The organism is Pseudomonas canadensis, assembly GCF_030980095.1.
Taxonomy (GTDB): Bacteria; Pseudomonadota; Gammaproteobacteria; order Pseudomonadales; family Pseudomonadaceae; genus Aquipseudomonas; species Aquipseudomonas canadensis.
On the sequence record NZ_CP133298.1, the window covers coordinates 796,194 to 851,668 of the forward strand.

General features: G+C 60.1%; 61 protein-coding genes and 1 tRNA gene (2 of these 62 cut by a window edge). 24 read left to right on the forward strand and 38 right to left on the reverse strand.

Translation table 11 applies throughout. The features are described from left to right. The 17 genes from sctC to RB216_RS03590 all read right to left on the reverse strand — a co-directional run. Window positions 1-614 carry the beginning of a type III secretion system outer membrane ring subunit SctC gene (gene sctC / locus RB216_RS03510; protein WP_372514794.1) on the reverse strand. Its footprint begins 1,492 nt before the window's first position, so 614 of the gene's 2,106 nt are visible here — the first part of the coding sequence; the start codon lies at window positions 612-614; the stop codon falls past the left edge of the window. A 42-nt stretch (window positions 615-656) separates the two neighbouring features. Next, window positions 657-1,049: a type III secretion protein gene (locus RB216_RS03515; RefSeq protein ID WP_068932677.1), complete on the reverse strand. Its 393-nt coding sequence runs from the start codon at window positions 1,047-1,049 to the stop codon at window positions 657-659. Between the two features lies 1 nt (window position 1,050). Next, window positions 1,051-1,269 (reverse strand): hypothetical protein, encoded by a 219-nt coding sequence (locus tag RB216_RS03520; RefSeq protein WP_028618740.1) that lies wholly within the window; start codon window positions 1,267-1,269, stop codon window positions 1,051-1,053. A gap of 45 nt (window positions 1,270-1,314) precedes the next feature. Beyond that, entirely contained in the window at window positions 1,315-1,995 is a 681-nt protein-coding gene (gene sctL / locus RB216_RS03525) for a type III secretion system stator protein SctL (protein WP_308908326.1), read from the reverse strand. Next, window positions 1,932-2,489, reverse strand: a complete 558-nt coding sequence (locus RB216_RS03530; RefSeq protein ID WP_028618742.1) for a hypothetical protein — start codon at window positions 2,487-2,489, stop codon at window positions 1,932-1,934. Before RB216_RS03530 ends, sctL begins: the two co-directional genes overlap by 64 nt. Then, a complete protein-coding gene (gene sctJ / locus RB216_RS03535; RefSeq protein ID WP_028618743.1) occupies window positions 2,486-3,283 on the reverse strand; it encodes a type III secretion system inner membrane ring lipoprotein SctJ in 798 nt (265 codons plus the stop codon). Before sctJ ends, RB216_RS03530 begins: the two co-directional genes overlap by 4 nt. A 6-nt stretch (window positions 3,284-3,289) precedes the next feature. Then, window positions 3,290-3,658, reverse strand: a complete 369-nt coding sequence (locus RB216_RS03540) for a hypothetical protein (RefSeq protein ID WP_231980874.1) — start codon at window positions 3,656-3,658, stop codon at window positions 3,290-3,292. 101 nt (window positions 3,659-3,759) lie between these two features. Beyond that, window positions 3,760-3,999, reverse strand: a complete 240-nt coding sequence (locus RB216_RS03545) for a hypothetical protein (RefSeq protein WP_134743006.1) — start codon at window positions 3,997-3,999, stop codon at window positions 3,760-3,762. A gap of 105 nt (window positions 4,000-4,104) precedes the next feature. Next, the gene (locus tag RB216_RS03550; RefSeq protein ID WP_028618745.1) at window positions 4,105-5,028 is read right to left on the reverse strand and encodes a sigma-54-dependent Fis family transcriptional regulator; all 924 of its coding nucleotides are present in this window, start codon (window positions 5,026-5,028) and stop codon (window positions 4,105-4,107) included. Window positions 5,029-5,344: 316 nt separating this feature from the next. Further along, entirely contained in the window at window positions 5,345-6,445 is a 1,101-nt protein-coding gene (ychF, locus tag RB216_RS03555) for a redox-regulated ATPase YchF (protein WP_017529916.1), read from the reverse strand. A 21-nt stretch (window positions 6,446-6,466) separates the two neighbouring features. Next, entirely contained in the window at window positions 6,467-7,051 is a 585-nt protein-coding gene (pth, locus tag RB216_RS03560) for an aminoacyl-tRNA hydrolase (RefSeq protein WP_028618746.1), read from the reverse strand. A 167-nt stretch (window positions 7,052-7,218) separates the two neighbouring features. Continuing rightward, a complete protein-coding gene (locus tag RB216_RS03565; protein ID WP_033896953.1) occupies window positions 7,219-7,815 on the reverse strand; it encodes a 50S ribosomal protein L25/general stress protein Ctc in 597 nt (198 codons plus the stop codon). 137 nt (window positions 7,816-7,952) lie between these two features. Next, complete coding sequence (locus tag RB216_RS03570) at window positions 7,953-8,894, reverse strand: ribose-phosphate pyrophosphokinase (protein WP_003171603.1); 942 nt, start codon at window positions 8,892-8,894, stop codon at window positions 7,953-7,955. Between the two features lie 45 nt (window positions 8,895-8,939). Then, a tRNA-Gln gene (locus tag RB216_RS03575) sits at window positions 8,940-9,014 on the reverse strand. 36 nt (window positions 9,015-9,050) lie between these two features. Then, on the reverse strand, window positions 9,051-9,854 hold the full coding sequence (gene ispE, locus RB216_RS03580; protein WP_218169695.1) for a 4-(cytidine 5'-diphospho)-2-C-methyl-D-erythritol kinase: 804 nt from the start codon (window positions 9,852-9,854) through the stop codon (window positions 9,051-9,053). A 49-nt stretch (window positions 9,855-9,903) separates the two neighbouring features. After that, the gene (gene lolB / locus RB216_RS03585) at window positions 9,904-10,521 is read right to left on the reverse strand and encodes a lipoprotein insertase outer membrane protein LolB (protein WP_028618749.1); all 618 of its coding nucleotides are present in this window, start codon (window positions 10,519-10,521) and stop codon (window positions 9,904-9,906) included. A gap of 4 nt (window positions 10,522-10,525) precedes the next feature. Then, window positions 10,526-12,250: a tetratricopeptide repeat protein gene (locus RB216_RS03590; protein WP_028618750.1), complete on the reverse strand. Its 1,725-nt coding sequence runs from the start codon at window positions 12,248-12,250 to the stop codon at window positions 10,526-10,528. 182 nt (window positions 12,251-12,432) lie between these two features. Between RB216_RS03590 and hemA the strand changes: the two genes are divergently transcribed. From hemA to RB216_RS03620, 6 genes are all read left to right on the forward strand, one after another. Then, entirely contained in the window at window positions 12,433-13,722 is a 1,290-nt protein-coding gene (gene hemA / locus RB216_RS03595; RefSeq protein ID WP_308908327.1) for a glutamyl-tRNA reductase, read from the forward strand. Beyond that, window positions 13,719-14,801 (forward strand): peptide chain release factor 1, encoded by a 1,083-nt coding sequence (gene prfA / locus RB216_RS03600; RefSeq protein WP_028618751.1) that lies wholly within the window; start codon window positions 13,719-13,721, stop codon window positions 14,799-14,801. The genes hemA and prfA overlap by 4 nt, the downstream gene beginning before the upstream one ends. After that, complete coding sequence (prmC, locus tag RB216_RS03605) at window positions 14,802-15,632, forward strand: peptide chain release factor N(5)-glutamine methyltransferase (RefSeq protein WP_028618752.1); 831 nt, start codon at window positions 14,802-14,804, stop codon at window positions 15,630-15,632. Then, entirely contained in the window at window positions 15,626-16,381 is a 756-nt protein-coding gene (locus RB216_RS03610; RefSeq protein ID WP_028618753.1) for a molybdopterin-synthase adenylyltransferase MoeB, read from the forward strand. The genes prmC and RB216_RS03610 overlap by 7 nt, the downstream gene beginning before the upstream one ends. After that, window positions 16,374-17,168: a glutamate racemase gene (gene murI / locus RB216_RS03615; protein ID WP_308908328.1), complete on the forward strand. Its 795-nt coding sequence runs from the start codon at window positions 16,374-16,376 to the stop codon at window positions 17,166-17,168. Before RB216_RS03610 ends, murI begins: the two co-directional genes overlap by 8 nt. Before the next feature lie 112 nt (window positions 17,169-17,280). Continuing rightward, window positions 17,281-17,799 carry an acyloxyacyl hydrolase gene (locus RB216_RS03620; protein ID WP_028618755.1) on the forward strand — a complete coding sequence of 173 codons (519 nt, stop codon included), beginning with the start codon at window positions 17,281-17,283 and terminating at the stop codon, window positions 17,797-17,799. A gap of 127 nt (window positions 17,800-17,926) precedes the next feature. Here the strand turns inward: RB216_RS03620 and RB216_RS03625 are convergent, their stop codons facing one another. From RB216_RS03625 to RB216_RS03680, 12 genes are all read right to left on the reverse strand, one after another. Continuing rightward, window positions 17,927-18,232: a YkgJ family cysteine cluster protein gene (locus RB216_RS03625; RefSeq protein WP_028618756.1), complete on the reverse strand. Its 306-nt coding sequence runs from the start codon at window positions 18,230-18,232 to the stop codon at window positions 17,927-17,929. A 54-nt stretch (window positions 18,233-18,286) separates the two neighbouring features. Continuing rightward, on the reverse strand, window positions 18,287-18,766 hold the full coding sequence (locus RB216_RS03630) for a DUF2878 domain-containing protein (RefSeq protein ID WP_028618757.1): 480 nt from the start codon (window positions 18,764-18,766) through the stop codon (window positions 18,287-18,289). Continuing rightward, a complete protein-coding gene (locus tag RB216_RS03635) occupies window positions 18,759-20,030 on the reverse strand; it encodes an SAM-dependent methyltransferase (protein WP_028618758.1) in 1,272 nt (423 codons plus the stop codon). Before RB216_RS03635 ends, RB216_RS03630 begins: the two co-directional genes overlap by 8 nt. Continuing rightward, entirely contained in the window at window positions 20,017-20,826 is an 810-nt protein-coding gene (locus tag RB216_RS03640) for a DUF1365 domain-containing protein (RefSeq protein WP_028618759.1), read from the reverse strand. Before RB216_RS03640 ends, RB216_RS03635 begins: the two co-directional genes overlap by 14 nt. Next, a complete protein-coding gene (locus RB216_RS03645) occupies window positions 20,823-22,070 on the reverse strand; it encodes an NAD(P)/FAD-dependent oxidoreductase (protein ID WP_308908329.1) in 1,248 nt (415 codons plus the stop codon). Before RB216_RS03645 ends, RB216_RS03640 begins: the two co-directional genes overlap by 4 nt. Beyond that, window positions 22,067-22,849 (reverse strand): SDR family NAD(P)-dependent oxidoreductase, encoded by a 783-nt coding sequence (locus tag RB216_RS03650; RefSeq protein ID WP_236318222.1) that lies wholly within the window; start codon window positions 22,847-22,849, stop codon window positions 22,067-22,069. The genes RB216_RS03645 and RB216_RS03650 overlap by 4 nt, the downstream gene beginning before the upstream one ends. Then, window positions 22,846-23,268: a nuclear transport factor 2 family protein gene (locus RB216_RS03655; RefSeq protein WP_028618762.1), complete on the reverse strand. Its 423-nt coding sequence runs from the start codon at window positions 23,266-23,268 to the stop codon at window positions 22,846-22,848. Before RB216_RS03655 ends, RB216_RS03650 begins: the two co-directional genes overlap by 4 nt. Beyond that, window positions 23,261-24,706: a deoxyribodipyrimidine photo-lyase gene (phrB, locus tag RB216_RS03660; RefSeq protein ID WP_308908330.1), complete on the reverse strand. Its 1,446-nt coding sequence runs from the start codon at window positions 24,704-24,706 to the stop codon at window positions 23,261-23,263. The genes RB216_RS03655 and phrB overlap by 8 nt, the downstream gene beginning before the upstream one ends. Next, window positions 24,707-25,636 (reverse strand): MerR family transcriptional regulator, encoded by a 930-nt coding sequence (locus RB216_RS03665; RefSeq protein ID WP_236318220.1) that lies wholly within the window; start codon window positions 25,634-25,636, stop codon window positions 24,707-24,709. It lies immediately after the preceding gene. Window positions 25,637-25,639: 3 nt separating this feature from the next. After that, window positions 25,640-26,599, reverse strand: coding sequence for a YbgA family protein (locus RB216_RS03670; RefSeq protein ID WP_028618765.1), 960 nt, complete (start codon window positions 26,597-26,599; stop codon window positions 25,640-25,642). A 113-nt stretch (window positions 26,600-26,712) separates the two neighbouring features. Continuing rightward, on the reverse strand, window positions 26,713-26,928 hold the full coding sequence (locus RB216_RS03675; protein WP_028618766.1) for a TIGR02450 family Trp-rich protein: 216 nt from the start codon (window positions 26,926-26,928) through the stop codon (window positions 26,713-26,715). Beyond that, on the reverse strand, window positions 26,925-27,911 hold the full coding sequence (locus RB216_RS03680; protein WP_028618767.1) for an NAD(P)/FAD-dependent oxidoreductase: 987 nt from the start codon (window positions 27,909-27,911) through the stop codon (window positions 26,925-26,927). The genes RB216_RS03675 and RB216_RS03680 overlap by 4 nt, the downstream gene beginning before the upstream one ends. A gap of 210 nt (window positions 27,912-28,121) precedes the next feature. Between RB216_RS03680 and RB216_RS03685 the strand changes: the two genes are divergently transcribed. Together RB216_RS03685 and hemH are read left to right on the forward strand one after the other, a co-directional pair. Further along, a complete protein-coding gene (locus RB216_RS03685) occupies window positions 28,122-29,021 on the forward strand; it encodes a TIGR01777 family oxidoreductase (RefSeq protein ID WP_068932299.1) in 900 nt (299 codons plus the stop codon). Window positions 29,022-29,035: 14 nt separating this feature from the next. Next, window positions 29,036-30,061 carry a ferrochelatase gene (gene hemH / locus RB216_RS03690; RefSeq protein WP_308908331.1) on the forward strand — a complete coding sequence of 342 codons (1,026 nt, stop codon included), beginning with the start codon at window positions 29,036-29,038 and terminating at the stop codon, window positions 30,059-30,061. A 104-nt stretch (window positions 30,062-30,165) separates the two neighbouring features. On the opposite strand, the gene RB216_RS03695 is transcribed toward hemH, so the two are convergent. Further along, window positions 30,166-32,262 carry a TonB-dependent siderophore receptor gene (locus RB216_RS03695; protein ID WP_028618770.1) on the reverse strand — a complete coding sequence of 699 codons (2,097 nt, stop codon included), beginning with the start codon at window positions 32,260-32,262 and terminating at the stop codon, window positions 30,166-30,168. 112 nt (window positions 32,263-32,374) lie between these two features. Continuing rightward, window positions 32,375-33,529 carry a Do family serine endopeptidase AlgW gene (algW, locus tag RB216_RS03700; protein WP_028618771.1) on the reverse strand — a complete coding sequence of 385 codons (1,155 nt, stop codon included), beginning with the start codon at window positions 33,527-33,529 and terminating at the stop codon, window positions 32,375-32,377. 101 nt (window positions 33,530-33,630) lie between these two features. Between algW and RB216_RS03705 the strand changes: the two genes are divergently transcribed. The 3 genes from RB216_RS03705 to cysN all read left to right on the forward strand — a co-directional run bounded on the left by RB216_RS03705 (window position 33,631) and on the right by cysN (window position 37,351). Further along, window positions 33,631-34,389, forward strand: a complete 759-nt coding sequence (locus RB216_RS03705) for a Nif3-like dinuclear metal center hexameric protein (RefSeq protein ID WP_016977054.1) — start codon at window positions 33,631-33,633, stop codon at window positions 34,387-34,389. A gap of 136 nt (window positions 34,390-34,525) precedes the next feature. Beyond that, entirely contained in the window at window positions 34,526-35,443 is a 918-nt protein-coding gene (gene cysD, locus RB216_RS03710; protein WP_005784641.1) for a sulfate adenylyltransferase subunit CysD, read from the forward strand. A 9-nt stretch (window positions 35,444-35,452) separates the two neighbouring features. Then, window positions 35,453-37,351: a sulfate adenylyltransferase subunit CysN gene (gene cysN / locus RB216_RS03715; RefSeq protein WP_028618773.1), complete on the forward strand. Its 1,899-nt coding sequence runs from the start codon at window positions 35,453-35,455 to the stop codon at window positions 37,349-37,351. Between the two features lie 147 nt (window positions 37,352-37,498). On the opposite strand, the gene yihG is transcribed toward cysN, so the two are convergent. From yihG to RB216_RS03730, 3 genes are all read right to left on the reverse strand, one after another. Beyond that, window positions 37,499-38,398: a 1-acylglycerol-3-phosphate O-acyltransferase, YihG family gene (gene yihG, locus RB216_RS03720; RefSeq protein ID WP_308908332.1), complete on the reverse strand. Its 900-nt coding sequence runs from the start codon at window positions 38,396-38,398 to the stop codon at window positions 37,499-37,501. Beyond that, entirely contained in the window at window positions 38,399-40,498 is a 2,100-nt protein-coding gene (pta, locus tag RB216_RS03725; RefSeq protein ID WP_028618775.1) for a phosphate acetyltransferase, read from the reverse strand. 79 nt (window positions 40,499-40,577) lie between these two features. Beyond that, window positions 40,578-40,868 (reverse strand): DUF3565 domain-containing protein, encoded by a 291-nt coding sequence (locus tag RB216_RS03730; RefSeq protein ID WP_308908872.1) that lies wholly within the window; start codon window positions 40,866-40,868, stop codon window positions 40,578-40,580. On the opposite strand from RB216_RS03730, the gene RB216_RS03735 reads away from it, so the two are divergent. Continuing rightward, window positions 40,867-41,352, forward strand: coding sequence for an FKBP-type peptidyl-prolyl cis-trans isomerase (locus tag RB216_RS03735; RefSeq protein WP_027606858.1), 486 nt, complete (start codon window positions 40,867-40,869; stop codon window positions 41,350-41,352). The two genes, RB216_RS03730 and RB216_RS03735, sit on opposite strands and share 2 nt — an antisense overlap. Before the next feature lie 355 nt (window positions 41,353-41,707). On the opposite strand, the gene rpsT is transcribed toward RB216_RS03735, so the two are convergent. Next, window positions 41,708-41,986, reverse strand: a complete 279-nt coding sequence (gene rpsT / locus RB216_RS03740) for a 30S ribosomal protein S20 (RefSeq protein ID WP_016976313.1) — start codon at window positions 41,984-41,986, stop codon at window positions 41,708-41,710. A gap of 253 nt (window positions 41,987-42,239) precedes the next feature. On the opposite strand from rpsT, the gene murJ reads away from it, so the two are divergent. The 6 genes from murJ to ispH all read left to right on the forward strand — a co-directional run bounded on the left by murJ (window position 42,240) and on the right by ispH (window position 49,762). Next, window positions 42,240-43,778: a murein biosynthesis integral membrane protein MurJ gene (gene murJ / locus RB216_RS03745; protein ID WP_038844672.1), complete on the forward strand. Its 1,539-nt coding sequence runs from the start codon at window positions 42,240-42,242 to the stop codon at window positions 43,776-43,778. Between the two features lie 119 nt (window positions 43,779-43,897). Next, window positions 43,898-44,836, forward strand: a complete 939-nt coding sequence (ribF, locus tag RB216_RS03750; protein ID WP_308908333.1) for a bifunctional riboflavin kinase/FAD synthetase — start codon at window positions 43,898-43,900, stop codon at window positions 44,834-44,836. Between the two features lie 14 nt (window positions 44,837-44,850). Next, the gene (ileS, locus tag RB216_RS03755; protein ID WP_122686010.1) at window positions 44,851-47,682 is read left to right on the forward strand and encodes an isoleucine--tRNA ligase; all 2,832 of its coding nucleotides are present in this window, start codon (window positions 44,851-44,853) and stop codon (window positions 47,680-47,682) included. Next, window positions 47,675-48,184 (forward strand): signal peptidase II, encoded by a 510-nt coding sequence (gene lspA, locus RB216_RS03760; RefSeq protein ID WP_308908334.1) that lies wholly within the window; start codon window positions 47,675-47,677, stop codon window positions 48,182-48,184. Before ileS ends, lspA begins: the two co-directional genes overlap by 8 nt. Before the next feature lie 7 nt (window positions 48,185-48,191). Further along, the gene (fkpB, locus tag RB216_RS03765) at window positions 48,192-48,629 is read left to right on the forward strand and encodes an FKBP-type peptidyl-prolyl cis-trans isomerase (RefSeq protein ID WP_173390393.1); all 438 of its coding nucleotides are present in this window, start codon (window positions 48,192-48,194) and stop codon (window positions 48,627-48,629) included. A 185-nt stretch (window positions 48,630-48,814) separates the two neighbouring features. After that, window positions 48,815-49,762: a 4-hydroxy-3-methylbut-2-enyl diphosphate reductase gene (gene ispH, locus RB216_RS03770; RefSeq protein ID WP_016976308.1), complete on the forward strand. Its 948-nt coding sequence runs from the start codon at window positions 48,815-48,817 to the stop codon at window positions 49,760-49,762. Here ispH and RB216_RS03775 read toward each other — a convergent pair. Beyond that, window positions 49,716-50,297 (reverse strand): GspH/FimT family pseudopilin, encoded by a 582-nt coding sequence (locus RB216_RS03775; RefSeq protein WP_308908335.1) that lies wholly within the window; start codon window positions 50,295-50,297, stop codon window positions 49,716-49,718. The two genes, ispH and RB216_RS03775, sit on opposite strands and share 47 nt — an antisense overlap. Window positions 50,298-50,489: 192 nt before the next feature. On the opposite strand from RB216_RS03775, the gene pilV reads away from it, so the two are divergent. The 5 genes from pilV (at window position 50,490) to thiO (ending at window position 53,799) form a co-directional block, all read left to right on the forward strand. Beyond that, complete coding sequence (pilV, locus tag RB216_RS03780; protein ID WP_122686017.1) at window positions 50,490-50,975, forward strand: type IV pilus modification protein PilV; 486 nt, start codon at window positions 50,490-50,492, stop codon at window positions 50,973-50,975. Then, the gene (locus RB216_RS03785) at window positions 50,972-51,679 is read left to right on the forward strand and encodes a PilW family protein (RefSeq protein WP_308908336.1); all 708 of its coding nucleotides are present in this window, start codon (window positions 50,972-50,974) and stop codon (window positions 51,677-51,679) included. The genes pilV and RB216_RS03785 overlap by 4 nt, the downstream gene beginning before the upstream one ends. Before the next feature lie 7 nt (window positions 51,680-51,686). Then, the gene (locus RB216_RS03790) at window positions 51,687-52,217 is read left to right on the forward strand and encodes a pilus assembly PilX family protein (RefSeq protein WP_122686021.1); all 531 of its coding nucleotides are present in this window, start codon (window positions 51,687-51,689) and stop codon (window positions 52,215-52,217) included. An 11-nt stretch (window positions 52,218-52,228) separates the two neighbouring features. Beyond that, window positions 52,229-52,627: a type IV pilin protein gene (locus tag RB216_RS03795; RefSeq protein ID WP_305383517.1), complete on the forward strand. Its 399-nt coding sequence runs from the start codon at window positions 52,229-52,231 to the stop codon at window positions 52,625-52,627. Between the two features lie 62 nt (window positions 52,628-52,689). Next, a complete protein-coding gene (gene thiO, locus RB216_RS03800; protein ID WP_028618785.1) occupies window positions 52,690-53,799 on the forward strand; it encodes a glycine oxidase ThiO in 1,110 nt (369 codons plus the stop codon). On the opposite strand, the gene RB216_RS03805 is transcribed toward thiO, so the two are convergent. Together RB216_RS03805 and RB216_RS03810 are read right to left on the reverse strand one after the other, a co-directional pair. After that, window positions 53,786-54,019 carry a PP0621 family protein gene (locus RB216_RS03805; protein WP_028618786.1) on the reverse strand — a complete coding sequence of 78 codons (234 nt, stop codon included), beginning with the start codon at window positions 54,017-54,019 and terminating at the stop codon, window positions 53,786-53,788. The genes thiO and RB216_RS03805 overlap by 14 nt on opposite strands. A 125-nt stretch (window positions 54,020-54,144) precedes the next feature. Then, complete coding sequence (locus RB216_RS03810) at window positions 54,145-55,170, reverse strand: outer membrane protein assembly factor BamD (protein ID WP_028618787.1); 1,026 nt, start codon at window positions 55,168-55,170, stop codon at window positions 54,145-54,147. 149 nt (window positions 55,171-55,319) lie between these two features. Here RB216_RS03810 and rluD point away from each other — a divergent pair, with 149 nt between their 5' ends. After that, on the forward strand, window positions 55,320-55,475 hold the start of the coding sequence (gene rluD / locus RB216_RS03815) for a 23S rRNA pseudouridine(1911/1915/1917) synthase RluD (protein ID WP_016976299.1). Its footprint extends 807 nt past the window's final position; only the first 156 of its 963 coding nucleotides appear in the window; the start codon lies at window positions 55,320-55,322; the stop codon falls past the right edge of the window.

Genomic DNA, 55,475 nt, shown 5'->3' on the forward strand with positions numbered 1-55,475 from the left:
TCTCCGCGGTAATCCACCTGGCGGTCCGTTGCATTGGCAAACTTCAACGGGTAACTCAACACGCTCTGTTTTTCATCCGGTGAGCGGCGCTGGCTGCTGAACTGCTTGATCTGTTCGATATAGCGCTTGGGGCCGGAGACGAGTACGACCCCGTCTTCGGGCAACTCTCCCCAACCGAAACGGCTATCGAGCAGTCCGATATCGGTCAACGCCTGCTTGAGGTCGGAAATCGTCTCTGATGAGACCTCCAGGCGTGCTGACTCCTGCTGATCCAGCGTGCTGATGTAAAGCTTGTTGTTGTAGAGGTACCACTGGAAACGGTGTTCGACACCTAGTCTGTCCAGTAGTGACTGTGGGGTGTTCGCGCGGATCTTGCCGTTGACGTCCCCCTCCAGCAGGCCCTCGATGTGCAATTGCGTGCCGAAGGTCTGGGCGAAGTCTTCGAGGACTTCCCGTAGTGGTTTGTGTTCGGCCTCATAGGCATAGGCGGTGTTTTTCCATTCCGGGGGAATGGCGGCCAGGACGCTTTGCGCAGGTATCAGCAACCAGGGGAGTGTGAGCAGGCAACGCCAGGTGGCAAGCCTTGACGATGTTCCGGGCAAGGCAATAGGCATGCGGTTATAGCTCTGGGTCTTGTTGTACATAGAGTTCTCTGGTTAATACGACAGCGAACGTAACGAAGTAGGTTTGGATTGATGAGCCGGCAGGGCAAGGCGCGCGACCGTCGAGCGCCACGTGTCGCGTTGGTTGAGCAGGGCTTCGAGGCTGTTGAGCAACGATGTCTCGTGCGGGTCGGTGCGCAGGCATTGGACCAACCAGAGCGCGCCACTGTCAGGCGCTTGGGCAAGCGAGCCTTGAAAGTGATTCAGGCTGACCGCACCCAGTCGCAGCCAACAGTGCAACGGTGCGTGATCCGGCCGACAGGACGTCAGTTGAACGCAGATCAACACGGCGTCGCCGTGACGTTTTAGGATGATTTCATCGTTGTTCTCGAGGACGAGCATCTGTTCTGAGTCGCCGCCCAACCAGTCAATAAGTTGATCTTCCAACTTATGGCACACCGTCCAGTGCGGTTTTGAACAGCATGTGGTTGACCCGGCTGTGCTCGTTGAACGCCCAATCGGAGTGATGCCTTTTAAACATGCTCTCGTAAAACATCAGCATGTCCTCTGAGGTCTCCGCAGGGGACTGTTCGATGGTTTTATAACGCAGGGTGTCAGCCTTAACTTGGCCCAGAAGCTCACGTTTGAAGCCGTTATAGAAGTCCATGATTCTCTCCTGATAGACCTCACCTCTGTGGTCAGTGCTGGCTATTCAGTTCCAAGTTGATTGCGCCAGGCCAGCCAGTGGAGCCCGATCACCTTCTTTGGAAAACGGGGCAAGCATGGAGGCCCAATTGATGTGAAAGTCGCCTTCGTCGGTTTTCAGAACGAGGGTTTGAGTGCTGATGGTGTCGTCTGGCTGAAGTCTCCAACGCGCGGCGTCATGGCGGCTGAGGCAATGTTTGAGTGCCTCGATTTCCCGTGGATGACACAACAGGAGCGCATTCACCTCCGGTACCTGGCTTGCCAGCAATTGCTTGAGCAGCGCTGCCAGGCGTTGTGGCTGCGGCGTCTCGTCAAGCAGGTGCCTGATCGCCTGGTTGACGACCCCTGTGATGTACCGCTCCAGGTTGTCGCACAATGCTTTTTGCTCGTTTTCCCATCGATGCAGCTGTGCGTTGGCGCGTTGCCAGAACGCCTGGCCCGCCTGCTCCAAAAGCGCCTCGCGGCTGAGTTGTGCGCGGTTGAGCAACGCGTCAGCCTGAGCCTTGGCGCGGGTTAACAGGTGTTCGGCTTGGGTGCAGTCAGCGAGCACCTCTCTGGGAATCAGCCCGTGCGACAGGCTATGGGCGTCGGGCGGCAGTGTGATTTTGCGTCGGCAGAGCATCGTCAGTTGTCCATTGCGTGGGGCGCAGGCACCACGCGAGTGCTGGTGCGTGTTGTCATGCGCCACACCACGGCTTGCCACAGGGTATCCAGGCGACTCGCATCGCCGACGTATGGGCGGTGGCTTCTTTCCAGTTCGAGCACACGCGCAAAGCAAAAGCGCAATCGGAGGCGTTGCCAGACGGGAGGCTCAACCCATGCACGCAGCAGTTGCAAAGGATCGTCTGCAGGTAACAGTGTTTGCGGGGGCAAGGCCTTGGCAATTCGCTTGCACCATAGGTGATGATCCTCCTGCAAGGCGGTGGTGGTTTGCGGCCTACAAATGCTGTCAATCAGGTCGAGCACGAAATCGAGTTCCGAGACCGACGCCAAGGCCAGCTTGAGCAGCGTGGGGTGAGGAGCAGGGGGCAGGCCTGGGGTAATCCCTTCGACGGTACAGTTCACTGGGGCGTCGATAAGGCGCAGCGCGTTGATTACTGGGTCGCCGAGGGTATGCCAGTCATCGTGCGCCGACCTCCAAGGACGCGCCCACCATTGCGCCCAGCTCAGGTGTTCACTCACGGGTGGGTCGCTTGCGAATTATTGGAGTAGCCGGCCGCAGCTTGGATTGCCCGCTGTCGCCGGTTGCGCAGGAAGAGTAACGCGGCCGTCGTCATCACGATGGCAACCAACGTAAGGGTCATGCTGGCGCGCCAAAAACCGAGGTCATCTGCGGGTATCAAGAACGGCCCGAAATACGTCAGCTGCCGTTGCTCTTGATAGACGATTGAAGGCACGAAGACCACCGTGAGCTTTTGCGGGTTATCCACCGCCGTGGACATTCCCGGGATGCTGCTGGCAACCATTCGGCGAACCCGAGAACGGATATTATCGGGGTCTAGCCGCGGATCATGCTTGATGAAAACCGAAGCAGAGGCCGGTTGCACCGGTTCTCCTGGCGCGATGCGCTCTGGAAGCACCACATGCACCCGGGCGACGATGACACCGTCAATGTTCGACAAGGTCGCCTCAAGTTCCTGGGACAGGGCATAGATGTACCGAGCCCGCTCCTCCAGTGGTGTTGAAATGACGCCGTCCTTGCGAAACGTATCGCCCAATGTGGTACGTGCGACCTTGGGCAATCCGACCGCCTCCAACGTACGCACGGCACGACCGATGTCGATGGCATTGACGACCACGACAACACCGTCTTTAGCAGGCACTTTTTGTGCGCGGATATGTTTGTCAGCCAATTCGGCAATGACCTCGTTGGCTTCCTGTTCGGATAATTGGCGGTGGAGTTCGACGCGCTCACTGCAACCGTTCAGCATGAAGGCGAGCCATAAAAGCAGCAGAGCGGGGAGGAGGGACTTCATGCCCAGCTACTGCAAATTGCTGATTTTATCGAGGCCTTGGGCGGTTTTCCCGACACTCTTGACCAGGATGTGAGTCAGCAGCAAGGTGTTGGAAAGGTGGCTAGGGTAGTCCCGCATTGCACGCTCGTTATTTTTTTTACTGAGGGCGCGCAAACTTTTGCCCATGCGTTCTGTTGAGTGGGCGAGCGCGTCTGACGCGTCTGCCAGCAGGCTGCTCCGTTCAGCCCGATGCGTGGTGGCAGCCAGGGGGGTTGGCTGTGCCAGGGCTGAGGTGAAGAGATGGATATCGGCAGGCGGTGCGGGTGAATATTCAACTGATCTGTGTGCGCTGCCAGTGTCGTCATGCTCTGCGGAAAAAACGGTTTTGATTTGCATGCCAGACCTTTTGCATCAAGGGCTCAGGAGGGCGAAGCTGGGTCAGCGTCGCCGGTGTAGAAAACTTCCCCGACTGATTGCCTCGGGGAAGCTGGCCATTCTTAGCGGTAGGTATCAGCAACACTCTTCAAGCCGGTTTGCCACCTAGCTTCTCGAGCCAACTCTGCGATCTTTTTGTTGTCTTCTTTAGACCCTTCGGTGGTTTGTTCCAAACTCGGTGCGCCTGAGCCATAACCATTGCCAACCGGATAAGGGTTATAGCCAGTGTTGGAGGGTATCGTCATTGGGTGTTCTCCAGAGATGCCTGCAATAAAGATAGTGGGTTTACCAGTTTGATTCATAATATTTGAATCGCTGCTGGCACTAACTATGTGGCCGTTGATGTGGATGGCGTTCCTGAAGTTTTTCGTGCAAATGTTTCGAATTATTAGTTGATTGCCTGGGGGTTAATCCAACGAAATATGAAGTTGTTTCATTCGGTAGTAAAGCGTGCGTTTGGCCACGCCTAACTCGACTGCCACACGGTCCACATTGTGTTCGTGCCGCTGCAGAGACTCTTCAATCAGCGTCTTTTCAATCTGTTGAAGGCGGCCCTTGAGGCCTATCTCGACCCCTTCATCCGGCATGGCCGGCCCACACAGCGGTGGCAGTCCCAGTACGCAGCGCTTGGCGGCCGAGCGCAATTCACGCACGTTACCCAGCCAGGAATAGCCAAGCAGTTGCAGCAGCAGCGTGCAGGGTGGTGAAGGTGGTGGGCGTTTGAATCGCTCGGCCTCCTGCCTGAGCATGCTCAAGAATAAAGGGATAATGCGTTCACGGCGCTCACGCAGTGGCGCGAGCTGGATGGTGACCACATTCAGCCGGAAATAAAGATCGCGCCTGAACGCTCCTCGCTCGACCATTTTATGCAGCAGCTGCTGGGCAGACGCTATAACGCGCATATCCACCGGAATGAAGCGGGTTGAACCCAAGCGCTCAACGCCACGAGCCTCCAGTACTCGCAGCAGCTTGGCCTGGAGCGAGAGCGGCAAGCTGTCGATTTCATCCAGGTACAAGGTGCCCAGGTGCGCGGCTTCGATAAAGCCTGCCCGTGATTGCACGGCGCCGGTGTACGCGCCGCTGTTGACTCCAAACAGTTGACTCTCCGCCAGGGTCTCCGGAATGGCTGCGCAATTGACCGCGACCAGGTTGCCCCGTCGCCCTGATAGCCGATGAATGCGTTGTGCCAAGGTATCTTTGCCGGTGCCGGTTTCTCCCAGCAACAGGATGTCAACGTTGAGGGGGGCAGTGCTGCTCAAGACATGTTCAATGTCAGCGTCTTCAATGAGTGAAGTGCTTGTTTCGTTTTCCATGTGGTCAAGCGCCGACATCGGATGATTACTCCATACTCGCTCTTGCTTCACTGTCGAAAAGACAACGTGCAGGCTCTGCACAATAGGGCGAATTTTATAACAGTTATCACCGGTCCTTAGGGTGATTAGTTGCCGAAGTCATGTGGGATAAGTTTGATAGTTTTCGGGCGCTGAACGTATTAAGTAGAGCGGTGCAGGGGAGAGTAGGCAGAGTCTGAAAACTGTTGATATTTAGACTAATCTGTTGTGTCAGAGTATTCGTAAAGTCGTCGCCCACAAAAAAGCCGATGCAGTGCATCGGCTTTTTATATTCGGCGTAAACCGCGAGTAGCGATTACACGTTGAAACGGAAGTGCATCACATCGCCATCTTTAACGATGTATTCCTTACCTTCCAAACGCCACTTACCTGCTTCCTTGGCACCGGCTTCACCCTTGAACTGGATGAAGTCGTTGTAGGCGATCACTTCGGCGCGGATAAAGCCTTTTTCGAAGTCAGTGTGGATCACACCGGCGGCCTGTGGTGCGGTGGCACCGACCTTGACGGTCCAGGCGCGGACTTCTTCAACACCGGCGGTGAAGTAGGTCTGCAGGTTGAGCATCTCGTAGCCGGCGCGGATTACGCGGTTCAGGCCCGGTTCTTCAAGACCCAGGGCCTCAAGGAACATGTCCTTTTCTTCGCCGTCATCGAGCTCGGCGATTTCCGCTTCGATCTTGTTGCACACCGGAACAACGATGGCGCCTTCTTCGTCAGCGATGGCCTTGACCACGTCCAGCAGTGGGTTGTTCTCGAAGCCGTCTTCAGCGACGTTGGCGATGTACATCACAGGCTTGGTGGTCAGCAGGTGGAAGCCCTTGATCACAGCCTTCTCATCGACACCCATGTTCTTCATCAGGCTGCGTGCCGGCTTGCCTTCGGTGAAGTGAGCGATCAACTGCTCCAGCAGGCCTTTCTGGACCACGGCGTCCTTGTCGCCACCCTTGGCGTTGCGCGCGACTTTCTGAAGTTGCTTCTCGCAGCTGTCGAGGTCGGCGAAGATCAGTTCCAGGTCGATGATCTCGATGTCGCGTTTCGGGTCGACACTGTTGGAGACGTGAATCACGTTCTCGTCTTCAAAGCAGCGGACCACGTGGGCGATGGCATCGGTTTCACGGATGTTGGCCAGGAACTTGTTGCCCAGGCCTTCACCTTTCGACGCGCCGGCAACCAGGCCAGCGATGTCGACGAATTCCATGGTGGTCGGCAGGATGCGTTTTGGATTGACGATGGCCGCCAGGGCGTCCAGGCGTGGATCCGGCATCGGCACGATACCGCTGTTGGGCTCGATGGTGCAGAAGGGGAAGTTCTCCGCCGCAATACCGGACTTGGTCAGGGCGTTGAACAGGGTGGATTTGCCGACGTTGGGCAGGCCGACGATGCCGCAATTGAATCCCATGGTGTTTCCCCTCGGTAAGAGTCAGGCCTTCTGGCTGTGCAGGTTTTTCATCGCGCGGTTCCATTCACCGGCGAAGATATCCGGCAGCACGCCGAGGGCAAAGTCGATGCTGGCATCGAGTTTTTCCTGTTCGGCGCGTGGCGCACGACCCAGGACGAAATTTGAAACCATACTGGCAACGCCTGGGTGGCCAATGCCGAGCCGCAGACGGTAGAAGTTATTCTGATTGCCCAACTGCGCAATGATGTCGCGCAGGCCGTTGTGCCCGCCATGCCCGCCGCCCAGCTTGAGCTTGGCAACACCGGGCGGCAGGTCCAGTTCGTCATGGGCCACCAGGATTTCCTCGGGTTTGATCCGGAAGAAGCCCGCAAGCGCCGCGACAGCCTGGCCGCTGCGGTTCATGTAGGTGGTGGGAATCAGTAGACGAACATCCTGACCCAGGTGCGAAAAGCGCCCGGTCAGGCCAAAATATTTGCGATCAGCCACTAGGTTCACACCTTGGGCGTGGGCGATGCGCTCAACAAAAAGGGCCCCCGCGTTATGCCGGGTCTGTTCGTATTCGGCGCCTGGATTTCCCAGGCCAACGATCAGTTTAATGGCAGTCACGACAGGGGCCCTTCCTTTGGAGTTGTGGATAACATCGCCGCAACCGGTGTGCGGCGAAAGTGGACGACAGAAGCTATTTACTCAAGAGTAAACGCCGCGTTATCGCCCGCTTTCTCGCTACGTTCCGGTCCGCGATGTTTCCTCAAGCTCCGGCAATACAGAGTGAATTACTCTGCAGCGCCTTCTTCAGCTTCTGGAGCAACGCGTGGAGCGTGAACGTTGGCAACAGCTTTGTCATCACCGTGAGCCAGTGCGACAAACTCAACGCCTTTAGGGGCTTTGAGGTCGGACAGGTGAACGATAGCGCCGATTTCCAGAGCCGACAGGTCGACTTCGATGAACTCAGGCAGGTCTTTCGGCAGGCAGGTCACTTCGATTTCGTTCAGGACGTGCGAGATCTCGCCGCCTTTCTTGACCGGAGCGTCTTCACCAACAAAGTGCACAGGCACGATGGCGGTCAGTTTCTGGCCAGCTACAACGCGAACGAAGTCAGCGTGCATGATGAACTGCTTGGACGGGTGACGCTGCATCGCTTTAACGATGACGTTCTGCTTGGCGCCGTCGACGTTCAGCTCGATAACGTGGCTGTAGGCAGCTTCGTTTTCGAACAGCTTGGCGATTTCCTTGGCCAGGATGGTCACGGATTCAGCAGGCTTGTTACCACCGTATACAACGGCTGGGATGTTGGCGGCGTGACGCAGGCGGCGGCTCGCACCTTTCCCCAGGTCAGTACGCGCTTGAGCGTTCAGAGTAAAGTCAGTCATTTTGTATCTCCAAAATAGCCATCATCGAGGGGCGTTTGCGACCAGCGCCGTACTCGACATGGGCAAAAAAGCCCCGCCCCAACAGAATGTCGGGGCGGGGCGCTTTTCGTCAGTGAGATGTGCCGAAGGTTTGACCCTTAGCGGAACATCGCGCTGATCGATTCTTCATTGCTGATGCGGCGGACCGCCTCGGCAACGACCGGTGCGATATCCAGTTGACGGATACGCGCACAGGCTTGAGCGGCGGCGGACAACGGGATGGTGTTTGTCACCACCAGTTCGTCCAACACGGAATTCTCGATGTTCTCGATCGCTCGGCCCGACAGCACAGGGTGTGTGCAGTAGGCGAAGACTTTAGCCGCACCGTGCTCTTTCAAGGCTTTCGCCGCGTGGCACAGGGTGCCGGCAGTGTCGACCATGTCATCAACCAGAATACAGGTACGCCCTTCGACATCACCGATGATATGCATCACTTCAGAGTGATTGGCTTTCTCACGGCGTTTGTCGATGATCCCGAGGTCCACGCCCAGGGATTTGGCAACAGCCCGTGCACGCACGACGCCACCAATGTCCGGGGACACGATCATCAGGTTTTCAAAGCGCTGGTCTTCGATGTCATCCACCAATACGGGGGAGCCGTAGATGTTATCTACCGGAATATCGAAGAACCCCTGGATTTGGTCAGCGTGCAGGTCAACCGTGAGAACACGGTCGATACCTACCACGGTCAGCATGTCAGCGACGACTTTCGCGCTGATAGCCACACGTGCGGAACGCGGACGGCGATCCTGACGGGCATAACCAAAGTAAGGGATTACAGCTGTGATTCGAGTCGCTGAGGAGCGGCGGAAGGCATCAGCCATCACGACGAGTTCCATCAGGTTATCGTTGGTCGGAGCGCAAGTCGGCTGAATAATGAAGACGTCTTTACCGCGAACGTTTTCATTGATCTCGGCTGTGATTTCGCCGTCGGAGAACTTACCGACAGAGATGTCACCGAGAGGGATATGCAGCTGACGTACAACACGCCGAGCCAGATCGGGGTTAGCATTCCCCGTAAAGACCATCATCTTGGACACGCGCAGTACCTAGAGGCTGAGGGTAACCTGGATGAGTATAGAAAATGGCAGGGGCGGCTGGATTCGAACCAACGCATGGCAGGATCAAAACCTGCTGCCTTACCGCTTGGCGACGCCCCTGTATCTGTTGCAACGAGTGCCTAACACTCGGTTCCTTTAGAGCAGACTTTGCAGCTTGCGATGCAACATCGAAACGTTGCTTCCTTTTGCTACAAACCCTGTAAGGGTCTCTGTAAGAAGGGCCGAGACTTTATCAGCTTCAGCTTTGCTTGGGAAGCCCCCAAACACACAACTTCCAGTTCCGGTTAATTTTGCTTCGGTAAATTTACCTAACAAATTCAAAGCGTTACGTACCTCTGGATAACGCCTTGCTACAACCGGTAAGCAGTCATTTCGACTGTTTCCCTTGGGAACGGGGCGCACTTTAATGGGAGAAGAGTTACGTGTCAACAACGGATCTGAAAAAATTTCTGCTGTACTTACAGATACTTGCGGCACAAGCACGACATACCAAGGCTCTTCGGGGTATTCCGGGCTGAGTTTCTCCCCCACGCCCTCGGCGAAAGCCGCGTGCCCACGCACGAAAACCGGGACGTCGGCGCCCAGTGTCAGGCCCAGCGCGGCCAGGCGATCATCGTCCCAACCCAGTTGCCACAAGTGATTGAGACCCAGCAAGGTGGTCGCGGCATTCGAGCTGCCGCCGCCGATACCACCGCCCATGGGCAAAATTTTATCGATCCAGATATCGATACCTAGCCCGCATCCGGATTGTTCCTGAAGTTTTTTCGCCGCCTTCACGATGAGGTTGCTGTCGTGAGGCACACCTTCGAATTCGGTATGCAGCTTGATCACGCCATCGTCGCGCACGGCGAAGGTCAGTTCATCGCCGTAGTCGAGGAATTGAAACAGCGTCTGCAGCTCGTGGTAACCGTCTTCACGGCGACCGAGGATGTGCAGCATCAGATTGAGTTTTGCCGGGGAGGGCAGGGTCAGTGTTTGTACAGTCACGTTATTGCCCCAGTTTGCGCGGTTGCCAGTCCTTGATCACCAGCGTGACGTCAAGGTCGGGACCGTGCAGCTTGATGCGTTCAGGCAGCGAATAACCGCTTTGCTCTACGTAGCTCAAATACTCCACCTGCCAGCCGTCCTGTTCCAACGTGGCCAGGCGGCTGTCACCGTTGAGGCTCAGGCGACTCTTGCTGTCAGGCGCGGGCAGGCCGCGTACCCACCAGACCAGATGAGACACCGGCAGCTTCCAGCCAATCTGTTGTTCCAGCAACGTTTCCGGCGAAGTCGCTTCATAACGGCCCTGATTGGCCACTTCAAGACTGACTTGCCCCGGGCGACCGGTCAGGCGTGCCGCGCCACGGCCCAGCGGGCCGGACAGGCGAATATCGTAGTAGTCCTGGCGTTGCAGCCAGAACAAGGTGCCGCTGCCGGAATCCTTCGGCGCGCGAACCCCCACTTTGCCTTCGATTTGCCAGCCGTCGATGCTGCTGAGCTGATCCTTGTGCTGCTTCCATTGCGCCGGGTTGCCCTGGCCTTCAACGGATTCGCGGCTGCCTATGCCCGCGCAACCGGCGAGCAGGGCGATGAAGCTGAAAATAACTACGTGGCGCAAGAACATAAGCTTAAAGGGTCTCGGATCCGGTCAGGCGCTTGATGGTGCCGCGCAGGATGGGGCTTTCGGGTTGTTCCTTGAGAAATTTTTCCCAGACTTGTCGTGCTTCACGCTGTTTGCCGTTGGCCCATAGCACTTCGCCCAGGTGAGCAGCGACTTCCTGGTCGGGGAAGCGCTCCAGCGCCTGGCGCAGCAAGCGTTCGGCTTCGTCCAGGTTGCCCAGGCGGTAATTCACCCAGCCCAGGCTGTCGAGTACGGCCGGGTCTTCCGGGTTGAGCTTGTGGGCTTGTTCGATCAACACCTTGGCTTCGGCGTAACGCGTGGTGCGGTCGGACAGCGTGTAACCCAAGGCGTTGAGGGCCATGGCGTTGTCTGGGTCGCGCTTGATGATCAGGCGCAGGTCTTTTTCCATCTGGGCCAGGTCATTGCGTTTTTCCGCCTGCATAGCACGGGTATACAGCAGGTTCAAATCGTCGGGGAATTGCAACAAGGCTTGTTGCAGCAGTTTCCAGGCACGTTCCCCCTGATTGTTGGCCGACAAGGTCTCAGCCTGGATCAGGTACAGCTGGATCGCATAGTCCGGCTCGGCATCGCGCGCCGCAGCCAGGCGTTTTTCCGCCTCATCGGTGCGACCGTTGCTCATCAGGATATCGGCCTGGCGCAACTGGGCGGGCAGGTAGTCATTGCCTGGACCGACCTGGGCGTATTCGAGCAGGGCGGCCTGCGGGTCGTTGCGCTCCTCGGCGATACGGCCAAGGTTCAAGTGCGCCGAATCCACATGGCTTTCGCGCTGGATCAGCTCTTCCAGGTAACCCTTGGCCTCGTCCCAGGCCTTGGCTTCCAGGCACACCAGCGCCAGGGAGTAGCGCAATTCGTCATCGTCCGGGTATTGCTGGACCAGGCTGGCGAACTGCACTTTGGCGTCCTCCATGCGGTCCTGCTCCACCAACATGCGCGCGTAGGTCAGACGCAGGCGCTTGTCTTCCGGATACTTCTTGATGCTTTTTTCCAGCAGCGGAATCGCTTCCTTGCCGCGATTGAGATTCTGCAGCAGGCGCGCGCGCAGCAGGATAGGCGCGATTTCGCCTTCTTCCGGCGGATTCTGCTCGAGCAGCTTCAGCGCTGCGTCAGCTTCGTCATCTTGTTGCAGCAGCAAGGCCTTGCCAAAAATCAGCTGGCTGTTCTTCGGGTGTTTTTGCAGCAGGCGGTCGAAGCTCTTCATCAAACCGTTGCGCGTGTCTTGGTCAGTGTCGGCCGCCGACAACGCGAGAAAGTCGAAATGGGTGTCGCCCTTGCCCTGCAGGACCTTCTCCATGTAGACCATGGAGTCGTCATAGCGCCCGGCGCGTGCCAGTTGAACGGCCGCCGCGCGTTGTGCTTCCAGGTCGTCCGGTGCGTTCTTCGCCCAGATCAGCGAGGTGTCCAGCGCAGCCTGGTCGGCGCCCAGGTACTCGGCGATGCGGAACGCGCGCTCGGAAATCCCCGGATCCTGGGTGTTGATGGCCTGGGTCACGTAGTTGTCCAGCGCAATGTCGAAACGATTGCGCTGGCCGGCGAGTTCCGCGGTCAGCAGGCTGTACACCGTTTCTTCACTGAACGAGGAATAAACCTTGGGCTTTTCAGGGGCGGGGGTGCTGTCTTCCACCGGCGGCGTACCGTCCGGCGACACGGGTGCCATGGCCTGGCAGCCGCTGAGGAAGACAAAAGCAAGGAGCAACGCGGAAGATCTATTCATATAGGAAGAGGACGACTAACCTGCGGTCGGATCATCATGACACAAGCCTTCGGCCAAACATAACCGAGTCTCAACGGGTGCCTTTATAGACACAAGGCATTAGGACAATAGCTTACGGTGGTTGTTCTGAATCTTTCGAAGTAGGACAATTGTCGGCTTCCCGACATCATCAGCGATATTGAATGGCCTTCCTCGCACTCGGTATTAACCACAAGACTGCCTCCGTAGACGTGCGCGAGCGCGTGGCGTTTACGCCAGAGCAGTTGGTTGAGGCCCTGCAGCAGCTCTGCCGGCTCACCGACAGTCGCGAAGCTGCGATCCTTTCGACCTGCAATCGCAGCGAGCTTTATATAGAGCAGGAACATCTTTCAGCGGATGCGGTACTGCGCTGGCTGGCCGATTACCACCATTTAAGCCTCGACGACCTGCGCGCGAGCGCTTATGTGCACGAAGAGGATGCGGCAGTTCGTCACATGATGCGTGTGGCATCCGGTCTCGATTCGCTAGTGTTGGGCGAGCCGCAGATCCTCGGCCAGATGAAATCCGCCTACGCCGTGGCGCGTGAGGCTGGCACCGTCGGCCCGCTGCTGGGCCGGCTGTTCCAGGCGACGTTCAATTCCGCCAAGCAAGTGCGCACCGATACGGCCATCGGTGAAAACCCGGTGTCCGTGGCGTTTGCTGCCGTCAGCCTGGCCAAACAGATTTTCAGTGACTTGCAGCGCAGCCAGGCCCTGCTGATCGGCGCCGGTGAGACCATCACCCTGGTCGCCCGTCACCTGCACGATCTGGGCGTGAAGCGCATTGTTGTCGCCAACCGCACCCTGGAGCGTGCGAGCATCCTTGCCGAGCAGTTCGGCGCGCATGCCGTGTTGCTGGCGGATATCCCGGCCGAACTGGTGCGCAGCGATATCGTCATCAGCTCCACCGCCAGCCAGTTGCCGATTCTTGGCAAGGGCGCGGTCGAGAGCGCGTTGAAGCTGCGCAAGCACAAACCGATCTTTATGGTGGATATCGCCGTTCCTCGGGATATCGAACCCGAAGTCGGCGAGTTGGACGACGTTTACCTCTATAGCGTCGACGATCTGCACGAAGTGGTCGCCGAAAACCTCAAGAGCCGTCAAGGCGCCGCCCAGGCGGCTGAAGAGATGGTCAGCACGGGCGCCGAAGATTTCATGGTGCGCCTGCGTGAATTGGCGGCGGTGGATGTGCTCAAGGCGTATCGTCAGCAGGGCGAACGCCTGCGCGACGAGGAGTTGATCAAGGCCCAGCGTTTGCTGGCCAACGGCAGCAGCGCCGAAGAAGTGCTGATGCAACTGGCGCGTGGTCTCACCAACAAGCTGCTCCACGCGCCCAGCGTACAATTAAAAAAGCTTACCGCCGAAGGCCGCCTCGATGCGCTGGCCATGGCCCAGGAACTCTTTGCCCTCGGTGAGGGCGCGTCAGATAGCTCTTCGGATAAAAAACCGCAATGAAAGCGTCACTGCTCAATAAACTGGACGTGCTCCAGGACCGTTTCGAAGAACTGACCGCCTTGCTCGGCGATGGCGAAGTCATCTCTGATCAGACCAAATTCCGTACGTATTCCAAGGAGTACGCGGAAGTTGAGCCGATTGTGACCACTTATGGGCAGTGGCTTAAAACCCAGGCCGACCTCGAAGGCGCCCAGGCGCTGCTCAAGGATAGCGACCCGGACATGCGTGAAATGGCCGTGGAAGAAGTCCGCGAAGCCAAGGAAAAGCTGGCTGCGCTGGAAGGCGACCTGCAACGCATGCTGCTGCCGAAGGACCCGAACGACGGGCGCAACGTATTCCTCGAAATCCGTGCCGGCACTGGCGGCGACGAAGCAGCGATCTTCTCCGGCGACCTGTTCCGCATGTATTCGCGGTATGCCGAGCGCCGCGGCTGGCGGGTAGAAATCCTGTCCGAGAACGAAGGCGAGCACGGCGGCTATAAAGAAGTCATCGCGCGGGTTGAAGGCGATAACGTCTACGGCAAGCTCAAGTTCGAGTCCGGCGCACACCGCGTACAACGCGTGCCGGCGACCGAGTCCCAGGGCCGAATCCACACGTCCGCTTGCACCGTGGCCGTGCTGCCCGAGCCGGACGAGCAGGAAGCCATCGAGATCAACCCGGCCGACTTGCGCGTCGACACCTACCGCTCGTCGGGCGCTGGCGGTCAGCACGTCAACAAGACCGACTCCGCCATCCGCATCACTCACTTGCCGTCGGGCATCGTAGTGGAGTGCCAGGAAGAGCGTTCCCAGCACAAGAACCGTGCGCGGGCCATGTCCTGGCTGTCGGCCAAGCTCAACGACCAGCAGACCAGCGCCGCCGCCAACGCGATTGCCAGCGAGCGCAAGCTGTTGGTGGGCTCGGGCGACCGCTCCGAGCGCATCCGCACCTACAACTTTGCCCAGGGCCGGGTCACCGACCACCGGGTCAACCTCACGCTTTACTCCCTGGACGAGATTCTCGCCGGTGGCGTAGACGCCGTAATCGAGCCATTGCTCGCCGAATACCAGGCGGATCAACTCGCGGCGATAGGTGAATAAATGACCATCATCGCCAGCCTGCTGCGCGCCGCTGACCTTCCGGATTCGCCCACTGCGCGTCTGGATGCCGAATTGTTGTTGGCGGCGGCTCTGGGCAAGTCGCGCAGCTACTTGCACACTTGGCCCGAGAAAATCGTCACCAGTGAAGACGCGCTGACTTTTGCCAGCTACCTGCAACGTCGTCGTGGCGGTGAGCCGGTGGCGTATATCCTCGGCCAGCAAGGTTTCTGGAAGCTGGACCTGGAGGTCGCGCCCCACACGCTGATTCCGCGTCCGGACACTGAATTGCTGGTGGAAGCTGCCCTGGAATTGTTACCGGCCACCCCCGCCAAGGTCCTCGACCTGGGCACCGGCAGCGGTGCCATCGCCTTGGCCCTGGCCAGCGAGCGCCCTGCCTGGCAAGTCACCGCCGTCGACCGAGTGTTGGAAGCGGTGGCACTGGCCGAGCGCAATCGCCAGCGCCTGCACCTTAACAACGCAATGGTGCTGAACAGCCATTGGTTCAGCGCGCTGCAAGGTCATACCTATGATCTGATCATTAGCAACCCGCCTTACATTGCCGCCAATGATCCGCACCTGGCGGCGGGCGATGTGCGTTTTGAGCCGGCTAGCGCATTGGTGGCCGGTCATGATGGTTTGGACGACTTGCGCTTGATTATCAAACAAGCCCCCGCCCACCTTAATGCTGGTGGCCGGCTGTTGCTGGAGCATGGTTACGACCAGGCGCCGGCCGTGCGCGACCTGCTGTTGAGTGAAGGCTTTGAAGAGGTTCACAGCCGCATCGACCTCGGCGGCCACGAGCGCATCACCCTGGGGCGCCGGCCGTGCTGACCGATCAGGAGCTGTTGCGCTATAGCCGACAGATTCTGTTGCAACATGTCGACATTGACGGCCAATTGCGCCTGAAAAACGGCCGTGCCTTGATCGTCGGTCTCGGTGGCCTGGGCGCGCCCGTTGCGCTGTACCTGGCGGCGGCGGGCGTGGGCGAACTGCATCTGGCGGACTTCGACACCGTCGACCTGACCAACCTGCAACGCCAGATCATCCATGACACCGACAGCGTCGGGCAGACCAAAGTCGATTCGGCCCTGCGCCGCCTGACGGCCATCAACCCCGAAATCACGTTGATTGCCCACCGCACCGCGCTGGATGCCGATTCACTGGCGGCAGCGGTCGAAGCGGTGGACGTGGTGCTCGATTGCAGCGACAACTTCTCCACCCGCGAAGCGGTCAACGCGGCTTGCGTCGCGGCGGGCAAACCCTTGATCAGCGGTGCCGCCATTCGCCTTGAAGGGCAACTGTCGGTGTTCGACCCGCGCCGCGAAGAGAGCCCGTGTTACCACTGTTTATACGGGCACGGCAGCGATATCGAACTCACCTGCAGCGAAGCTGGCGTAATCGGCCCGTTGGTGGGGATGGTCGGTAGCCTGCAAGCTTTGGAAGCCTTGAAACTGCTGGCCGGTTTCGGCGAGCCGCTGGTGGGCCGCCTGTTGCTTATCGATGCCTTGACCACGCGCTTTCGCGAGTTGCGCGTCAAGCGTGATCCCGGTTGCAGCGTGTGCGGGACGCAACATGGGTAAGGGTGCGCCGATCGGTGTGTTCGACTCCGGTATCGGCGGATTGACCGTGCTGGAGGAAATCCATCAACTGCTGCCCCACGAATCACTGCTGTACGTGGCCGATTGCGGGCACATCCCCTACGGCGAGAAAAGCCCGGCGTTTATCCTCGAGCGTTCTCGGCGGGTGGCAGCGTTTTTCCGGGAGCAGGGCGCCAAGGCGTTCGTGATTGCCTGTAATACCGCCACCGTCGCCGCTGTCGCCGACCTGCGCCTGGATTTTCCTGACTGGCCACTGGTAGGCATGGAGCCGGCAGTAAAACCTGCAGCAGCGGCCACTCGCAGTGGCGTCGTCGGGGTGCTTGCCACCACCGGCACGCTGCAAAGCGCCAAGTTCGCTGCGTTGCTCGACCGATTCGCCACCGATGTGAAGGTCATCACCCAGCCGTGCCCGGGCTTGGTCGAGCTGATTGAAAGCGGTGACCTGACCAGCCCAGCCCTGCGCCAGATGTTGCAGGGTTACGTCGAACCACTGCTCAGCGCAGGCTGCGACACCATCATCCTCGGTTGCACCCACTATCCCTTCCTCAAGCCACTCCTGGCGCAGATGCTGCCCCCCAGCATCATTCTCATCGACACCGGTGCCGCCGTGGCCCGCCAGCTCAAGCGCTTGCTGAGCGAGCGCGAGTTGCTGGCCGACGGCAATCCAGAACCTGCGCAGTTCTGGACCAGCGGCGATGTGTATCACTTAAGAAATATCCTACCGACACTATGGAAATATCCGGGCGATGTGCGAAGCTTCGCTTCGTGAAAAATTCGTGAAATATCGGCGTTATAAGCTGGAACTTCTGACTACACGCCAGCTTCTATAGCCAGATTGCCTGTAAAAAATTCTATAACTTCGTTTGGAAAGGATGTTTCTTATGAAGCGCTTGTTCTGTTTGGCCGCGATTGCGGCCGCTGTAGTGGGGCACTCTGTTTCGGCACAGGCTGCTGGCCTGGAATTTGGTGTGGGGGGCACCAGCGATTCGACCATGACCTATCGGCTGGGACTGACATCGGACTGGGACAAAAGCTGGTGGCAGAGCGATACCGGTCGACTGACCGGTTACTGGAGCGGTGCCTACACCTATTGGGATGGCGACAAGCGCGCCAGCGCCAGCAGCCTGTCGTTCTCGCCAGTTTTTGTGTATGAGTTTGCCGGCGAATCGGTGAAGCCTTACATCGAGGCTGGGATCGGGGTGGCGGTGTTCTCGCGCACCAAGCTGGAAGACAACAACATCGGCCAGGCCTTCCAGTTCGAAGACCGCCTGGGCTTTGGCCTGCGCTTCGCGGGTGGGCATGAGGTGGGCATTCGTGCCACGCATTATTCCAATGCGGGCATCAGCAGCAATAACGATGGGGTAGAGAGCTACTCGTTGCACTACACCTTGCCGCTGTAACACCGGAGAACCCTTGTGGGAGCGGGCTTGCTCGCGAAAGCGGTGTAACAGTCGCTACATGTTTGACTGACACACCGCTTTCGCGAGCAAGCCCGCTCCCACATTTAGAGCTCCACTCACCAGATGATCAGCGGTAGGCCGTTGCGATCCCTTCGCGCTCGGTCAGGCACTCCGGTGCCCCCATCTCGAACTCCCGGCAGATCAGCGGGCGTCGCTCGTAGATCGTGCACATCATCGTGTCCCGATCCAGCGCCGCGCACCAGCCGTCGTCCAGGCGCAGCATCACTTCGCCGCCCCAGTCATCAGTGTCGATATAGCGCTCCGGCACGCCGGTGTCGGTGATCAGCATGACTTCCAGCTGGCAGCAGCAAGCCGCGCAGGTCGAGCAGGTGACCGCGGATTCGGTGATTTGGGTGTGAGGGATGTTGGTCATAGGCGCGCAGTGTAAGGCAAGCGGGTGACGCAGGTGTGAAACGACTGACAGACGTCAGCGCGCCAACCGATGCAACCCCACAAATACCAAGGCCCACAGCAGCGCCAGCGTCGCCATCGTGGGGGCGAGGCCATAACCAAACTGCACCCCCGCCAATTGGCTGCCGGCGTAGTAGGAAAGCGGGCCGCCGAATGCCCCTAGTACCGCCGCACGCCACCAGGGGCGGGCGCTCCAGGCCAGGCAATGGCGCAACGTCGTCGCCAGCAACGCCCACAACAGGATCAACCAGAAGGGAATCAGCGGGCCCGGCTCGGTGAACTGAAACACGCCCAGCGTGCGCAACGCAGTGTCCAATAGCGTACCCACGACAGTAACAATGAGGATCAGCCTGGCGTCTGCGGCCCACGAACTTATCCACAACAGATGAACGGCCAGCACCGCCAGCCCAACGAATAACCATGCACTGTCACCGCCGATTACGCAGGCAAACCAGCCGCACTGAAAGAGCGCGGCGTTGGCCAGGGTCTTAAGCACTGAAGCGACCGAGCAGCGGCGGGTTGATCGCCGAAGGTTTGGCCAGCAGCAATTGCGCCGTGCCGATGGTGCGCTCCATGAAGCCACCCTCGCAGTAACACAGGTAAAACTCCCACAGGCGCAGGAAATACTCGTCGTAGCCCAGTTCGGCGAGGCGACCGTGGGCGCGGCGAAAATTCTCATGCCACAGGCGCAGGGTTCGCGCGTAATGCAGGCCAAAATCCTCCATGTGCAGCAGGTTCATATCGGTATCGCGGCTGACGATGTGCAGCATGTTCTGCACGCAGGGCAGGGCGCCGCCGGGGAAGATGTAGCGCTGGATAAAATCCACGCTGCGCTTGGCCTGTTCAAAGCGTTGCTCACGAATGGTGATGGCTTGCAGCAACATCAGGCCGTCGCTCTTGAGCAAGTGCGCGCACTGTTTGAAGTAGGTAGGCAGAAAGCGATGGCCCACCGCCTCGATCATCTCAATCGACACCAACTTGTCGTACTGGCCAGTAAGGTCGCGGTAATCCTGCAACAGCAGCGTGACCTGCTCTTGCAAGCCCAGGGCTGCGATGCGTTTTTCGGTGTAGGCGAACTGTTCCTTGGACAACGTCGTGGTGGTGACCTTGCAGCCATAATGCTGCGCCGCGTACAGCGCCATGCTGCCCCAGCCGGTGCCGATCTCCAGCAGGTGGTCGCCGGGCTTGAGGGCGAGTTTCTGACAGATGCGCTCCAGCTTGTTCAATTGCGCCTGTTCCAGGGTGTCGTCGGCGGTCAGGAATTGAGCCGCCGAGTACATCATGGTCGGGTCGAGGAATTCTTCGAACAGGTCATTGCCCAGGTCGTAGTGGGCGGCGATGTTCTTCTGCGAGCCCTTGCGCGTATTGCGGTTGAGCCAGTGCAGGCCCTGAGTGAAGGGACGTGCCAGGCGTGCCAGGCCGCCTTCCATCGCGTCGAGTACGTCGAGGTTGCTGACCATCACGCGAACCACTGCGGTGAGGTCCGGGCTGCTCCAGTAACCGTGGATAAATGCCTCGCCGGCACCGATGGAACCGTTGGCCGCCACCAGGCCCCACACGGCCGAATCAAGGATCTGGATTTCGCCCAGCAGGTGCGCTTCGCGTGCGCCGAAGACTTGCCGCTCGCCGTCTTCGATCACCACCAACTGACCATGGCGCAATTGGCTGAGTTGACGCAGCACGGCTTTGCGCAGCAGCGCGGCAGTCATGCCGTTGACGTTCAGGCGATGGGTCTTGACCGATAAACTAGGGGATTTCATGGCGGCGATCCTTGGTGTACCCGACTGCAGTGCGAGAGGCGCCATCGGCGGCCCGGTGGGAAAAAATCGGTGTGCGTTTGAGCAACAGGCGCAGGGCCTGCCAATAGATCGCGAGACACGTCTTGGCGGTCATCCACGGAAAGCGCCATAGGTAGCGGTGCAGGCTGGCACGGTTGAGCGTCTCTTTTTGCAGGCTCAAGGTGGCGTCGAAGACTTTCAATTCGCCTTGCCAGTCAGCCATGTGCACGCCGAGTTTGGCGGCGGGCGGGCTGAAGCTCATGCGGTATTCCAAGTCGCGCGGCAAGAACGGCGACACATGGAAGGCCTTGGCCACGGCGAAATGCTGGTGCTCATCCGTGCCCAGGGCCAGGGCCGGCAGCACGTAGTGATATCGCTCACGCCACGGGGTGTTGGTCACTTCACACAGGATCGCGGCCAGACGTCCGTCGGCCTCGAAGCAGTAGAAGAAACTCACGGGGTTAAAAGCCAGGCCCCAACTGCGGGCCTGGGTCAGTAGGCAGATAACGCCCTGGGGTGTACGCCCCAGTGCCTTGCCGACTTCCTGGCGCACGGCATCGCTCAAGCTGATGCCGGTGCGCGTCAATTCACGCAGATAGTCCTGCTGGCGAAAACCGAAGGGCGCCAGGCGGCTACGCCCGGCCAGGGGCGAAAGGCCAAGCACTTCGTGTTCTTCGCTCAAATCCAGGTACAGCAAGCCGATGCGGTAGCGAAAGGCATGGGCCTTGGGCGCAAACCGGCGATGGGCAATCCAGCCGCTGTACAGTGCGCTGTTCACAGGGTTTCCCCAAAGGCTTGGGCTACGTGCAGCGCGCTGACCACGCCGTCTTCGTGAAAACCGTTGGCCCAGTAGGCGCCGCAATAAAAGGTATTGCGCACGCCGGATATTTCTTCCCGACGCCCTTGAGCGGCCACCGCCGCCAGGCTGTATTGCGGGTGGGCGTAGGTGTAGCGGGCAAGCACTTTCAGCGGGTTGATCATCGTCGTCTGGTTGAGGCTGACGCAAAAGGTGGTGGCGCTGTCGATGCCTTGCAGGATGTTCATGTCATAGGTCACTGCCGCCTGCTTCTGCGCAGTGCCGCTGAGCCGGTAGTTCCAGCTGGCCCAGGCCAGTTGGCGATCGGGCAGCAGGCGAGTGTCGGTGTGCAGCACCACGTCATTGTCGGCGTAGGGCAGGGCACCCAGGATGTCTTGTTCGGCCTGGCTCGGGTCGGCCAATAACGCCAGGGCCTGGTCGCTGTGGCAGGCGAAGACCACGCGATCAAATGCCTCGCTGCCGGCCGGGCTGTGGATAACCACGCCATCGTCGGTGCGCTCGACGTTATGCACAGGGCAATTGAGGCGGATCTGTTCACGAAAGCTGCGGGTCAGCGGTTCGATGTAGCGGCTGGACCCCCCCTCGATCACGCACCATTGTGGGCGGTTGCTCACCGACAGCAAACCGTGGTTCTTGAAGAAACGCACGAAGAACTGCAGGGGGAAACCTAGCATGTCGGCCAGCGACATCGACCAGATCGCCGCGCCCATCGGTACGATGTAATGGCGGATAAACCGCTCGCCGTAACCGTTGGCGTCGAGGTAGTCGCCCAGGGTCATCTCGGCGCTGATGCGCTGTTCCTGCAGGTCGAGCGGCGCCTGGCGATTGAAGCGCAAGATGTCACGCAGCATGCCCCAGAACCTCGGCGACAAAATATTGCGGCGCTGGGCAAACAAGCTGTTGAGGTTATTACCGTTGTATTCGAACCGAGTGTGCTCGTCGCACACCGAAAAGCTCATCTCGGTAGGCTTGTACGTTACCCCGATCTGCCCCAACAGGCGGATGAAGTTGGGGTACGTCCAGTCGTTGAATACGATGAAGCCCGTGTCCACCGCATAGCTTTGGCCCTCGACGGTCACGTTGACCGTGTGGGTATGCCCGCCGATGCGGTCGCCCGCTTCGAACAGCGTGATCTCATGCCGGCGGCTGAGCAGGTAGGCGCTGGTCAGCCCTGCAATGCCGCTGCCGATGATGGCGATCTTCACAGGTCGTCCTTCTTCGGCGGCTGGCTGCGCAACATGCGCTTGCCAATGACCAATTGTGCGCGGTTCGGCAGTTTCGACAGTGGCCAGAGAGCGGCGATGAACAACGCGGGGAAGGCAATTTCCAGCGGACGCTTTTCCAATTTATTGAAGATGTGTTTGGCGGCTTTGTCCGCCGGCCAACTGAGTGGCATCGGGAAATCATTGCGTTCGGTCAACGGCGTGTCGACGAAACCCGGACTGATCACCGTGACGTCGATGTTTTCCGGCGACAGGCTGATGCGCAATGATTCGAACAGGTAGCGCAGGCCGGCCTTCGACGCGCCGTAGGCTTCGGCGCGTGGCATCGGCAGGTAGGTCACGGCGCTGGCGACACCCACCAAGTGCGGCGTTTGCCCGGCGCGTAACAGCGGAAGGGCGGCTTCGATGCAATAACTGCTGGCGAGCAGGTTGGTGCGCACGACGTGCTCGATGATGGACGAATCAAACTGCCGCGCGTCCACGTACTCACAGGTGCCGGCATTGAGGATCACGGTGTCCAGCGAACCCCAGACCCCCCCGATATGTTCGCCGATCTCACGCACGGTCTGGCTGTTGGTCAGGTCGCCCGCCACCACCAGCACCTGGCCGGGATAACGTTGCGCGAGCGCTTCCAAAGGCCCTTTGGTGCGCGAGCTGAGCGCCACGTGGGCGCCGCTGTTGAGCAACTCCACGGCCAATGCGGCCCCGATGCCACTGCTGGCGCCGGTCAGCCAATAACGGCGGGGCGATGTACTGCTCATCCCATTCTCCTTTTCAGCCAACTGATGACGCGGCCCAGTACGGGCAAGTGTTCGTACAGCAGGGCACCGGCATCGAAGTAATCGCGATGGCGGTACACCTTGTCACGCCACATCAGGTGCGAGCAGCCTTCCACGCGGATGACGTTGCCGTCCGCCAGGCGCGGGTGGCAGAAACTCATTTCCCAGCGCAGGTAACCTTCGCCTTCGGCCACCTGGTCGAAGCCGTGGAAGTCGAAGCGCAGTTGGCTGACGTTGCTGTACAGCTCTGCGAAGTAACGGTGCATGGCGGGCAGACCGTGTACTTCGTGCAGCGGGTCGGCAAAGGCGATGTCCTGGCTGTACAGGTTGTCGAGCAAATGCAGATTGTGCTTGTCCAGCGTGGCGAAGGCCTGGGCGAAGCGGCGCAGGAAGTCACTCATGTTCGCCTCCGACAGCTTGGCGCGAAGGCAGGCTGCGGAAGGCGGCCAGGGCGCGTTCGCGGGACTTTTTCAAGTCGACAATCGAACGCGGGTAGTCGGCCACGCCGAACAAGCCGCCGACGGCTTCGGGGTTGTGCACTTCTTTTTTATTCAGTGCGGCCAATTCCGGCAGCCAGTGCTTGATGAAAATGCCCTCGCTATCGAATTTCTCCGACTGGCTCAATGGGCTGAAAATCCGGAAGTACGGTGCCGAGTCGGTGCCGGTGGATGAGCTCCACTGCCAGCCGCCGTTATTGGCGGCGAGGTCGCCATCGATCAGGTGGCGCATGAAGAAACGCTCACCTTCGCGCCAGTCGATCAGCAGGTTCTTGGTCAGAAACATCGCCACCACCATGCGCAGGCGGTTGTGCATCCAGCCGGTTTCCAGCAGTTGGCGCATGGCCGCGTCGATGATTGGCAAGCCGGTGCGCGCTTCCTGCCAGGCGGCGAGGTCCTTGGGCGCATTGCGCCAGGCCACGGCTTCGGTTTCGGGGCGGAAAGCGCGGTGACGAGAAACCCGTGGGTAACCCACCAGGATGTGCTTGTAGAACTCACGCCAGAGCAACTCGTTGATCCAGGTGATGGCGCCCATGTCGCCACTTTCAAACTCGCCGCCATTAGTTTGCAGTGCGGCATGCAGGCACTGACGCGGCGAAACTACACCCGCCGCAAGGTAGGCGGACAACTGGCTGGTGCCGGGCTTGGCGGGGAAGTCGCGCTCGTCTTTGTAGTAGCTGATTTGTTGATCGGCAAAGGCGTCGAGGCGGCGCCGGGCTTCGTCTTCACCGGCCGGCCAGAGGGCGCGCAGGCTATCGCTGGGTGGTTCGAAACCTTCGACCGTCTTTGGGATCGGGTCGCTGTTCAGCTTGATCGGTGCCTGGGCTTTTGGCGCTGCGACGATACGCGGCATGGCGCTGTGCAGACGGGTGTAGCAGACCTTGCGGAATTGGCTGAACACCTGGAAATACGTGCCGGTCTTGGTCAACACGCTGCCGGGCTGGAAGAACAGTTGGTCGAGGTAGCTATGGAAGGTCACGCCATCAGCTTCCAAGGCCTTGGACACGGCCGCGTCTCGGCGACTTTCGTGGATGCCGTATTCCTCGTTGACGTGGACTGACTCCACCGATAGCTCGCGGCACAACCTGCTCAATACGTCGGGTGCCTGATCCCAGGTGGCCGCAGTGCGAATCAGCAGGGGGATGTTCAGCGCGCCCAGTGTCTTGCTCAGGTCTTGCAAGTTGCGCAGCCAAAAGTCCACTTTGCACGGCGCATCGTCATGGTCCAGCCATTGCTGCGGCGTGATCAGGTACACGGCCGCCAGCGGGCCCCGCTGGCTCGCGGCGGCCAGGGCGGTGTTGTCGTGTAGGCGCAGGTCGGTGCGCAGCCAGATCAAATGCATTTAAACAAGTCCACGCTGGATCAGTAGCTGGTGGGCCGACAACAGGTCTTCGGCGACGAACAAATCAGGAATGTCTTGGGTTAATACGGTCAACTCGGCTTGGTGGATGCATACCGTTGGTCCGACCATCAATTTTGGGCAACTGACGCCACCCAAAAGTTTTGCGAAAGCCGACAGATGGAGCGCCTTGCTCGAATACAGCAGCACCGCGCGCGGTTGCAGGTGTTCTACCGCCAGGGCCAGCTCACCGGCAGGCAGCGGCCAGTCGAATACTTCTACCGGGCAGTCGGCACTGCTGGCGAGCCAGGCGCTGAGCCACAGGTGCGGCTCCAGGGGAACGTCGGACTGGTTCACCAACAGCAACGGCGCGCCATGCAACTGACGATTGTTGTGATAAATACGCGCGCCGAACTTGCTGCGCAGCCAGGACAAGAAAAACACCCGCTCCATCTGCGCGCCGAACTGGCCTTGCCAGCGTTTTTCCAGCTCCTGCAACAATGGCAATAACAGCTGCTCGCACAGGGTGCGCGGCGGGTATAGCGCCATGGCTTGGTTGAAAGCGTCATCCACACGGCGTTCGGCCAATTCGCTGATGGCTTGCACAAGGCTCTGGCGCAGGGTGTGCCATTCGTTTTCAACGATATCGGGAACAGTGAGCGCTGAGTCGATCAGGCCTTTGACTTGACTCACCGGCACGCCGCGATTGAGCCAGGTGAGGATGGTGTGGATGCGTTGGACATGTTCGGCGTTGAACAACCGATGACCTTTAGGCGTGCGCTGGGGCACGATCAGGCCATAGCGGCGCTCCCACGCGCGCAGGGTCACGGCGTTGACGCCGGTCTGGCGCGCCACTTCGCGGATCGGCAGCCAGCCGTCTTCGAGGGCTTGGGTGATGTCTTCGCCGGGGTCGTCTTGCAGGACAGCTTTCATGGTCTAGATCGCATTTCGCAGGCTGAGGTTTTCCGGGTGCGGCTGCAGGTAGGCCTGCTGCGCGATGTAGCGGTCCGGGTGTTGGCGAAAGTGGTGCTTGAGCAGGGTCAGTGGCACCACCAGCGGCACGATGCCTTGGCGGTACTGGCCGATGAGGGTTTGCATTTCCTGCTTGTCGTCGGTACTGATGACTTGTTTGAGGTAACCACTGATGTGTTGCAGCACGTTGGTATGGGTGCCACGGGTGGCGCATTGGCTCAGGCCGGTCATCAAGTCGCTGAAGTAACAGGTGGCCAGTTCATCGAGGTGGGTCTCTTTGGTCATGCTGCCCAGCAGGTGCCCGAGGCTTTTGTAGTGCGCCGGGCTATGGGCCATCAACAGGTATTTGTAGCGTGAATGAAAGGCCAGCAGCCGGTGGCGGGTCAGGCCTTCGGCCAGCAGCTGTTGCCAATCGGCGTAGACGAAAACGCGGGTCAGGAAGTTTTCTCGCAGCACCGGGTCATTCAATCGACCGTCTTCTTCCACTGGCAGGTTGGGGTGACGCGCACAAAACGCTTGGGCGTAGATACCACGCCCGCCGCCGTCGACCGGGGTGCCGTTGTCGCGGTACACCTTGACCCGCTCCAGTCCGCACGACGGCGACTTCTGCATGAAGATGTAGCCGCACAGGTCGGTGTGCTCCGACGCCATCTGCCGGCCGTAATCGTCCAGTGGCTGAGTGACGTTCAGTTCGCGGTGTACCGTGCCGACGGCTTGCGGGTGGGCCGGGTCGCCCACCAGGCGGATCGGTTCGCGTGGAATGCCCAGGCCGATGGCGACCTCCGGGCACAGCGGCACGAAGTCGAAATAGTCGGCGAGAGTCTGGCTGCACAGCAGGGATTGTTTATGGCCGCCGTTGAAGCGCACGTTCTCGCCCAATAGGCAGGCACTGATGCCGATCTTCGGTTTGGTGGTGCTGGACATAAGCGAACCCCTGCAAGATTCCTGTACAAAATTAAAGTTTTGTACAACTAAATCTCATCATAGGTTCGGCGCTGTACAAGTCAAATTATTTGTACAAGTTTTTTGCAGGTCAGCTATTTCCAGCCGATTTTCCAGGCGTCATCGTTTTGCAGGGTTTGCCAGGCGCAGCGTTCGGTGCGACGGGTCATGACGGCTTGCAGTTCGATTTCCAGTACGACGCCTTCTTCATCCCGAAACAGTTCGGTGACCAAGAAGTGTTTTTCTTTGTTGCGAGGCTGAGCTGCTGTCCATTTCGACAGCAGCAGTTTTGCAGGATTGATGCGGTTCATTGCAGGTGTTCGATCAAGCGTCTCGCGGCTTCCTGGCCACTGAGCCAAGCCCCTTCGACCCGGCCCGAAAGGCACCAGTCGCCACATACATAAAGGCCCAGGTCGGCATCGGCCAGCACGCCGAATTCATGGCTATTGGACGGTCGAGCATAGAGCCAGCGGTGCGCCAAGCTGAAAGAGGGCGCGGGCATGGCGCTGTGCAGCAGTTCGGCGAAGGCGCCATGCAGATGCTCGATCACCGCTTCCTTGGGCAGGTCCAGGTGGGCCTTGCTCCATGTGCTGGTGGCGTGCAGTACCCACGTGTCGAGGTGGGTGTCACGCCCCGGTTTGCTGCGGTTGCGCGCCAGCCAATCGAGGGGGCTGTCTTGCACGAAACAGCCTTCCATCGGCGTATCCAGAGGCTTTTCGAAGGCCAGGGCGATGGCCCAGGTTGGGTCCATCTTCACGCCGGCGGCGGCACTGGCCAACTTGGGCGCTGCAGCCAGCAGGGCGGTTGCCTGGGGCGCTGGTGTGGCGATGATCACGTGGCTGAACGGGCCGTGGTTTTCGCCGTCGGCGTCCAGCAGGTTCCAGTGTTGTTTGCCTTGAAACACCTCGGTGATGCGGCACCCGAACTCCACCGGCAGGTCGTCGAGCAGGGCGCGGGTGATGGCGCTCATGCGCGGCGTGCCGACCCAGCGGATCTGTTCATCGGGGGAGGGGGTGAGTTGGCCGGACTTGAAGTTGTACAGCTGGGGTTTCCATTGCTCGGCCCAGCCATTGCTTTGCCAGCGTTGCACTTCGTTGACGAAGCGCCGGTCGCGGGCGGTGAAATATTGTGCGCCCATGTCCAGGGAGCCGGCATCGCTACGCTTGCTGGACATGCGGCCACCGCTGCCACGGCTTTTATCGAAGAGTTGTACAACGTGCCCCGCGTCTCGTAACGCTCGGGCGGCGGAAAGACCGGCGATGCCGGTGCCGATGATCGCGATGGGAACAGTCATAGGGGGCCTCGTTTTACCGTTGGGTACAGACTACGCCGACACCAATAGCTGTACAATATTGTTTTTTGGTATAAGTTTTGGCTTACCTGTTCTTACGGCGTGACCTATGGTTAAAGCAGAGGCTTAATCCAATGTTACGCCCGTTCAAATTGATCCCTGCTTATAAAATAGACTAGCGATGGGCGGCGAACGTTACATGAGGAACATCCCATGCACATTTTGCTGACCGGCGGTACTGGCCTGATCGGCCGCCAACTCTGCCAGCACTGGCTCGCGCAGGGTCATAGGCTGACGGTGTGGAGCCGTCATCCGGAACAGGTTGCCATGCGATGCGGTGCTCAAGTCGCAGGCGTCGAACACCTGCAACAGGTTATCGGCCCGGTGGATGCGGTCATTAACCTGGCGGGTGCGCCGATCGCTGACCGCCCGTGGACTCACAAGCGCAAGGCGCTGTTGTGGAGCAGCCGCATCAGCCTTACAGAAACTTTGCTGGCGTGGCTTGAAGGTCTGGAACAAAAACCAGCGGTGTTGATTTCCGGTTCGGCGGTGGGCTGGTACGGCGACGGCGGCGAACGCGAATTGACCGAAGCCAGCGGCCCGGTGCAGGACGATTTCCCCAGCCAGTTGTGCATCGCCTGGGAAGAAACCGCCCTACGCGCTGAAGCGTTAGGGATTCGCGTGGTGTTGGTGCGGACCGGTTTGGTGTTGTCAGCCGAGGGCGGCTTTTTGTCGCGGCTGTTGCTGCCTTTCAAACTGGCGCTGGGCGGGCCTATCGGCAATGGTCGGCAGTGGATGCCGTGGGTGCATATCAAGGATCAAATCGCCCTGATTGATTTTCTTCTGCACAAGCCTGATGCCAGTGGTCCTTATAATGCTTGCGCGCCACACCCGGTGCGCAATCGCGAGTTTGCGAAAACCCTCGGCCAGGTGTTGCACCGCCCGGCGTTCATGCCGATGCCGGCCTTTGCATTGAAGGTGGGCCTGGGCGAATTGTCCGGCCTGCTGTTGGGCGGGCAGAAGGCGGTGCCCGAGCGCTCGTTGGCCGCCGGTTACACTTTCCAGTTCACTGAGTTGCGCGCGGCTCTGGATGACTTGTCCAGCCGCCTCTAGAGATAGGATGTTGCATGACGGATCACGCGTTGTTACTGGTCAACCTGGGCTCGCCAAAGTCCACTTCGGTGGCCGATGTGCGCAGCTACCTTAATCAGTTCCTGATGGACCCTTATGTGATCGACCTGCCGTGGCCGGTGCGGCGCTTGCTGGTGTCGCTGATCCTGATCAAGCGTCCCGAGCAGTCGGCCCACGCCTACGCCTCCATCTGGTGGGATGAGGGTTCGCCGTTGGTGGTGCTCAGTCGCCGCCTGCAACAGCAGATGACTGCGCAGTGGACCCAAGGCCCGGTGGAATTGGCGATGCGCTACGGCGAACCGTCCATTGACAGCGTGCTGACGCGCCTCGCCGCCCAGGGCATCCGCAAAGTCACCCTGGCGCCGCTGTACCCGCAGTTCGCCGACAGCACTGTGACCACGGTGATTGAAGAGGCCAAGCGGGTTGTACGTGATAAGAAGCTGAGCGTGCAGTTCTCGATCTTGCCGCCGTTCTACGACCAGCCGGAATACCTCGACGCGCTCGCGGCGAGTGTCCGCTCCTATGTGGAGCAGGATTACGATCACCTGCTGCTGAGTTTCCACGGCCTGCCAGAGCGTCATCTGACCAAACTCGACCCGACAGGCCAGCATTGCTTCAAGGATGCCGACTGCTGCAAGAACGCCTCGCCTGAGGTGTTGAAAACCTGCTACCGCGCGCAATGTTTCAGCGTCGCCCGCGATTTTGCTGAACGACTGGGCTTGCCGGAAGATAAATGGTCGGTGGCGTTCCAGTCACGCCTGGGCCGCGCCAAATGGATCGAACCCTACACCGAAGCGCGCCTGGAAGCCCTGGCTAAGCAAGGCGTGAAAAAGCTGCTGGTGATGTGCCCGGCGTTTGTCGCCGACTGCATCGAGACTCTGGAGGAAATCGGCGATCGTGGGCTCGAGCAGTTCCGCGAGGCTGGGGGGGAAGAGTTGGTATTGGTGCCGTGCCTGAATGATGACCCGCAGTGGGCGAAGGCACTGACCACCCTTTGCGAACGGGCACCGCAATCATTGTAGGAGCGAGCTTGCTCGCGAAGGACGTCAACGATAACGCAGCGCTTCTGAGTTAACGTCGCGCTCTCAGGGTCTTCGCGAGCAAGCTCGCCCCTACAGGGAGGCGTTTAGAGCTTTAGGGTCAAGCTGAGGGTGAGATTGCGCGGCTCTCCGGGATTGATCCAATAACTGCTGTACGACCGCTCGTAGTACTTCTCATCAAACAGGTTGTTGAGGTTCAGTCCGACAGTGACGTTGTCAGTAGCCTTGTAATGGGCTAGCAGATCAACGGTGTGATAGGCCGGCAACTCAAAGTTCGTGCCGGCCTCCCCTGAGCGATCGCCCACATACGTGAACGCCGCGCCCAGGTCCGAGCCGCGCAACGCGCCATCCTGGAACTCATACACCCCCAACAGACTGCCGCTGCGCTTGGCCACGCCAAGGATGCGGCTGCCGGCCGGAATGGCTTTATCGCCTTTGGTCACTTCAGCGTCGATGTAGGCAAACGCACCAATCACCCGTACGGCATCGGTCACTTGCCCGGTCAGTTGCAGGTCAAAACCCTGGCTGCGCGCCTTGCCCACGGCACGGTTGAGATTGGTGGCCGGGTCCAGGGTCAGTACGTTTTCCTTTTCGATATGGAAGGCGGCGAGGGTGGCGCTGAGGCGGTCGTCGAACAGCTCGCTCTTGATTCCCACTTCATAGCCCACGCCTTCTTCGGGCTTGAAGGATTTGTTGTTGGCGTCCAGGCCGCTGTTGGGCTTGAACGACGTTGAGGCATTGGCGAACACCCCGACTTGCGGTGTGAGCTGATAGAGCAGGCCGGCGCGTTGGGTAAAGGCGTCGTGGGTCTGCTTGCTCTTGGCGTGGTTGCGCGTGAAGTCGTCGATGCTCTGCTCGAAATGTTCGAAGCGCGCACCGGCCATACCGCGCAGGCGGTCGGTGAAGATGATTTGGTCTTGCAGGTTCAGCGCGTGGCTTTTGGTCTGTTCGAAGAAGTCAGTACCGGAGCGCGCGCCGTTGGGTTTGGGCTTGCCGTAGACCGGATTGTAGATGTCGATGGGGTAGCGGCTACCGCCAATCGCAGTGACGCGTTCTTTCTTGCGGTAGTCCTCGTATTCGGTGCCGATCAGCAACTCGTGCTGCCAACTGCCGATATCGAACATTCCCCGCAGTTCAAGCTGGGTGATGCTGTCGTGCCAACCCGTGGAGCGTTCGCGGTAGCGGCGGTCGATGGTGTGGCCGTCGGCATTCAGCGCGCGGTTTTCCGAGGCGTCGCCCCACAGGCTGCCTTGCTTGTAGTGGCTGGCCAGACGCAGTTTCCATGCGTCATTGAGGTGGTGTTCCAGGGTCGCCTGAATGCGGTTGTTGTGGTTGTCGATATCGCCATCGTTGGGTTCGCCGAGGAAGGTGGAGCGGGATACGCCGGGGGCGTCGACAATGCCACGGTCGAAGGTGGAGCTGTGGCGTACGAATTCGCTTTCCACCAGCAGGCTGGTGTCCGGGTCCAATTGCCAACTGAACGAAGGCGCGACGAATACCCGCTTGCTTTGCACGTGGTCGCGGAAGCTGTGGTTGTCTTCTACCGCCAAGTTGACCCGAGTCAGCACCTTGCCTTCGCTGTCCAGCGGGGTGTTGACGTCAATGGCCGTGCGATAACGGTCCCAACTGCCGGCGCTGGTTTGCAGGGTGGTGAAGGCTTCAGGCTGGGGCTTCTTGGTGACGATATTCACCGTGCCGCCAGGATCGCCACGGCCATACAGGCTGGCGGCGGGCCCTTTGAGCACTTCGATGCGCTCGATGTTCGCCGCGTCCGGTGTGCTCGGGTAGCCACGGTTAGCGCTGAAGCCGTCCTGATAGAACTCCGACGTGGTAAAGCCGCGCACGCTGTATTCGTAGAGTGTCAGGCCACCGAAGTTGTTCTGCTTGGACACGCCGCCGGCAAACTCCAGGGCGCGCTCCACGTTGCTGCTGCCGAGGTCTTTGAGCACCGTGGCGGGAATTACGCTGATGGACTGTGGGATGTCGCGAATGGCGGTGTCGGTCTTTGTCGCGCTGGCCGAACGGGTGGCGCGGTAGCCTTTGACGGGCCCGGTGGTGGACTCATAGGCCTCGGTGGTGACGCTGATGGCGTCGAGTTCCAGGGTGTTTTCTTCGGCGTAGGCGGGGTCGAGCAGCAAACCCAGGGCCAGGCCAGCCAAGGGGGCAATTCTTCGAGACGGCATGATAGAGTGTTCCAATAGCGATATTGAAACAATATAACATGACCGATGAGAATGAATTGCTTTGAAATATAAGCTTACAGGTGCCCGCGTACGAGCACCTGTGAGTGACGGGTTATTCCTCTTCCTTGACCGGCGCAGGCGGCGGACGCAGCCCGATTTCCGCCAGCAACTTGATCTCTTTGCCGTTGCGCATCACCTGGATCGCCACCTTGTCGGTCGGCTTGATCCGCGCCACCTGGTTCATCGACTTACGGCCATCGCCGGCCGGTTCGCCATTGATGCTGAGGATCACATCGCCCAGTTGCAGGCCGGCTTTCTGCGCCGGGCCGTCGCGGAAGATACCAGCGACCACGATGCCTGGGCGTCCGGTCAAGCCAAACGACTCGGCCAGCTCCTTGGTCAACGGTTGCACTTCAATCCCCAGCCAGCCGCGGATTACCTGGCCGTGCTCGATGATCGACTTCATCACTTCCATCGCCAGTTTCACCGGGATCGCAAAGCCGATGCCCTGTGAGCCGCCGGACTTGGAGAAAATCGCCGTGTTGATACCGGTCAGGTTGCCATTGGCATCCACCAGCGCACCGCCGGAATTACCTGGGTTGATCGCCGCGTCGGTCTGAATGAAGTCTTCGTAGCTGTTGAGGCCCAACTGATTACGCCCGGTGGCGCTGATGATGCCCATGGTCACGGTCTGGCCCACGCCGAACGGGTTGCCGATGGCCAGTGCCACATCACCGACGCGCAAACCATCGGAACGACCGAGGGTGATGGACGGCAGGCTTTTCAGGTCGATCTTCAGTACCGCGAGGTCGGTTTCCGGGTCGCTGCCCACCACGCGGGCCAGGGTTTCGCGGCCGTCACGCAGGGCCACCACAATCTGGTCGGCGCCTGTGGTCACGTGGTTGTTGGTGAGGATGTAGCCTTCGGGGCTCATGATCACGCCCGAACCCAAGCTGGATTCCATGCGCCGCTGCTTGGGCCCGTTGTCGCCGAAGTAGCGGCGGAACTGCGGGTCTTCAAACAGCGGGTGCGCCGGTTTGTTGATGACCTTGGTCGTGTACAGGTTGACCACCGCCGGGGCGGCGATGGTGACCGCGTCGGCATAAGTCACCGGGCCTTGCACCACCGCGCTGGTCTGCGGTGCCTGTTGCAGGTTCACATCCAGGCTGGGCAGGCCCACCAGCTCGGGGTAACGCTGAATAATCAGCATCGCGATCAGCACGCCAGCCAACAATGGCCATCCAAAAAAACGCAGCGCCTTGAGCATCAAGTAAGTCCTGACAGGTTGCAGGGGGCGAGAGAGCGCCCATAATGTCGCGCATTATACGAGGCTGCGACGCCTGCGAACGGGATATTTAGGAGTCTTTTATGGCCGTCCCCCTTACCACCCTCGTCGAGGAAGCGGACCGCTACCTTGGCAGCGCTAAAATTGCCGACTATTGCCCCAATGGCCTGCAGGTCGAGGGCCGCCCTCAAGTGATGCGCATCGTCAGCGGCGTGACCGCAAGCCAGGCCTTGCTGGATGCTGCCGTCGAAGCCCAGGCCGATTTGATCCTGGTGCACCACGGCTATTTCTGGAAAGGCGAAAACCCCTGCATCACAGGGATGAAGCAGCGTCGCCTCAAGACGCTGCTCAAGCACGACATCAGCCTGTTGGCCTACCATCTGCCGTTGGACTTGCATCCCGACGTCGGTAATAACGTGCAACTTGCCCGTCAGTTGGATATCACGGTCGAAGGCCCGCTGGACCCGAGCAACCCCAAGATCGTCGGACTGGTTGGCTCCCTCGCCGAGCCCCTGTCGCCCCGTGATTTCGCCCGCCGTGTGCAGGAGGTCATGGGCCGTGAACCGCTGCTGATCGAAGGCAGCGAAATGATCCGCCGTGTCGGCTGGTGCACCGGCGGTGGTCAGGGCTATATCGACGACGCGATTGCGGCTGGTGTCGACCTGTACCTGAGCGGTGAAGCCTCCGAGCAAACTTTTCACAGCGCCCGCGAAAACGACATCAGCTTCATCGCCGCCGGCCACCACGCCACCGAGCGCTACGGCGTACAGGCCCTGGGCGATTACCTGGCGCGGCGCTTTGCCCTGGAGCATCTGTTCATCGATTGCCCCAACCCGATTTGAGGGCCAAACCTGGAGGTATATTCATATACCGTTTCGATCTAGATGGCTCCCTGAATAGAAGCAGGTGCTGTGCTAGCATGCCCCGCTCGAACACGGCCCGCTGGCCGTCCATAAGATCGTTTTTCCGTGAGTAACCATGGTCGACAAACTGACGCATCTGAAACAGCTGGAGGCGGAAAGCATCCACATCATCCGCGAGGTCGCCGCCGAGTTCGACAACCCGGTGATGCTCTACTCGATCGGTAAAGACTCCGCCGTGATGCTGCACCTGGCACGCAAGGCCTTCTTCCCGGGCAAACTGCCGTTCCCGGTGATGCACGTCGACACCCGCTGGAAATTCCAGGAGATGTACAAGTTCCGCGACAAGATGGTCGAGGAGCTGGGCCTGGACTTGATCACCCACGTGAACCCGGACGGCGTGGCGCAGGGCATCAACCCCTTCACCCACGGCAGCGCCAAGCACACCGACATCATGAAGACCGAAGGCCTCAAACAGGCCCTGGACAAGCATGGTTTCGACGCGGCCTTTGGCGGCGCCCGTCGCGATGAAGAGAAATCCCGCGCCAAAGAGCGCGTGTACTCATTCCGCGACAGCAAACACCGCTGGGACCCGAAAAACCAGCGCCCCGAGCTGTGGAACGTCTACAACGGCAACGTCAACAAGGGTGAGTCCATCCGCGTGTTCCCGCTGTCCAACTGGACCGAGCTGGACATCTGGCAGTACATCTACCTCGAAGGCATCCCGATCGTGCCGCTGTACTTCGCCGCCGAGCGTGAAGTGATCGAGAAGAACGGCACGTTGATCATGATCGACGACGACCGCATCCTCGAGCACCTGTCCGACGAAGACAAAGCCCGAATCGTCAAAAAGAAAGTACGTTTCCGTACCCTTGGCTGCTACCCGTTGACGGGCGCGGTGGAGTCCGAAGCCGAGACGCTGACGGACATCATTCAGGAAATGCTCCTGACGCGAACTTCCGAGCGCCAGGGCCGTGTCATCGACCACGATGGTGCAGGCTCGATGGAAGATAAAAAACGTCAAGGCTATTTCTAAGGGGCTGTCATGTCGCATCAATCTGATTTGATCAGCGAGGACATCCTCGCCTACCTGGGCCAGCACGAGCGCAAGGAAATGTTGCGCTTCCTGACCTGCGGCAACGTCGACGACGGCAAGAGCACCCTGATCGGGCGCCTGCTGCACGACTCCAAGATGATCTACGAAGATCACCTGGAAGCCATCACCCGCGATTCGAAGAAGTCCGGCACCACCGGCGATGATATCGACCTGGCACTGCTGGTCGACGGCCTGCAGGCCGAGCGTGAGCAAGGCATCACCATCGACGTTGCCTACCGCTACTTCTCCACCGCCAAACGCAAATTCATCATCGCCGACACCCCCGGCCATGAGCAGTACACCCGCAACATGGCCACCGGTGCCTCCACCTGTGACCTGGCGATCATCCTGATTGACGCGCGTTATGGCGTGCAGACCCAGACCCGTCGCCACAGCTTTATCGCCTCGTTGCTGGGCATCAAGCATATCGTGGTGGCCGTCAACAAGATGGACATCAATGGCTTCGACCAGAGCGTATTCGAGCAGATCAAGGCCGATTACCTGAAGTTCGCCGACGGTATCGCTTTCAAGCCGAGCACGCTGGCGTTCGTGCCGATGTCGGCGCTCAAGGGCGACAACGTGGTCAACAAGAGTGAGCGTTCGCCTTGGTACACCGGGCAGTCGCTGATGGAGATCCTCGAAACCGTCGAGATCGCCAACGACCGCAACTACACCGACCTGCGTTTCCCGGTGCAGTACGTCAACCGTCCGAACCTGAACTTCCGTGGTTTTGCCGGCACCTTGGCCAGCGGCATCGTGCACAAGGGCGACGAAGTCGTGGTGCTGCCGTCGGGCAAGAGCAGCCGCGTCAAATCCATCGTCACCTTTGAAGGTGAGCTGGAACACGCTGGCCCAGGCCAGGCCGTGACCCTGACCATGGAAGACGAGATCGACATCTCCCGTGGCGACCTGCTGGTACACGCCGACAACGTGCCGCAAGTGACCGATGCCTTCGACGCCATGCTGGTGTGGATGGCGGAAGAGCCGATGCTGCCGGGCAAAAAATACGACATCAAGCGCGCCACCAGCTACGTGCCGGGTTCCATCACCAGCATCGTGCACCGCGTGGATGTGAACACCCTGGCCGAAGGCCCGGCGAGTTCGCTGCAGTTGAACGAGATCGGCCGGGTCAAGGTCAGTCTCGACGCCGCCATCGCCCTGGACGGTTACGACAGCAACCGCACCACTGGCGCGTTCATTGTCATCGACCGTTTGACCAACGGCACCGTGGCGGCGGGCATGATCATCGCGCCGCCGGTCACCCACGGCAGCTCGGCGCATCATGGCAAGCTGGCTCACGTCGCCACCGAAGAGCGCGCACTGCGCTTTGGTCAGCAACCGGCTACCGTGCTATTCAGCGGCCTGTCGGGCGCTGGTAAGAGCACCTTGGCCTACGCGGTTGAGCGCAAGCTCTTCGACATGGGCCGTGCAGTGTTCGTGCTGGATGGCCAGAACCTGCGTCACGACCTGAACAAGGGCTTGCCGCAGGACCGGGCCGGTCGTACCGAGAACTGGCGTCGTGCCGCCCATGTGGCGCGTCAGTTCAACGAAGCGGGCCTGCTGACCCTGGCCGCGTTCGTGGCCCCGGATGCCGAAGGCCGTGAACAGGCCAAAGCACTGATCGGCGCCGACCGCCTGCTGACGGTGTACGTGCAGGCGTCTCCGCTGGTGTGCGCCGAGCGTGATCCGCAGGGGCTGTACGCTGCTGGTGGGGATAACATCCCTGGCGAGTCCTTCCCGTATGACGTGCCGTTGAATGCCGATCTGGTCATCGACACCCAGGCCTTGTCGTTGGAAGAAAGCGTCAAGCAAGTGCTGGAGCTGTTGCGTCAGCGCGGCGCGATCTAACCCTCGCGGCCACAAAAAGCCCGCCACCGAGTGATCGGTGGCGGGCTTTTGCATTGTGGGTGTTGCGTCGGACGCTATCGCCGGCAAGCCGGCTCCTACACTGGAATGCGATAAATTGTAGGAGCCGGCTTGCCGGCGATGAGGCCCTCAAGGCTTGCGCGGATATTCCTGATGCAGCGTGTCCAGCAGCGCATCTTTCTCTTCCCACAACCGGTTGATCCAGCCCTGGAACGCCGTCCGATACTCCCCATCCTGCTCATAATTCTTGCCAATGAACGCGGCCGGGATCTGCACTTCTTCGAACTGCACCACCACGTCCTTCACATTCCCACACAGCAAATCCCAATACCCAGGACGCCCGGCCGGGTAGTGAATGGTCACGTTTACCAGTGACTTCAACTGCTCGCCCATGGCATCCAGCACAAACGCAATGCCGCCAGCCTTGGGCTTGAGCAGGTAGCGAAATGGCGACTTCTGCTGCGCATGCTTGCCTGGGGTAAAGCGTGTGCCCTCGGCAAAGTTGAAAATGCCCACCGGGTTGTCGCGAAACTTCGCACAGGTCTTGCGGGTGGTTTCCAGGTCCTTGCCCTTCTTTTCCGGGTGTTTTTCCAGGTAGGCCTTGGTGTAGCGCTTCATGAACGGAAAGCCGAGCGCCCACCACGCCAGGCCAATCACCGGCACCCAGATCAGCTCCTGCTTGAGGAAGAATTTCAGCGGGCGAATCCGGCGGTTCAGCACGTATTGCAACACCATGATGTCGACCCAGCTCTGGTGGTTGCTGGTCACCAGGTACGAGTGCTGGTAATCAAGGCCTTCAAGTCCGGTCAGGTGCCAGCGGGTGCGGCCTACCAGGTTCATCCAGCCCTTGTTGTTGGTCACCCACGCCTCATGGGTATGGTTCATCAGCCATTCGCTGAAACGCTTGGCAAATGGCAGCGCCTTGAACAGCGCCACGATAAACAGGAACGAACACAGCAAGATCGTGTTCAGCGCCAGCAACAGCGAAGCGATCACCCCGCGCATGGCGGCAGGTAGAAAATCCAGCATTTAGATATCCATAGGTCGGTTGGCGGCTTGGATCGCGGTGAGCGCGATGGTGTACACGATGTCGTCTACCTGGGCGCCGCGCGGCAGGTCGTTGACCGGTTTGCGCAGGCCTTGCAGCATCGGCCCCAGGCTCACGCAATCAGCGCTGCGCTGCACGGCCTTGTGGGTGGTGTTGCCGGTGTTGAGGTCGGGAAACACAAATACCGTGGCCTTGCCGGCGACCTGGCTGTGGGGCGCCAACTGCCGGGCCACGTTTTCGTTGGCAGCGGCGTCGTATTGCAATGGGCCGTCGATCAGTAGCGAACTTTGCTGCTCGTGGGCAAGCAGGGTGGCTTCGCGGACTTTTTCCACTTCTTCGCCACTGGCCGAATCGCCACTGGAATAGCTGATCATCGCCACGCGCGGGGTGATGCCGAACGCTGCGGCCGAGTCGGCGCTTTGCAGCGCAATCTCCGCCAACTCCGCCGCGCTCGGGTGCGGGTTCATCACGCAGTCGCCGTACACCAGCACCTGCTCAGGGAACAGCATGAAGAACACCGACGACACCAGCGTGCAGCCCGGCGCCGTTTTAATCAGCTGCAGGGCAGGGCGGATGGTGTTGGCGGTGGAGTGAATCACCCCGGATACCAGGCCGTCCACTTCGTCCAGCGCGAGCATCATGGTGGCGATCACCACCGTGTCTTCCAGTTGCTGCTCGGCCATCGGCGCGTTGAGGCTTTTGCTCTTGCGCAGTGCCACCATTGGCTCGACATAGCGTTGGCGAATCAGGTCCGGGTCGAGGATCTCCAGGCCTTCGGGCAGTTCGATGCCCTGTGCGCGGGCGACCGCTTCCACGTCCGCCGGTTTGGCCAGCAACACGCACCGGGCAATGCCTCGCGCCTGGCAGATGGCGGCGGCTTGCACGGTCAGTGGCTCGCTACCTTCGGGCAATACGATGCGTTTGTTGGCGGCCTGGGCACGCTGGATCAACTGGTAGCGGAACACCGCCGGCGACAGGCGCATTTCCCGTGGTGTACCGCAACGTTGGTGCAGCCAGCGCGCATCCAGATGGCTGGCGACGAAATCGGTGATGATCTCCGCGCGCTCGCGGTCATCAATCGGGATTTCCTTGTTGAGGCTGTTGAGCTGGTTCGCCGTGTCGTAGGAACCGGTGCTCACCGACAACACCGGCAGCCCGGCCTGGAATGCGCCACGGCACAATTCCATGATGCGCGGGTCGGGCAGGGTGTCGCTGGTCAGCAACAGGCCGGCCAGGGGGACGCCGTTGATCGCGGCGAGGCTGACGGCGAGGATGATGTCGTCGCGGTCGCCGGGTGTCACCACCAGTACGCCGGGCTTGAGCAGCTCCACGGTGTTACGCATGGTACGGGCGCAGATGATGATTTTGGTCATGCGCCGGGTTTCGTAGTCGCCGGCGTTGAGGATCTGCGCGCCCATCAGGTCGGCCACGTCGCGGGTGCGCGGGGCGTTGAGTTCCGGTTGATAGGGGATGCAGCCGAGCAGGCGGAAATCGCCGCTGCGCAACAGGGGCGAATGCTCTTTGAGGCGCGCCGCAAAGGCTTCCATGCTTTCGTCGGTGCGCACCTTGTTGAGGATCACGCCGAGTACTTTCGGGTCTTTGGGGCCGCCGAACAGTTGGGCCTGCAATTCCACACGTCCGGAGAGTTCGGTGAGCACTTCGTTTTCCGGGGCAGAGACCAGGATCACTTCCGCATCCAGGCTCTTGGCCAGGTGCAGGTTGACCCGCGCCGCATAGCTGGCGCTGCGGGTTGGCACCATGCCTTCGACGATCAGCACGTCCTTGCCCACGGCGGCTTGCTGGTACAGCGTGATGATTTCTTCGAGCAGTTCGTCGAGCTGGCCGTCGCCGAGCATGCGTTCTACGTGGGCCAGGCCCAGGGGCTGTGGCGGCTTGAGGCCGTGGGTGCGCGCTACCAGCTCGGTGGAGCGCTCGGGGCCGGTATCGCCGGGGTGCGGCTGGGCAATCGGCTTGAAGAAGCCGACTTTCAGTCCGGCCCGCTCAAGGGTGCGCACCAGCCCAAGGCTGATGGAGGTCAGACCCACACCAAAATCGGTGGGCGCGATAAAAAAAGTCTGCATGCGAATTCTCTGAAGGTGCATGGCTTCGGTGAGGTTCTATGGTTGAACGTCTACCGGGAATCAGGCACCAAGGTTATCGTTATTCGTGTGCTTGCGCACACCAGCCGCAGGCAAAGGGCTGGCCTATTTTTTCAAGGCGTTGCGCGGGGTCGAGTACCCAGGCGCGGGATTGCCAGGGTGGCTGGTGGCGCAGGTGCTGGGTGTGGCCGCAAGAGAGCTCGGCGACCCAGTGTTGATCGTCGTCCTGGCGGAACCCGATGATGAAGGATGCCGTTGATCGGTCCCGTCTGTCCGGGTTCTGTTCGCTTTCGGGCAAATCCTTGTTTAGACTTGTCCGTTCTTCATTCTTATGCAAAAGGTCTCGCCCCATGACGATCGCCGCTAACAAGGCTGTCTCCATCGACTATACCCTGACCAACGACGCTGGTGAGGTCATCGACAGCTCCGCCGGCGGCGCGCCGCTGGTCTACCTGCAAGGCGCAGGTAACATCATCCCAGGCCTGGAGAAGGCACTGGAAGGCAAGAGCGTCGGTGATGAGCTGACCGTTGCCGTAGAACCTGAAGATGCCTACGGCGAGTACTCGGCCGAACTGGTCAGCACCCTGAGCCGCAGCATGTTCGAAGGCGTTGACGAGCTGGAAGTGGGCATGCAGTTCCACGCATCCGCGCCGGACGGCCAAATGCAGATCGTCACCATCCGTGATCTGGACGGCGACGACGTGACCGTCGACGGTAACCACCCTCTGGCTGGCCAGCGCCTGAACTTCCAAGTGAAGATCGTTGCCATCCGCGACGCCTCCCAGGAAGAAGTGGCTCATGGCCACGTCCACGGTGAAGGCGGTCATCACCATTGATCGTGGTTTGATCAATAGGTAGCAAAACGCCCCGACTGGTTCGGGGCGTTTTTTTGCCTGCATTTTTTGGTTGACCGGTTTCCAGTGGTGAGCGGGCTTTTTGTGGTGAGCGGGCTTGCCCCGCGCCGGGGCGCGAAGCGGCCCTAAAACCTGAGATTGGGTTCTGTCTGGAGGAACGCGTTGAATGTATTGGGGCTGCTGCGCAGCCCAGCGCGGGGCAAGCCCGCTCACCACAAAAAAGCCGCACATCCCGCAGGGGGGGATTTTCAGGCCCCAACAAAAATGCCCCGGACCTTTCGGTACGGGGCATTTCTTAACTGTTACGCAACCTGGGTTGCGATGCAGTTGTTACCACTTAGGCTGCAGCAGCGACGCTCAGAGCCTTGATGTGGCCATTCAGACGGCTCTTATGACGAGCGGCCTTGTTCTTGTGGATGATGCCTTTATCGGCCATGCGGTCGATAACTGGCACAGCCAGAACGTAAGCTGCTTGAGCTTTTTCAGCGTCTTTGGTGTCGATGGCTTTAACTACATTCTTGATGTAGGTACGAACCATGGAACGCAGGCTGGCGTTGTGGCTGCGACGCTTCTCAGCCTGTTTTGCACGTTTTTTGGCGGAAGGTGTGTTGGCCACCGTCGAGCTCCTCGAAAGACTTTTTAGGAAATAGCAAACAAAATAGGCCGCGAATCATGCCGATGACTTGACGTGTTGTCAAGGGCGGCTGATGCGAACTGCTGAGTGGTCGATCTGAAGAGGCGGGTGATTTATTTCCGGCGCTTGACCTGTAAACTCGCGAGCTTTGGCTCTGTGCTGTTGCAGGCGCGCAGTATCGCATAAGTAGGCGCTTTGTTCGCCTGCTCTTTATCTAAAGGCGCAAACTCTTTCAATGAATCTGCTCAAATCGTTGGCCGCCGTCAGCTCTATCACAATGATCTCCCGGGTTCTGGGGTTTGTACGCGACACGCTGCTGGCGCGCATTTTCGGCGCCAGCATGGCCACGGATGCCTTCTTTATCGCCTTTAAACTGCCCAACCTGCTGCGGCGGATCTTTGCCGAAGGTGCGTTTTCCCAGGCCTTCGTGCCGATCCTGGCCGAATACAAGACCCAGCAGGGCGAGGAAGCCACCCGCACCTTTATTGCCTATGTTTCGGGCCTGTTGACCCTGGTGTTGATGTTGGTGACCGTGCTCGGCATGCTCGCCGCCCCCTGGGTGATCTGGGCCACGGCGCCCGGTTTTGCCAATACCCCGGAAAAATTCGCGCTGACCACCGACCTGTTGCGCGTGACCTTTCCTTATATATTGCTGATCTCCCTCTCATCCCTGGCCGGGGCGATCCTCAATACCTGGAACCGTTTCTCGGTGCCGGCCTTCGTGCCGACCCTGCTGAACGTCAGCATGATTATTTTCGCGCTGTTCCTTACGCCATACTTTGATCCACCGGTGATGGCCCTGGGCTGGGCGGTACTGGCCGGCGGCCTGGCGCAATTGCTCTATCAACTACCGCACCTGAAAAAGATTGGCATGCTTGTCTTGCCGCGCCTGAACCTCAAGGACACCGGCGTATGGCGCGTGATGCGCAATATGCTGCCAGCGATCCTCGGTGTGTCGGTCAGTCAGATTTCCCTGATCATCAATACCGCGTTCGCCTCGCTGCTGGTCTCAGGCTCGGTGTCGTGGATGTACTACGCCGACCGCCTGATGGAATTGCCGTCCGGCGTGCTGGGCGTGGCGCTGGGCACGATTCTGCTGCCAACCCTGGCGCGCACTTACGCCAGCAAGGATCGCCAGGAGTATTCGCGCATCCTCGATTGGGGGTTGCGCCTGTGCTTTGTGCTGGTGCTGCCATGTGCGCTGGCGCTGGGGATCCTGGCCGAACCGTTGACGGTGTCGCTGTTTCAATACGGTCAGTTCGATGCCCATGACGCCTTGATGACCCAGCACGCGCTGGTCGCCTATTCTGTCGGGCTGCTCGGCATCATCGTGATCAAAGTGCTGGCTCCCGGCTTCTATGCCCAGCAAAACATCCGTACGCCGGTGAAAATCGCGATATTCACGCTAATCGTCACGCAACTGCTCAACCTGGTGTTTATCGGCCCGCTGGCCCACGCCGGCCTTGCCCTGGCGATCAGTGCCGGTGCTTGCATCAACGCCGGGCTGTTGTTTTACCAATTGCGTAAGCAGCAGATGTTCCAGCCGCAGCCAGGCTGGGGCCTGTTTGCCCTCAAGTTGCTGGTGGCGGTGGCCATGATGTCGGCCGTGCTGTTGGGCCTGATGCACTTCATGCCGGCGTGGGATGAAGGCCATATGCTGGAGCGCTTCATGCGTCTTGGCGTGTTGGTCGTCGCGGGTGTGGTGGTGTACTTCGGGATGTTGCTGCTGCAAGGCTTCCGCCTGAGGGATTTCAATCGCAAGTCCCTGGGTTAGAGAGTTTGCCGCGATAAAACGGTTGTTTTATCGATTCGATCCATTTGGCCTGTGCTGTTGCCTGTCGTCCGGGGCCGGGTGTGGTTATAATCGACCACTTTATGAGCAAGAAGCGCGTTATGCAGCTGGTTCGAGGTCTCCACAACCTGCGCCCCGAGCATCGGGGCTGCGTCGCCACTATTGGCAACTTTGACGGTGTTCACCGTGGCCACCAGGCTATCCTGGCTCGGCTGCGCGAACGCGCGGTCGAGTTGGGCGTGCCCAGCTGCGTGGTGATTTTCGAGCCACAGCCGCGGGAATACTTTACCCCCGAGACCGCGCCGGCCCGCCTGGCCCGCCTGCGGGACAAGCTGCAATTGCTGGCAGAAGAGGGCGTGGACCGTGTCCTCTGCCTGGCCTTCAACCAGCGTTTGCAAAGCCTGAGCGCCGCCGAGTTCGTCGACTGCATCCTGGTTGATGGCCTGGGCGTGCAGCATTTGGAGGTCGGTGACGACTTCCGCTTTGGTTGCGACCGCGTCGGGGATTTCGATTTCCTGCAGCATGCGGGCGTCAACCAGGGGTTTACCGTCGAAGCCGCACAAACCGTCGAACTGGACGGCCTGCGCGTGAGCAGTACCCAGGTGCGTAATGCCCTGGCCGCTGCCGACTTCGCCTTGGCCGAGCGTTTGCTCGGTCGCCCGTTCCGCATTGCCGGAAGGGTCCTGCACGGCCAGAAGCTGGCGCGCCAATTGGGCACGCCAACCGCCAACGTGCAACTCAAGCGCCGTCGTGTGCCGTTGACCGGGGTTTACCTCGTCAGCGTCGACATCGACGGCCAATCGTGGCCCGGAGTCGCCAATATAGGCGTCAGGCCCACGGTTGCAGGTGATGGCAAGGCCCACCTGGAAGTACATCTGCTGGATTTTGCCGGTGATCTGTATGACCGGCGTTTGACGGTGGTTTTCCACCAGAAGCTGCGTGAAGAGCAGCGTTTCGCCTCCCTTGAGGCGTTGAAAACGGCGATCAATGCGGATGTCGCCGCCGCCCGTGCACTAGCCGCACCTAGCGCCCATCGCTAACCGAAGAGCCTTAAATGACCGACTATAAAGCCACGCTAAACCTTCCGGACACCGCCTTCCCAATGAAGGCCGGCCTGCCACAGCGCGAACCGCAGATCCTGCAGCGCTGGGACAGTATTGGCCTGTACGGAAAGTTGCGCGAGATTGGCAAGGATCGTCCGAAATTCGTCCTGCACGACGGCCCTCCTTATGCCAATGGCACGATTCACATCGGTCATGCGCTGAACAAGATTCTCAAGGACATGATCCTGCGCTCGAAAACCCTATCGGGCTTCGACGCGCCGTATGTTCCGGGTTGGGACTGCCACGGCCTGCCGATCGAACACAAAGTCGAAGTGACCTACGGCAAGAACCTGGGCGCGGATAAAACCCGCGAACTGTGCCGTGCCTACGCCACGGAGCAAATCGAAGGGCAGAAGTCCGAATTCATCCGCCTGGGCGTGCTCGGCGAGTGGGACAACCCGTACAAGACCATGAACTTCAAGAACGAGGCCGGGGAAATCCGTGCCTTGGCCGAAATCGTCAAGGGCGGTTTCGTGTTCAAGGGCCTCAAGCCCGTGAACTGGTGCTTCGACTGTGGTTCGGCCCTGGCCGAAGCGGAAGTCGAGTACGAAGACAAGAAGTCCTCGACCATCGACGTGGCCTTCCCGATCGCCGACGAGGCCAAGCTGGCCGAGGCCTTTGGCCTGGCTTCGCTGGCCAAGCCAGCCGCCATCGTGATCTGGACCACCACCCCGTGGACCATCCCGGCCAACCAGGCGCTGAACGTGCACCCGGAATTCACCTACGCCCTGGTGGACGTCGGTGACCGCCTATTGGTGCTGGCCGAGGAAATGGTCGAGGCCTGCCTGGCCCGCTACGAGCTGCAAGGTTCGGTCATCGCCACCACCACCGGCTCCGCGCTGGAACTGATCAACTTCCGCCACCCGTTCTATGACCGTCTGTCGCCGGTGTACCTGGCTGACTACGTTGAACTGGGCTCGGGCACCGGTATCGTTCACTGCTCGCCTGCCTATGGCGTAGACGACTTTGTGATCTGCAAGAAGTACGGCCTGGTCAACGACGACATCATCAACCCGGTGCAAAGCAACGGTGTTTACGTGCCGTCGCTGGAGTTCTTCGGCGGCCAGTTCATCTTCAAGGCCGATCAGCCGATCATCGAAAAACTGCGCGAAGTCGGTGCGCTGATGCAAACCGCCACCATCCAGCACAGCTACATGCACTGCTGGCGCCACAAGACCCCGCTGATCTATCGCGCCACCGCGCAGTGGTTCATCGGCATGGACAAAGAGCCAGCCAGCGGCGACACGCTGCGTGTCCGCTCGCTCAAAGCCATCGAAGACACCCAGTTCGTCCCGGCCTGGGGCCAGGCGCGCCTGCACTCGATGATCGCCAACCGTCCGGACTGGTGCATCTCCCGCCAGCGTAACTGGGGCGTGCCGATCCCGTTCTTCCTGAACAAGGAAAGCGGCGAGCTGCACCCACGTACCGTCGAACTGATGGAGCAGGTGGCCCAACGCGTTGAACAGGAAGGCATCGAGGCCTGGTTCAAGCTGGACGCCGCCGAACTGCTGGGCGACGAAGCGCCGCAGTACGACAAGATCAGCGACACCCTGGACGTGTGGTTCGACTCCGGCACCACTCACTGGCACGTGCTGCGCGGCTCGCACCCGATGGGTCACGAAACCGGTCCGCGTGCCGACCTGTACCTGGAAGGCTCGGACCAACACCGTGGCTGGTTCCACTCGTCGTTGCTGACCGGTTGCGCCATCGACAACCACGCGCCGTACCGCGAACTGCTGACTCACGGTTTTACCGTCGACGAGACGGGCCGCAAAATGTCCAAGTCGCTGAAGAACGTGATCGAGCCGAAGAAGATCAACGACACCCTGGGCGCCGACATCATGCGTCTGTGGGTTGCGTCGACCGACTATTCGGGCGAAATCGCCGTGTCGGACCAGATCCTGGCCCGCAGCGCCGATGCCTACCGCCGTATCCGCAATACCGCACGTTTCCTGCTGTCGAACCTGACCGGTTTCAACCCGGCCACCGACATCCTGGCGGCTGAGGACATGCTCGCCCTCGACCGTTGGGCCGTGGACCGTACCCTGTTGCTGCAACGCGAGTTGCAGGAAAACTACGGCGAGTATCGCTTCTGGAACGTGTACTCGAAGATCCACAACTTCTGCGTGCAGGAACTGGGTGGTTTCTACCTCGACATCATCAAGGACCGCCAGTACACCACCGGCGCCAACAGCAAGGCGCGCCGCTCGGCGCAGACCGCGCTGTTCCACATCTCCGAAGCGCTGGTGCGCTGGATCGCGCCGATCCTGGCCTTCACCGCCGACGAACTGTGGGAATACCTGCCGGGCGAGCGCAACGAGTCCGTGATGCTCAACACCTGGTACGAAGGCCTGACCGAACTGCCGGCCGACTTCGAACTGGGCCGCGAGTACTGGGAAGGCGTGATGGCCGTGAAGGTTGCGGTGAACAAGGAGCTGGAAGTGCAACGTGCGGCCAAGGCCGTCGGTGGCAACCTGCAAGCCGAAGTCACCCTGTTTGCCGAGGAAGGCCTGACCGCCGACCTGGCCAAGCTGAGCAACGAACTGCGCTTCGTGCTGATCACCTCTACCGCGAGCCTGGCGCCATTCGCCCAGGCCCCGGCGGACGCGGTCGCCACCGAAGTGCCGGGCCTCAAGCTCAAAGTGGTCAAGTCGGCCTTCCCTAAATGCGCCCGTTGCTGGCACTGCCGTGAAGATGTTGGCGTGAACCCTGAGCATCCGGAAATCTGTGGTCGTTGCGTCGACAACATCTCGGGTGCTGGTGAGGTTCGCCACTATGCCTGATACCAGTCGTTTCGGACGTCTGGGCTGGCTCGTACTGAGTCTGCTGGTCCTGATCATCGACCAGGTCAGCAAGGCTCATTTCGAAGGCTCCCTGCAGATGTTCCAGCAGATCGTGGTGATCCCGGATTACTTCAGCTGGACCCTGGCCTACAACACTGGCGCCGCGTTCAGCTTTTTGGCGGATAGCGGCGGCTGGCAGCGCTGGCTGTTCGCCTTGATCGCCGTGGTCGTCAGTGCGGTGCTGGTGGTGTGGCTCAAGCGTCTTGGCCGTGATGACACCTGGCTGGCGATCGCCTTGGCGCTGGTATTGGGCGGTGCGCTGGGCAATCTTTACGACCGCATTGCCCTCGGCCATGTGATCGATTTTATCCTGGTGCATTGGCAGAACCGCTGGTACTTCCCGGCGTTCAACTTTGCCGACAGCGCCATCACCGTCGGTGCAATCATGCTGGCGTTGGACATGTTCAAAAGTAAGAAAACCGGAGAGACCGTCAATGACTGATCAGGTATTGGCTGAGCAACGCATCGGCCAGAACACGGAAGTCACCTTGCATTTCGCACTGCGCCTGGAGAATGGCGATACGGTCGACAGCACGTTCGACAAAGCCCCGGCCACCTTCAAGGTCGGCGATGGCAACCTGCTGCCGGGTTTCGAAGCGGCCCTGTTCGGCTTCAAGGCTGGCGACAAGCGCACCCTGCAGATCCTGCCGGAAAACGCCTTTGGCCAGCCCAACCCGCAAAACGTGCAGATCATCCCGCGTTCGCAGTTCCAGGACATGGACCTGTCGGAAGGCTTGTTGGTGATCTTCAACGATGCGGCGAATACCGAACTGCCTGGTGTGGTAAAAACCTTCGATGACGCGCAAGTGACCATCGACTTCAACCACCCGTTGGCCGGTAAAACCTTGACCTTTGATGTTGAAATCATCGACGTTAAAGCGATCTGACAGATGAAACCGGCGCCTGCGAGCGCTGGCCTATGTAGGAGCCGGCTTGCCGGCGATGCAGACGCCTCGGTGTATCGTCGACACCGCGGTGATGTTATCGCCGGCAAGCCGGCTTCTACAGGACTCGGCGCTCGCAAGGGCCCGAGTTGATCCATTTTCTTGCCCTGCAAGACACGAGGCACAGCATGCAAATCAAACTCGCCAACCCCCGTGGCTTCTGCGCCGGCGTGGACCGGGCGATCGAAATCGTCAACCGCGCCCTGGAAGTCTTCGGGCCGCCGATTTACGTGCGTCATGAAGTCGTCCACAACAAATTCGTGGTCGAAGACCTGCGCGCGCGCGGCGCCATCTTTGTCGAAGAGCTGGACCAGGTGCCGGACGACGTCATTGTCATCTTCAGCGCCCACGGTGTTTCCCAGGCCGTGCGTACCGAAGCGGCAGGCCGTGGCCTCAAAGTCTTCGATGCCACCTGCCCGCTGGTCACCAAGGTGCATATCGAAGTGGCGCGCTACAGCCGTGACGGTCGAGAGTGCATCCTTATTGGCCATGCCGGCCACCCGGAAGTCGAAGGCACCATGGGCCAGTATGACGCCAGCAATGGCGGGGCGATTTACCTGGTGGAAGACGAAAAAGATGTCGCCAGCCTGCAGGTGCACAACCCCGAGCGCCTGGCATTCGTGACCCAGACCACCTTGTCCATGGACGACACCAGCCGCGTGATCGACGCGCTGCGCAGCCGCTTCCCGGCGATTGGCGGCCCACGCAAGGACGACATCTGCTACGCCACTCAAAACCGGCAGGACGCGGTCAAGCAACTGGCCGATGAATGCGACGTGGTTTTGGTTGTCGGCAGCCCTAACAGCTCAAACTCCAACCGCCTGCGTGAGTTGGCTGAACGCATGGCAACGCCGGCGTACCTCATCGATGGCGCCGAAGATATGCAACGCAGCTGGTTCGATGGCGTCGAGCGTATCGGTATCACGGCGGGCGCTTCGGCCCCGGAAGTGCTGGTGCGCGGCGTTATCCAGCAGTTGCACGCCTGGGGCGCCACTGGTGCCGATGAGCTGGCTGGCCGTGAAGAGAACATCACCTTCTCCATGCCCAAGGAGCTGCGGGTTCGCTCGCTGCTCTGAGTACCTGTGTGCCGGAGTAGCTCCGGCACAACGCCTGCTCGGCACGCTCGCTGCGCAGGCTGATGCGCCCGCTGGGCGCCAGTACGACCTGATACAGGCTCTGCGCCTGATCTGTGGCGCATACGTGCACGGTGCCAGCGCGAAAACCTCCTCCTGAAAACACCGGTTCGCCTAGTCCGCTGAAGCGCACCTGATTCTTGACAGGCCCATTGCCAACGATCGCCACGCCGCCATTGCCCTGCTGCTCCAGCAGTACTGGATTGTCGTCATCCAGATAACCGCGTCCGCTCACATCCACAATGACCCGCCAGCCCTGGCTCCAGTCGTCTTCCCGCGCATGAATGACCACCGGTTGGTTACGGGCGATGGCTTCAGTCCGGGCGTAGCGCAGTCCTGAGGCCAAGGATTGCGCGACGCCCTGTCGCTGCTGTGATTCCAGCAAACCCTTGAAGCTGGGGGTGGCCAGGCTGGCCAGGATGCCGCTCACGATCAGCCCGAGCAGCAGTTCGATCAGGGTGAAGCCTTGTTGGCGCATGTATCGTCCGTCCTTGGATTCAGGTGAAGCACTAGGTATAGCGCCCAGTACGTTGCGCCGAATGATGGCCTTCATGTCCAAAGTATTTCCCTTTGTTCCGGGAGCAGCGCGAGCAAAAAACCGGCGCTAGTCTTGGGCCGCACAGCAGATTTTTCCTGCTTTTTTCGGACCTCGACACGGATGACGACGGTAATGCTTGCTTGCCCCAACAGCGGTTTTCCCCAGGATTTTTCCAGGCGCCAAATCGGCATGACGCTGATCGAGGTGCTGGTTGCAGTGTTGATTCTCGCCATTGGCCTGCTGGGTGCGGCGGTGATCCAGCTCAATGCGCTCAAGTACACAGACAGTTCCAGGATGACCAGCCAGGCGAGTTTCATTGCCTATGACATGCTTGACCGAATCCGCGCCAATTCCGCTGTCGACTACTCCTGGGGCCGGGCCGAGCCTGCTCCTGCCAGCATTGCGTCCGCCAGCGTGCGCGACCTGGATTTGCATGATTTCGAGGCCAATATCCTCGGTTTTGCCGGGGCGAGCGCCAAAGGCTCGGTGTCGGTCAGTGCGGGCGAGGTGACGGTCAGCATCAGTTGGGACGATAGCCGGGGCGCAAACAGACCGGGTGCCCGGGAAACATTCACCCTGACCAGTCGCATCGATGATGAGTCGAGGGGCGCGCAATGAGGTGGAGCGTTAGGGGATTCAGCCTGGTGGAACTGCTACTGGCGTTGGCCATGGGCCTGGTAGTGGTGCTTGGGGTCACCCAAGTGCTGATCAGTTCCAAAGCCACTCACGCCAGCCAGCAGGCCGCCACGTTGCTGCAGGACGATGCACGGTTCTTACTGGGCAAGATGACCCAGGATATTCGCCAGGCGGGCATGTTTGGCTGTTTGGCCACGGCGTCTATCGACAATGCCCCACCCGCTTTTGATCAGCCGGTCAGTTGGAAGGCCGAGGCGGGGGCGAAGTCGCTGTCGCTGGTGACAACTGATGTCGGTCTGGAAAGTGGCAAGCCTGACTGGACCGTATTGTCCGACTGCACGGGGACCGCCCAGGCGTATGTTGGCAGTGCGCCAGCGCCTGCCCCCGGACAAATCCGCTTTGCGCTGCGCCAGATCACCTACACCTTCGAAGCCGGCCAATTGAAAGTCAGTACGCCTGCGGCGCCTGCCAAGGCCGTGCTGGTGGATAACGTGCAGGCTTTCGATATCAGCTTTGGCGTGGCTGCCAAACCATCGTCGACGGAGGTGGCGCGTTATGACGCGAGTCCGGCGGACCTTGCCTTGATACGCAGTGTGCGCATCCTGATGACGCTGCAAGACCCAGCCGGACGCGTGAAGGATCAAACCTACAGCGTCGTGGCGGCGCTGCGAAACCGGCTGGGGTAGGGCGGCCATGATGCTTAAAGAGCCTATTCGTCTGCGGCAGGCGGGCATGGTGCTGCTGATCAGCCTGGTGTTGTTGCTGTTGTTGTCGCTGATCGGGCTGTCATCCCAGCAAGGGGCGGTGAGCCAGCAAAAGGTCACCGCTAGCCTCTGGCACCGCAATCAGTCGCTGCAAAGCGCCGAGAGTGGCTTGCGGCGTGGGGAGTCAGTCGTAAAGCGATCATTTGCGATGCTGCCGCCTTGCCGGTCGGTTGTCACCTGCGCACCGCCGGCCGCCGCCTATTCGGTGGTTGGGGCGGGGCTGGACCCTGTTTCGGGGATCACTTGGACTGCACTGGACGGCGGTCTATACGGCATTCAATCCCTGGGACCCTCGGTGGGGCTGGCGCATTTGCCACCACGCACCGTGGCCGACGCGTATCGAGTGACGGCTGTCGGGTTAAGCGGCCAATTGCGCACGGTGCTGGAGAGCGTCTATGCGCATGTAGAAGAGGAGGGCGGCTCGCGTTTCCGGCGGGTGGCCTGGCGGCAACTTCAATAAGGAGCGTTGAAATGGGCATGGACAGCCAGGGCTTTACCCTGATTGAGTTACTGATCGCCGTGGCGATCATTGCGGTGCTGGCCGGGATTGCTTACCCCGGCTACACCAGCCATATGAAAAAAGTCTATCGCGTGGAAATCGTCGCGTTATTGACCGATCAGGCTCAGCATCTGGAGCGTTTTTATACAAGGAACGGTACTTTTATTGATGCAAGCGTCAGCGAGGGCAATGATCGCTATAGAATCACCGCAGCATTGAACCCTCAGGATTTCCAGCTGGTGGCTACGCCTGGCGTCCGCTCGGTGATGACCGGCGATCCTTGCGGCGACTTCAGCCTGGCCAGTACCGGTGCGCGGACCAATCCGGGCGCGGCACCTGAAATGTCGCGCAAGCTGTGCTGGGGGCAATGATGAGGGTGCTGGATGACTGGGCGCCAAGTGCGCGTGTTCCTATTTATCGGCTGGATCAAATGATGGCAGAGCAACAGCAGGTAGTGATTGTCGGTGGCGGGGTCATCGGCTTGTTGACAGCGTTCAACCTGGCGACCCAAGGGCAAGCCGTAGTGCTGCTGGAGCGCGCGGGGTTGGGGCGGGAGTCCTCCTGGGCGGGCGGCGGTATTGTCTCGCCGCTGTATCCCTGGCGCTACAGCCCGGCCGTCACCGCACTGGCCCATTGGTCCCAAGACTTTTATCCTCAGTTGGCACAGCGCCTGTTTGCCCAGACCGGTGTCGACCCGGAGGTGCATACCACGGGCCTGTACTGGCTGGACCTGGACGACGAAGCCGAAGCCCTGGCCTGGGCTGCGCGAGAAGGCCGCCCCTTGAGCAAAGTGGATGTCTCGGCTGCCCATGATGCCGTTCCGGTGCTGGGCGGCGGGTACTCCAGCGCGGTCTACATGGCTGACGTCGCCAATGTGCGCAACCCGCGCCTGGTCAAATCCCTCAAGGCGGCACTGCTCGCGTTGCCCGGCGTGACCCTCCACGAGCAGTGTGAAGTGACCGGATTTGTTCTGGATGCGGGCAATGTCGTGGGTGTGAACACAGCTGGTGGGCCGATCTTCGGTGATCAGGTTGTACTGGCGGCCGGGGCGTGGAGTGGTGAACTGCTGGGTACTTTGGGCCTGTCGCTGCCGGTCGAGCCGGTCAAAGGCCAGATGATCCTGTACAAATGCGCCTCGGACTTCCTGTCGAGCATGGTCCTGGCCAAGGGGCGTTATGCGATCCCGCGGCGTGACGGGCACATCTTGATCGGCAGTACCCTGGAGCATGAAGGCTTCGACAAGACCCCTACCGACACGGCGCTGCAAAGCCTCAAGGCATCAGCGGTGGAGTTGATTCCCGCCTTGGCGGACGCCGAGGTGGTTGGGCACTGGGCCGGATTGCGCCCTGGTTCGCCGGAAGGCATCCCCTATATTGGCCAAGTGCCGGGCTTCAAAGGCTTGTGGCTCAACTGCGGCCATTACCGCAATGGCCTGGTGCTTGCGCCGGCATCCTGCCAGTTGTTTACCGACTTGCTGCTGGCGCGTACGCCGATCATCGACCCCGCGCCTTATGCGCCCGAAGGTCGGATCAACGCTGGATAGACTTCGGTCCTTGTTCCAGATGCGCCTGGGTGCAATACCACTCCTGGCGCGAGCTCAGGGCGCGATCCTGTGGCAGGTGTACGCCGCAGTGGGCGCAGCGCACCATCAGGGCAGCGTCAGGCTCGCTGGTACGTTGCTGCTTGGCGGCCGGGCTTTTGAATTTGCGCCAGAACCATACTGCGGCGGCAATGACGGCAATCCAGAACAATAGACGAAGCATGATGGGCAGTTTCTCGACAAGGAATGCGCCAGTTTAGCCAAGGACGTGCCAGGCGCACAGCGCAATAAATATCACCCACAAAAAAGGAGCCTCGAAAGGCTCCTTCTTGATGACGCCGGGTGCAATCAGTCGAACACACCGAAGGTCATGTAGCTGAACCACGAACGGTCCTGGTTGTTGCCCAGGGCCTGCGGCTCTTCTTCTTCGATCACGTCGCCGTTCTCGTCATGCGGCTTGAGCTCCGAAGGAATGGCGTCCTTGGCGTCCTGGTACTGCTTGATCACGTCCTGGTTGGCGCGGGTTTCGCCCGGCGGCAGCGGTGGACGGGATTCGATCAGGCCCAGGGTGTACTTGCTCAGCCACGAACGGTTGTCCGCTTCAGCAACCTGAGGCACGAACTGGCCGTCTTTCAGGCTTGGGTGATCCGGGTAGTTGAGCTTCAGGGTTTCCAGGCTGGTGCTGGCCAGCTCGTCCAGGTGCAGACGCTGGTAAGCCTCGGTCATCACCGCCAGGCCGTCACCCACAGAAGGGGTTTCCTGGAAGTTTTCTACCACATAACGACCACGGTTGGCGGCGGCTACGTAGGCCTGACGGGTCAGGTAGTAATGCGCCACGTGGATCTCGTAGGACGCCAGCAGGTTGCGCAGGTAGATCATGCGCTGCTTGGCATCCGGTGCGTAGCGGCTATTGGGGTAGCGGCTGGTCAACTGGGCGAACTCGTTGTAGGAGTCGCGGGCAGCACCCGGGTCACGCTTGGTCATGTCCAGCGGCAGGAAGCGCGCCAGCAGGCCGACGTCCTGGTCGAACGAGGTCAGGCCCTTCATGTAGTAGGCGTAGTCGACGTTCGGGTGCTGCGGATGCAGGCGGATGAAACGCTCGGCGGCGGACTTGGCAGCTTCCGGCTCGGCGTTCTTGTAGTTGGCGTAGATCAACTCGAGCTGGGCCTGGTCGGCATAGCGCCCGAACGGATAACGCGACTCCAGTGCCTTCAGCTTCGCTGTGGCGCTGGTGAAGCTATTATTGTCCAAGTCTTTCTGAGCCAGTTGGTACAACTCGACTTCGCTCAGGTTTTCGTCGACGACTTCCTTTGTTGACGAGCAAGCAGCAGTCATGGCGAGGATGGCGATCAGCAGCAGGTGTTTCACTTGCATGGCGGCTTGCGTCCCTATGACGGCCGCTGTCTTGGGCGGGGCCGTCCTGTTATGATGAGCGCCCCGTTGAAAGCCTCGGGGCAAAAGACGCCGTATTTAACCACAAGCGCGCAGCCGAAACCAAAGGCTACGCCACGCCTAGTCTGAGCATGTCCGATAAAATTGAACTTCGCGCAGAGGTGCCGTCCGAATTGGGCGGCCAACGCCTCGATCAAGTCGCCGCACAATTATTCGCTGAGCACTCGCGCTCGCGCCTTTCCGCCTGGATCAAAGACGGCCGCCTGACTGTGGATGGAGCGGTTATC

Coding starts and splice junctions, on each gene's coding strand:
- RB216_RS03520 (WP_028618740.1), bottom strand. CDS start 1,269: ATGGACTTCTATAACGGCTTCAAACGTGAGCTTCTGGGCCAAGTTAAG.
- sctJ (WP_028618743.1), bottom strand. CDS start 3,283: ATGAAGTCCCTCCTCCCCGCTCTGCTGCTTTTATGGCTCGCCTTCATG.
- RB216_RS03540 (WP_231980874.1), bottom strand. CDS start 3,658: ATGCAAATCAAAACCGTTTTTTCCGCAGAGCATGACGACACTGGCAGC.
- RB216_RS03545 (WP_134743006.1), bottom strand. CDS start 3,999: ATGAATCAAACTGGTAAACCCACTATCTTTATTGCAGGCATCTCTGGA.
- RB216_RS03550 (WP_028618745.1), bottom strand. CDS start 5,028: ATGTCGGCGCTTGACCACATGGAAAACGAAACAAGCACTTCACTCATT.
- ychF (WP_017529916.1), bottom strand. CDS start 6,445: ATGGGATTCAATTGCGGCATCGTCGGCCTGCCCAACGTCGGCAAATCC.
- RB216_RS03565 (WP_033896953.1), bottom strand. CDS start 7,815: ATGACTGACTTTACTCTGAACGCTCAAGCGCGTACTGACCTGGGGAAA.
- ispE (WP_218169695.1), bottom strand. CDS start 9,854: ATGCTGCACATCCTCGGTCGCCGTGAAGACGGTTACCACGAGCTGCAG.
- lolB (WP_028618749.1), bottom strand. CDS start 10,521: ATGTTCTTGCGCCACGTAGTTATTTTCAGCTTCATCGCCCTGCTCGCC.
- RB216_RS03590 (WP_028618750.1), bottom strand. CDS start 12,250: ATGAATAGATCTTCCGCGTTGCTCCTTGCTTTTGTCTTCCTCAGCGGC.
- hemA (WP_308908327.1), top strand. CDS start 12,433: ATGGCCTTCCTCGCACTCGGTATTAACCACAAGACTGCCTCCGTAGAC.
- prfA (WP_028618751.1), top strand. CDS start 13,719: ATGAAAGCGTCACTGCTCAATAAACTGGACGTGCTCCAGGACCGTTTC.
- prmC (WP_028618752.1), top strand. CDS start 14,802: ATGACCATCATCGCCAGCCTGCTGCGCGCCGCTGACCTTCCGGATTCG.
- murI (WP_308908328.1), top strand. CDS start 16,374: ATGGGTAAGGGTGCGCCGATCGGTGTGTTCGACTCCGGTATCGGCGGA.
- RB216_RS03620 (WP_028618755.1), top strand. CDS start 17,281: ATGAAGCGCTTGTTCTGTTTGGCCGCGATTGCGGCCGCTGTAGTGGGG.
- RB216_RS03625 (WP_028618756.1), bottom strand. CDS start 18,232: ATGACCAACATCCCTCACACCCAAATCACCGAATCCGCGGTCACCTGC.
- RB216_RS03635 (WP_028618758.1), bottom strand. CDS start 20,030: ATGAAATCCCCTAGTTTATCGGTCAAGACCCATCGCCTGAACGTCAAC.
- RB216_RS03650 (WP_236318222.1), bottom strand. CDS start 22,849: ATGAGCAGTACATCGCCCCGCCGTTATTGGCTGACCGGCGCCAGCAGT.
- RB216_RS03655 (WP_028618762.1), bottom strand. CDS start 23,268: ATGAGTGACTTCCTGCGCCGCTTCGCCCAGGCCTTCGCCACGCTGGAC.
- phrB (WP_308908330.1), bottom strand. CDS start 24,706: ATGCATTTGATCTGGCTGCGCACCGACCTGCGCCTACACGACAACACC.
- RB216_RS03665 (WP_236318220.1), bottom strand. CDS start 25,636: ATGAAAGCTGTCCTGCAAGACGACCCCGGCGAAGACATCACCCAAGCC.
- RB216_RS03670 (WP_028618765.1), bottom strand. CDS start 26,599: ATGTCCAGCACCACCAAACCGAAGATCGGCATCAGTGCCTGCCTATTG.
- RB216_RS03675 (WP_028618766.1), bottom strand. CDS start 26,928: ATGAACCGCATCAATCCTGCAAAACTGCTGCTGTCGAAATGGACAGCA.
- RB216_RS03680 (WP_028618767.1), bottom strand. CDS start 27,911: ATGACTGTTCCCATCGCGATCATCGGCACCGGCATCGCCGGTCTTTCC.
- RB216_RS03685 (WP_068932299.1), top strand. CDS start 28,122: ATGCACATTTTGCTGACCGGCGGTACTGGCCTGATCGGCCGCCAACTC.
- hemH (WP_308908331.1), top strand. CDS start 29,036: ATGACGGATCACGCGTTGTTACTGGTCAACCTGGGCTCGCCAAAGTCC.
- RB216_RS03695 (WP_028618770.1), bottom strand. CDS start 32,262: ATGCCGTCTCGAAGAATTGCCCCCTTGGCTGGCCTGGCCCTGGGTTTG.
- algW (WP_028618771.1), bottom strand. CDS start 33,529: ATGCTCAAGGCGCTGCGTTTTTTTGGATGGCCATTGTTGGCTGGCGTG.
- RB216_RS03705 (WP_016977054.1), top strand. CDS start 33,631: ATGGCCGTCCCCCTTACCACCCTCGTCGAGGAAGCGGACCGCTACCTT.
- cysD (WP_005784641.1), top strand. CDS start 34,526: ATGGTCGACAAACTGACGCATCTGAAACAGCTGGAGGCGGAAAGCATC.
- cysN (WP_028618773.1), top strand. CDS start 35,453: ATGTCGCATCAATCTGATTTGATCAGCGAGGACATCCTCGCCTACCTG.
- yihG (WP_308908332.1), bottom strand. CDS start 38,398: ATGCTGGATTTTCTACCTGCCGCCATGCGCGGGGTGATCGCTTCGCTG.
- pta (WP_028618775.1), bottom strand. CDS start 40,498: ATGCAGACTTTTTTTATCGCGCCCACCGATTTTGGTGTGGGTCTGACC.
- RB216_RS03735 (WP_027606858.1), top strand. CDS start 40,867: ATGACGATCGCCGCTAACAAGGCTGTCTCCATCGACTATACCCTGACC.
- RB216_RS03730 (WP_308908872.1), bottom strand. CDS start 40,868: ATGGGGCGAGACCTTTTGCATAAGAATGAAGAACGGACAAGTCTAAAC.
- murJ (WP_038844672.1), top strand. CDS start 42,240: ATGAATCTGCTCAAATCGTTGGCCGCCGTCAGCTCTATCACAATGATC.
- ribF (WP_308908333.1), top strand. CDS start 43,898: ATGCAGCTGGTTCGAGGTCTCCACAACCTGCGCCCCGAGCATCGGGGC.
- ileS (WP_122686010.1), top strand. CDS start 44,851: ATGACCGACTATAAAGCCACGCTAAACCTTCCGGACACCGCCTTCCCA.
- lspA (WP_308908334.1), top strand. CDS start 47,675: ATGCCTGATACCAGTCGTTTCGGACGTCTGGGCTGGCTCGTACTGAGT.
- ispH (WP_016976308.1), top strand. CDS start 48,815: ATGCAAATCAAACTCGCCAACCCCCGTGGCTTCTGCGCCGGCGTGGAC.
- RB216_RS03775 (WP_308908335.1), bottom strand. CDS start 50,297: ATGCGCCAACAAGGCTTCACCCTGATCGAACTGCTGCTCGGGCTGATC.
- pilV (WP_122686017.1), top strand. CDS start 50,490: ATGCTTGCTTGCCCCAACAGCGGTTTTCCCCAGGATTTTTCCAGGCGC.
- RB216_RS03785 (WP_308908336.1), top strand. CDS start 50,972: ATGAGGTGGAGCGTTAGGGGATTCAGCCTGGTGGAACTGCTACTGGCG.
- RB216_RS03790 (WP_122686021.1), top strand. CDS start 51,687: ATGATGCTTAAAGAGCCTATTCGTCTGCGGCAGGCGGGCATGGTGCTG.
- RB216_RS03795 (WP_305383517.1), top strand. CDS start 52,229: ATGGGCATGGACAGCCAGGGCTTTACCCTGATTGAGTTACTGATCGCC.
- thiO (WP_028618785.1), top strand. CDS start 52,690: ATGGCAGAGCAACAGCAGGTAGTGATTGTCGGTGGCGGGGTCATCGGC.
- RB216_RS03805 (WP_028618786.1), bottom strand. CDS start 54,019: ATGCTTCGTCTATTGTTCTGGATTGCCGTCATTGCCGCCGCAGTATGG.
- RB216_RS03810 (WP_028618787.1), bottom strand. CDS start 55,170: ATGCAAGTGAAACACCTGCTGCTGATCGCCATCCTCGCCATGACTGCT.